At 59.8% G+C, this 56864-nt stretch carries 53 protein-coding genes and 1 tRNA gene (2 of these 54 running past the window's edge); 27 read left to right on the top strand and 27 right to left on the bottom strand.

Going from position 1 to position 56864, the window contains the following annotated elements; genetic code table 11:
- From ftsY to rpoH, 4 genes are all read left to right on the top strand, one after another.
- Window positions 1-410: the final stretch of a signal recognition particle-docking protein FtsY gene (ftsY, locus tag L0Y14_RS02185; protein ID WP_006473565.1), read on the top strand. 574 nt of this gene lie to the left of the window's left edge; 410 of the gene's 984 nt are visible here — the last part of the coding sequence; its start codon lies beyond the left edge, outside the window; its stop codon occupies window positions 408-410.
- A 27-nt stretch (window positions 411-437) separates the two neighbouring features.
- A complete protein-coding gene (gene ftsE, locus L0Y14_RS02180; RefSeq protein WP_039959456.1) occupies window positions 438-1112 on the top strand; it encodes a cell division ATP-binding protein FtsE in 675 nt (224 codons plus the stop codon).
- Window positions 1112-2074 (top strand): permease-like cell division protein FtsX, encoded by a 963-nt coding sequence (ftsX, locus tag L0Y14_RS02175; RefSeq protein WP_005958576.1) that lies wholly within the window; start codon window positions 1112-1114, stop codon window positions 2072-2074. The genes ftsE and ftsX overlap by 1 nt, the downstream gene beginning before the upstream one ends.
- Window positions 2075-2197: 123 nt before the next feature.
- Window positions 2198-3046 carry an RNA polymerase sigma factor RpoH gene (rpoH, locus tag L0Y14_RS02170; protein ID WP_005958575.1) on the top strand — a complete coding sequence of 283 codons (849 nt, stop codon included), beginning with the start codon at window positions 2198-2200 and terminating at the stop codon, window positions 3044-3046.
- Window positions 3047-3111: 65 nt separating this feature from the next.
- Here rpoH and L0Y14_RS02165 read toward each other — a convergent pair whose 3' ends face one another.
- From L0Y14_RS02165 to bioB, 6 genes are all read right to left on the bottom strand, one after another.
- A complete protein-coding gene (locus L0Y14_RS02165) occupies window positions 3112-3642 on the bottom strand; it encodes a lipid-binding SYLF domain-containing protein (protein ID WP_005958574.1) in 531 nt (176 codons plus the stop codon).
- Between the two features lie 324 nt (window positions 3643-3966).
- Entirely contained in the window at window positions 3967-4635 is a 669-nt protein-coding gene (gene bioD / locus L0Y14_RS02160) for a dethiobiotin synthase (protein WP_005958573.1), read from the bottom strand.
- Complete coding sequence (bioC, locus tag L0Y14_RS02155) at window positions 4632-5480, bottom strand: malonyl-ACP O-methyltransferase BioC (protein WP_006473563.1); 849 nt, start codon at window positions 5478-5480, stop codon at window positions 4632-4634. Before bioC ends, bioD begins: the two co-directional genes overlap by 4 nt.
- A 20-nt stretch (window positions 5481-5500) precedes the next feature.
- On the bottom strand, window positions 5501-6271 hold the full coding sequence (bioH, locus tag L0Y14_RS02150; protein WP_006473562.1) for a pimeloyl-ACP methyl ester esterase BioH: 771 nt from the start codon (window positions 6269-6271) through the stop codon (window positions 5501-5503).
- Entirely contained in the window at window positions 6271-7437 is a 1167-nt protein-coding gene (gene bioF, locus L0Y14_RS02145; RefSeq protein ID WP_006473561.1) for an 8-amino-7-oxononanoate synthase, read from the bottom strand. Before bioF ends, bioH begins: the two co-directional genes overlap by 1 nt.
- 58 nt (window positions 7438-7495) lie before the next feature.
- Window positions 7496-8500 carry a biotin synthase BioB gene (gene bioB / locus L0Y14_RS02140; RefSeq protein WP_251859243.1) on the bottom strand — a complete coding sequence of 335 codons (1005 nt, stop codon included), beginning with the start codon at window positions 8498-8500 and terminating at the stop codon, window positions 7496-7498.
- 80 nt (window positions 8501-8580) lie between these two features.
- On the opposite strand from bioB, the gene L0Y14_RS02135 reads away from it, so the two are divergent.
- From L0Y14_RS02135 to L0Y14_RS02125, 3 genes are read left to right on the top strand one after another with little or no spacing between them, the layout of a single operon-like run.
- Window positions 8581-9288 (top strand): ComF family protein, encoded by a 708-nt coding sequence (locus L0Y14_RS02135; protein WP_006473558.1) that lies wholly within the window; start codon window positions 8581-8583, stop codon window positions 9286-9288.
- Between the two features lie 48 nt (window positions 9289-9336).
- Window positions 9337-10203: a regulatory signaling modulator protein AmpE gene (gene ampE / locus L0Y14_RS02130; RefSeq protein WP_006473557.1), complete on the top strand. Its 867-nt coding sequence runs from the start codon at window positions 9337-9339 to the stop codon at window positions 10201-10203.
- A 3-nt stretch (window positions 10204-10206) separates the two neighbouring features.
- Window positions 10207-10806 carry a histidine phosphatase family protein gene (locus L0Y14_RS02125; RefSeq protein ID WP_006473556.1) on the top strand — a complete coding sequence of 200 codons (600 nt, stop codon included), beginning with the start codon at window positions 10207-10209 and terminating at the stop codon, window positions 10804-10806.
- Here L0Y14_RS02125 and L0Y14_RS02120 read toward each other — a convergent pair.
- Window positions 10785-11360: a TrmH family RNA methyltransferase gene (locus L0Y14_RS02120; protein WP_006473555.1), complete on the bottom strand. Its 576-nt coding sequence runs from the start codon at window positions 11358-11360 to the stop codon at window positions 10785-10787. The two genes, L0Y14_RS02125 and L0Y14_RS02120, sit on opposite strands and share 22 nt — an antisense overlap.
- Window positions 11361-11436: 76 nt before the next feature.
- Between L0Y14_RS02120 and L0Y14_RS02115 the strand changes: the two genes are divergently transcribed.
- The 3 genes from L0Y14_RS02115 to L0Y14_RS02105 all read left to right on the top strand — a co-directional run bounded on the left by L0Y14_RS02115 (window position 11437) and on the right by L0Y14_RS02105 (window position 12846).
- On the top strand, window positions 11437-11859 hold the full coding sequence (locus L0Y14_RS02115) for a DUF420 domain-containing protein (RefSeq protein ID WP_006473554.1): 423 nt from the start codon (window positions 11437-11439) through the stop codon (window positions 11857-11859).
- 67 nt (window positions 11860-11926) lie between these two features.
- Window positions 11927-12178, top strand: coding sequence for an FmdB family zinc ribbon protein (locus L0Y14_RS02110; RefSeq protein WP_005958563.1), 252 nt, complete (start codon window positions 11927-11929; stop codon window positions 12176-12178).
- A gap of 14 nt (window positions 12179-12192) precedes the next feature.
- Window positions 12193-12846 carry a cytochrome b/b6 domain-containing protein gene (locus L0Y14_RS02105; protein WP_240991547.1) on the top strand — a complete coding sequence of 218 codons (654 nt, stop codon included), beginning with the start codon at window positions 12193-12195 and terminating at the stop codon, window positions 12844-12846.
- A 9-nt stretch (window positions 12847-12855) separates the two neighbouring features.
- Here L0Y14_RS02105 and L0Y14_RS02100 read toward each other — a convergent pair whose 3' ends face one another.
- From L0Y14_RS02100 to L0Y14_RS02060, 8 genes are all read right to left on the bottom strand, one after another.
- Entirely contained in the window at window positions 12856-13560 is a 705-nt protein-coding gene (locus L0Y14_RS02100) for an SIMPL domain-containing protein (protein WP_006473552.1), read from the bottom strand.
- Window positions 13561-13785: 225 nt separating this feature from the next.
- On the bottom strand, window positions 13786-14256 hold the full coding sequence (gene lspA, locus L0Y14_RS02095) for a signal peptidase II (RefSeq protein WP_006473551.1): 471 nt from the start codon (window positions 14254-14256) through the stop codon (window positions 13786-13788).
- Window positions 14257-14271: 15 nt separating this feature from the next.
- Window positions 14272-17094, bottom strand: a complete 2823-nt coding sequence (ileS, locus tag L0Y14_RS02090) for an isoleucine--tRNA ligase (RefSeq protein ID WP_006473549.1) — start codon at window positions 17092-17094, stop codon at window positions 14272-14274.
- A 112-nt stretch (window positions 17095-17206) separates the two neighbouring features.
- Complete coding sequence (ribF, locus tag L0Y14_RS02085; RefSeq protein ID WP_005958557.1) at window positions 17207-18154, bottom strand: bifunctional riboflavin kinase/FAD synthetase; 948 nt, start codon at window positions 18152-18154, stop codon at window positions 17207-17209.
- 130 nt (window positions 18155-18284) lie between these two features.
- Complete coding sequence (locus L0Y14_RS02080) at window positions 18285-18824, bottom strand: cytochrome P460 family protein (protein WP_005958556.1); 540 nt, start codon at window positions 18822-18824, stop codon at window positions 18285-18287.
- A 2-nt stretch (window positions 18825-18826) separates the two neighbouring features.
- Entirely contained in the window at window positions 18827-19831 is a 1005-nt protein-coding gene (locus L0Y14_RS02075) for an outer membrane protein assembly factor BamB family protein (RefSeq protein ID WP_006473547.1), read from the bottom strand.
- Window positions 19832-20018: 187 nt separating this feature from the next.
- The gene (locus L0Y14_RS02070; protein ID WP_006473545.1) at window positions 20019-20771 is read right to left on the bottom strand and encodes an ATP-binding protein; all 753 of its coding nucleotides are present in this window, start codon (window positions 20769-20771) and stop codon (window positions 20019-20021) included.
- Between the two features lie 570 nt (window positions 20772-21341).
- On the bottom strand, window positions 21342-22061 hold the full coding sequence (locus tag L0Y14_RS02060; protein ID WP_005958552.1) for a response regulator: 720 nt from the start codon (window positions 22059-22061) through the stop codon (window positions 21342-21344).
- Window positions 22062-22316: 255 nt separating this feature from the next.
- On the opposite strand from L0Y14_RS02060, the gene L0Y14_RS02055 reads away from it, so the two are divergent.
- The 4 genes from L0Y14_RS02055 (at window position 22317) to L0Y14_RS02040 (ending at window position 24943) form a co-directional block, all read left to right on the top strand.
- Complete coding sequence (locus L0Y14_RS02055; RefSeq protein ID WP_006473543.1) at window positions 22317-22871, top strand: hypothetical protein; 555 nt, start codon at window positions 22317-22319, stop codon at window positions 22869-22871.
- A 43-nt stretch (window positions 22872-22914) separates the two neighbouring features.
- On the top strand, window positions 22915-24093 hold the full coding sequence (locus L0Y14_RS02050; RefSeq protein ID WP_005958550.1) for an OmpP1/FadL family transporter: 1179 nt from the start codon (window positions 22915-22917) through the stop codon (window positions 24091-24093).
- A 29-nt stretch (window positions 24094-24122) separates the two neighbouring features.
- Window positions 24123-24329, top strand: coding sequence for a YgaP family membrane protein (locus tag L0Y14_RS02045; protein WP_006473542.1), 207 nt, complete (start codon window positions 24123-24125; stop codon window positions 24327-24329).
- Window positions 24330-24478: 149 nt separating this feature from the next.
- Window positions 24479-24943 carry a hypothetical protein gene (locus L0Y14_RS02040; RefSeq protein ID WP_005958548.1) on the top strand — a complete coding sequence of 155 codons (465 nt, stop codon included), beginning with the start codon at window positions 24479-24481 and terminating at the stop codon, window positions 24941-24943.
- 81 nt (window positions 24944-25024) lie between these two features.
- On the opposite strand, the gene murJ is transcribed toward L0Y14_RS02040, so the two are convergent.
- The gene (gene murJ / locus L0Y14_RS02035; protein WP_005958547.1) at window positions 25025-26515 is read right to left on the bottom strand and encodes a murein biosynthesis integral membrane protein MurJ; all 1491 of its coding nucleotides are present in this window, start codon (window positions 26513-26515) and stop codon (window positions 25025-25027) included.
- Between the two features lie 282 nt (window positions 26516-26797).
- Here murJ and rpsT point away from each other — a divergent pair, with 282 nt between their 5' ends.
- The gene (gene rpsT, locus L0Y14_RS02030; RefSeq protein WP_005958546.1) at window positions 26798-27058 is read left to right on the top strand and encodes a 30S ribosomal protein S20; all 261 of its coding nucleotides are present in this window, start codon (window positions 26798-26800) and stop codon (window positions 27056-27058) included.
- Window positions 27059-27130: 72 nt separating this feature from the next.
- On the opposite strand, the gene proB is transcribed toward rpsT, so the two are convergent.
- The 9 genes from proB to nirB form a co-directional block, all read right to left on the bottom strand.
- Window positions 27131-28258 (bottom strand): glutamate 5-kinase, encoded by a 1128-nt coding sequence (gene proB, locus L0Y14_RS02025; protein ID WP_005958545.1) that lies wholly within the window; start codon window positions 28256-28258, stop codon window positions 27131-27133.
- 27 nt (window positions 28259-28285) lie between these two features.
- Entirely contained in the window at window positions 28286-29359 is a 1074-nt protein-coding gene (cgtA, locus tag L0Y14_RS02020; protein WP_006473541.1) for an Obg family GTPase CgtA, read from the bottom strand.
- Window positions 29360-29445: 86 nt separating this feature from the next.
- Entirely contained in the window at window positions 29446-29703 is a 258-nt protein-coding gene (gene rpmA, locus L0Y14_RS02015; RefSeq protein ID WP_005958544.1) for a 50S ribosomal protein L27, read from the bottom strand.
- 13 nt (window positions 29704-29716) lie between these two features.
- On the bottom strand, window positions 29717-30031 hold the full coding sequence (gene rplU / locus L0Y14_RS02010) for a 50S ribosomal protein L21 (protein WP_005958543.1): 315 nt from the start codon (window positions 30029-30031) through the stop codon (window positions 29717-29719).
- A 124-nt stretch (window positions 30032-30155) separates the two neighbouring features.
- Window positions 30156-30231 (bottom strand) — tRNA-Thr (locus tag L0Y14_RS02005).
- Window positions 30232-30303: 72 nt separating this feature from the next.
- The gene (locus L0Y14_RS02000) at window positions 30304-32205 is read right to left on the bottom strand and encodes a DmsC/YnfH family molybdoenzyme membrane anchor subunit (RefSeq protein ID WP_006473540.1); all 1902 of its coding nucleotides are present in this window, start codon (window positions 32203-32205) and stop codon (window positions 30304-30306) included.
- A gap of 99 nt (window positions 32206-32304) precedes the next feature.
- Window positions 32305-34509, bottom strand: coding sequence for a molybdopterin oxidoreductase family protein (locus tag L0Y14_RS01995; RefSeq protein ID WP_006473539.1), 2205 nt, complete (start codon window positions 34507-34509; stop codon window positions 32305-32307).
- Window positions 34510-34594: 85 nt separating this feature from the next.
- Complete coding sequence (nirD, locus tag L0Y14_RS01990; protein ID WP_006473538.1) at window positions 34595-34924, bottom strand: nitrite reductase small subunit NirD; 330 nt, start codon at window positions 34922-34924, stop codon at window positions 34595-34597.
- Window positions 34925-34935: 11 nt separating this feature from the next.
- Window positions 34936-37374, bottom strand: coding sequence for a nitrite reductase large subunit NirB (gene nirB, locus L0Y14_RS01985; RefSeq protein WP_006473537.1), 2439 nt, complete (start codon window positions 37372-37374; stop codon window positions 34936-34938).
- 460 nt (window positions 37375-37834) lie between these two features.
- On the opposite strand from nirB, the gene L0Y14_RS01980 reads away from it, so the two are divergent.
- The 12 genes from L0Y14_RS01980 (at window position 37835) to L0Y14_RS01925 (ending at window position 54929) form a co-directional block, all read left to right on the top strand.
- Entirely contained in the window at window positions 37835-39301 is a 1467-nt protein-coding gene (locus L0Y14_RS01980) for a NarK family nitrate/nitrite MFS transporter (RefSeq protein WP_006473536.1), read from the top strand.
- A gap of 57 nt (window positions 39302-39358) precedes the next feature.
- Window positions 39359-41074: a bifunctional protein-serine/threonine kinase/phosphatase gene (locus L0Y14_RS01975; protein WP_006473535.1), complete on the top strand. Its 1716-nt coding sequence runs from the start codon at window positions 39359-39361 to the stop codon at window positions 41072-41074.
- 225 nt (window positions 41075-41299) lie between these two features.
- Entirely contained in the window at window positions 41300-43684 is a 2385-nt protein-coding gene (locus L0Y14_RS01970; protein WP_005960926.1) for a c-type heme family protein, read from the top strand.
- 48 nt (window positions 43685-43732) lie between these two features.
- Entirely contained in the window at window positions 43733-47008 is a 3276-nt protein-coding gene (locus tag L0Y14_RS01965; protein ID WP_240991544.1) for a hybrid sensor histidine kinase/response regulator, read from the top strand.
- A 2-nt stretch (window positions 47009-47010) separates the two neighbouring features.
- Window positions 47011-47388 (top strand): response regulator, encoded by a 378-nt coding sequence (locus tag L0Y14_RS01960; protein WP_005960928.1) that lies wholly within the window; start codon window positions 47011-47013, stop codon window positions 47386-47388.
- A 22-nt stretch (window positions 47389-47410) separates the two neighbouring features.
- The gene (locus L0Y14_RS01955) at window positions 47411-48607 is read left to right on the top strand and encodes a GGDEF/EAL domain-containing response regulator (RefSeq protein WP_006473533.1); all 1197 of its coding nucleotides are present in this window, start codon (window positions 47411-47413) and stop codon (window positions 48605-48607) included.
- A 71-nt stretch (window positions 48608-48678) separates the two neighbouring features.
- Complete coding sequence (locus tag L0Y14_RS01950) at window positions 48679-48855, top strand: hypothetical protein (RefSeq protein ID WP_006473532.1); 177 nt, start codon at window positions 48679-48681, stop codon at window positions 48853-48855.
- Window positions 48856-49325: 470 nt separating this feature from the next.
- Entirely contained in the window at window positions 49326-50123 is a 798-nt protein-coding gene (gene rsmA, locus L0Y14_RS01945; protein WP_005960931.1) for a 16S rRNA (adenine(1518)-N(6)/adenine(1519)-N(6))-dimethyltransferase RsmA, read from the top strand.
- Between the two features lie 74 nt (window positions 50124-50197).
- A complete protein-coding gene (locus tag L0Y14_RS01940; protein WP_006473531.1) occupies window positions 50198-50638 on the top strand; it encodes a VOC family protein in 441 nt (146 codons plus the stop codon).
- A 65-nt stretch (window positions 50639-50703) separates the two neighbouring features.
- Window positions 50704-53097 (top strand): endopeptidase La, encoded by a 2394-nt coding sequence (gene lon / locus L0Y14_RS01935; RefSeq protein ID WP_006473530.1) that lies wholly within the window; start codon window positions 50704-50706, stop codon window positions 53095-53097.
- A gap of 106 nt (window positions 53098-53203) precedes the next feature.
- Window positions 53204-54403 (top strand): NnrS family protein, encoded by a 1200-nt coding sequence (locus L0Y14_RS01930; protein ID WP_005960934.1) that lies wholly within the window; start codon window positions 53204-53206, stop codon window positions 54401-54403.
- A gap of 199 nt (window positions 54404-54602) precedes the next feature.
- Window positions 54603-54929 (top strand): sulfur globule family protein, encoded by a 327-nt coding sequence (locus L0Y14_RS01925; protein ID WP_005960935.1) that lies wholly within the window; start codon window positions 54603-54605, stop codon window positions 54927-54929.
- A 310-nt stretch (window positions 54930-55239) separates the two neighbouring features.
- Here L0Y14_RS01925 and ssb read toward each other — a convergent pair whose 3' ends face one another.
- A complete protein-coding gene (gene ssb, locus L0Y14_RS01920; protein ID WP_006473528.1) occupies window positions 55240-55686 on the bottom strand; it encodes a single-stranded DNA-binding protein in 447 nt (148 codons plus the stop codon).
- Between the two features lie 105 nt (window positions 55687-55791).
- Window positions 55792-56864, bottom strand: the 3' portion of a protein-coding gene (locus tag L0Y14_RS01915) for an MFS transporter (RefSeq protein WP_005960937.1). 313 nt of this gene lie beyond the right edge of the window; only the last 1073 of its 1386 coding nucleotides appear in the window; its start codon lies off the right edge, out of view; it ends in the stop codon at window positions 55792-55794.

The raw sequence follows: 56864 nt of genomic DNA, 5'->3' as shown, positions 1-56864 counted from the left end.
CTGCCTCGGTGATCTTCGACGCCCTGCAGGCCGCCACCGCTCGCAACATCGATGTACTGATCGCCGACACCGCTGGGCGACTGCACACCAAAACCAACCTGATGGATGAGCTGGCAAAGATCGCCCGGGTGCTGAAAAAGATCGACCCTGAAGCCCCCCACGAGGTACTGCTGGTGGTGGACGCCGGCACCGGCCAGAACGCGGTCAACCAGGCGCTGCAGTTCAACCAGACTGTGAGCCTCAGTGGGGTGGTGATCACCAAGCTCGACGGCACCGCCAAGGGCGGCGTGATCTTCGCCATCGCCGACAAACTCAAGCTGCCGATCCGCTTCATCGGCGTCGGCGAGTCGGTGGAGGATCTGCGCGAGTTCAACCCGCAAGAGTTTGTCGACGCGCTCTTCGAGCGGTAGGCGGATGAGGAGCCTCTTCGCATGGCGATGATCCACTTCGACAACGTCACTAAACGCTACCCTGGCGGTCACGATGGCCTCAACAACGTCACCCTGCGGGTCGAGGATGGCGAGATGGTCTTCCTCACCGGCCACTCCGGCGCCGGCAAGAGCACCCTGCTAAAACTGATCGGCCTGCTGGAGCGCTCTAGCCGCGGCCAGGTGCACGTCAACGGACGCAACCTGAACCGGCTGCGCTCACGCCACATCCCCTACCACCGGCGCGAGGTCGGCATGATCTTCCAGGATCATCGCCTGCTGCCCGACCGTACCGTATTCGACAATGTGGCGCTGCCGCTAATCGTCACCGGTCTCGGCCACAAGGAGATCGGCCGCCGGGTGCGCGCCGCGCTGGACAAGGTCGGGCTGCTGCGCAAGGAGCGAGCGGCCCCGGTCACCCTCTCCGGCGGCGAGCAACAGCGGGTCGGCATCGCCCGCGCGGTGGTCAGCAAACCGCCGCTGCTGCTGGCCGACGAGCCCACCGGCAACCTCGATCCGGAGCTCTCACGGGAGATCATGGATCTGTTCACCCAGTTCAACCAGGTCGGCGTCACGCTGATGATCGCAACCCATGATCTCGACCTGATCGCGCGCATGGGGCGCCGTATCCTGACCCTCAGCAACGGCCATCTGACCCGCGACAACCGCCGGGAGCTGTACTGATGGCCCGCCCCCGCAATCTGCAGTTCAAGCGTCGCAGCCGCCTGCGCCTAGACACTTGGCTGCTGCGCCATCTGCAGGTGGCGATCAGCTCGCTCGGACGCTTGCTGCACGCCCCTCTCGCCACCCTGATGACCTCGGCGGTAATCGGCATCGCACTGGCGTTGCCGATCGGCCTGCATGTGCTGCTGAACAACCTGGAGGCGCTCAGCGGCAACTGGGAGAGCGGCGCCAGCATCTCCCTGTTCCTCAAGCAGGAGATCAGCGACCAACAGGCGCGCACGCTGCAGCAGCGGCTGGCACGCCACTCGCGGATCGCCGAGATCCGCTTTGTTTCCAAGGCCCAAGCACTGGCGGAGTTTCGCCGCCTGAGCGGCTTCGACGAGGCACTCGACACGCTTGGCGGCAACCCTCTGCCTGCGTTGCTGATCATCCAACCAAACATCGACCAAGCCACCGCAGAGCGCGCCCAGCGGCTGCTGCAGGAGTTGAAAAAGCTGCCTGAGGCCGACATCGTTCAGCTCGATATGCAGTGGGTCAGGCGACTACAGGCGATCACCGAAATCGCCCAGCGTGGGGTGCTGGTGCTGGCCGGCCTGCTCGGTATGGCGGTGCTGCTGATCATCGGCAACACCATCCGGCTAGAGATCCAGAACCGTCACGGCGAGATCGAGATCAGCAAACTGATTGGCGCCACCAACGCCTTCATCCGCCGCCCGTTTCTCTATACCGGACTCTGGTACGGGCTGTTTGGCGGCATCATCGCCTGGCTGCTGGTAGCCAGCTCCATCGGCCTGCTGAGCAGCCCGGTGGCAGAGCTGGCACTGCTCTACGAGACCGCCTTCAGCCTCTCCTCGATCAACTCGCTGATGGTGCTGAATATCTTCAGCGGTAGCGCCCTGTTAGGGCTGCTCGGCTCCTGGGTCGCGGTGGGACGCCACCTCAGCGCCATCGAGCCGACTTAGTCCACGCAGTTCAGATCCTTACGCGGGAACCCTTTTGCCTCCTGTTGGTCATATTCAGCAGAAACTGGCACTCTCCTAACATGAGTGCTAACATAATTTAGCAGTAAACTACTGGGGTATTAGATGACTAAGGAACTCACCATTCCCATCGCTCTGCCGACCGGCAGTTTCGACGCCTATGTCGGCGCAGCCTATCAGCTGCCGATGCTGAGCGCAGAGGAAGAGCGCTCGCTGGCGCTGCAGCTGCGCGACCAGCAGGACCTGCAGGCTGCCCGCATGCTGGTGATGTCCCACATCCGCTTTGTCATCCGTATCGCCCGCGGCTACTCCGGCTACGGCCTGGCATTGCCCGATCTAGTACAGGAGGGCACGGTCGGTCTGATGAAGGCGGTAAAACGCTTCGACCCGGATGTGGGCGTGCGTTTGGTCTCCTTCGCCGTGCACTGGATCAAAGCGGAGATCCACGAGTTCATCCTGCGCAACTGGCGCATCGTCAAGGTCGCCACCACCAAGGCACAGCGCAAGCTCTTCTTCAATCTGCGCAGCAGCAAGAAGCGGCTCGGCTGGTTCTCCCGAGAAGAGGTCGAGGGTGTGGCCGAAGATCTGGGAGTAAAACCAGAGACTGTGCTACAGATGGAAGCGCGTCTCGCAGCCCGGGACCTTGCCTTCGATGGCCCGAACAGCGATGACGAAGATGCACCCGCCACACCGGCGGGATTCCTGCCGGATCACAGCATGGAGCCCTCGGCTCAGCTGGAGTCGGCAGACAGCGCCGCTCATCTACAAGAGCAGTTGGGCACAGCCCTCGAATCACTGGACGAACGCAGCCGGGAGATTCTGCAGGCGCGCTGGCTGAGCGAAAAGAAGGCGACCCTGCATGAGTTGGCCAAACGCTTTGGCGTCTCTGCTGAGCGCATACGCCAGATCGAAAAGGCTGCAATGAAGAAGCTCAAGGGGCAGATCGCTGCCTGACCCAAGCTCTTCCCCCGAAAAGTAAAAGGCGGCCACCGGCCGCCTTTTTCGCATCACAAGAATTGTTACTTGGGCGTGTAGCTGAACTTCTGCCCACCGACACTCGCCTCATACATCAAACCACCTTTAGCGATGGTAAACACCGCCACCCCATTCTTGTAGTCGGCATCAGCGGAGACGCCTGCCTTTACCGCCACGGCCGAGGCCTGGGCTCCCAGCTCATAGTTGCCCTGCTTGAAGTCATCCAGCGTTTTTTTATCTTTGAAGAAGATGACCTCCCGATAGGCCTGGCCACCGAGCTGAAAACCAATGGTCAGCTGGGTCACAGAGGTATTGCCAATCGGCTTGCCCTGCTCGTAGACCACACCCTTACCATAGGCACCCCCCAGGCCGAAACCACCCTTACCCACGGTAGGAAAGACCGCGTAGCCTCGCGCCTGATCAAAAAACGCCTGCAGATCCGGATCGGCCTTTTTGAATTCGGCGATCGCCTCATTCGCTTTTTTGACATCATTCGCATCCCAGGCCTGCAGCAGCTGTGAAAAGATCACCAAAAATAGCGTCAAAACCAGGCTGAATGGCTGCTTGAGTTTCATAGAAAGACCTCCGCATCATTGATTATTGCTATCAGTAGACAGCATAGGTGAGATAACGCTTAAAGATGGACCCCGGTAGTCGGGCAGAGATGAGGAAAGTTTAAGGGGCCTCTGATTGCAGCAGCCAATACCCCGTTCCTCCGCGACACTGGCGACCGTCTCTCTGAAATAGCTGGCACGGGAGTCATAATAACTTGCCAGGGCCTCTCTCTTCCCTAAAATGAGCGGGGACTCTGGCGCTTGCCCCCTTCAGGATAGAGCCCTTTACGGAGGCGGCAGGCGATTAAATCAGTGTTTTCTGGGCAAGGTAATGCTTGGGCCTTGTCAGAGCGTCAGGCACTCCGAAACTGCGGCTGTATCTGGTTGTGCCAGAAACGGCACCTCACCGACACAAGGGGCAGGCATCAGCGCCTTGAGACTCTGCAGATTTTCTTGCTGGATGAGCATGTCCGGGTCTACATGGTTGGCCACCCAGCCCACCAACTCCACCCCGGTGGCGAGAATCGCCTCGGCACTCAGCAACGCATGGTTGATGCAGCCCAGGCGCAGCCCGACCACCAGGATCACCGGCAGCTGCAGCGCTTGGGGCAAATCAGAAACCGACAGACCAGCCGCCAGTGGCACACGCCAGCCCCCCACCCCCTCGACCACCGTGCAATCACCCTGCGCTGCCAGCCATTGATAGGCCTGGAGGATCGTCTCGAGCCTGATCGACACGCCCGCCTGCTGCGCCGCCAGATGGGGTGCGATCGGTGGCTCAAAGGCATAGGGATTGACCCGCTCATAGGGGACCGCGGTACTGGATTCGGCACGAATCCGGCTGGCATCCTCGTTGCGTAAGCCTGCGGCGGTTGGCACAGCACCCGATGCCACCGGCTTCATCCCCAGCGTGCGGTAGCCGCTATCTTTCATCTGCCGCATCAAGCCGAGGGTGATTTCAGTCTTGCCGCACCCGGTATCGGTGCCGGTGACAAAGAAGCCCCGCCGCATCATCGCAGGCCTTGTCGAAACATATCCAAAGAAATACTGGTGACCCCATCTTCTGTGCGTTGTTTCGGAGCCCAGGCTGAACCGTAGACCACCTCATAGGTGGCGGGCAGTCGCCCATCCCGGCGAAACGCCTCATAGGCCTGGTACATCGCCTGCAGGCGCCCCTTACCGGTCAGCCCCTTGTGACGCCCCCGGGTCACATTGTGCGCGCCGAGGGTCTTGAGATCCCGCATCAGCCCCGGCACCGCCTCATAGGTGAGGGTAACTCGCTCCACATCCACCACCGGGTCAGCAAAACCGGCGGACACTAGCGCATCGCCCACCTGGTGCATCTCGGGGAAGGGGCTGACGTGGGGCATGCCATCCACCTGGGCCCAGCTATGGCGCAGCTCATGCAGGGTGTCGGGGCCAAAGGTGGAGAACATCAGCAGGCCATCGGGACACAGTACCCGCAGCAACTCGCGGAAGGTGGCATTGAGATCGTTGCACCACTGCAGCGCGGCGTTGGAATAGATCAGATCGACACTGGCATCCGCCAGCGGCAGCTGTTCCGCATCACCGCAGAGACAATGCGGCTTTCGAAACAGTGGTCCGCGCCGGCGTGCCTGCTGCAACATCGGCAGGGCAAAATCGAGCGCGATCACCTGCGCCTTACGGTAGCGGGCCGCCAGCTTCGCCGTCGCCTCGCCAGTACCGGCACCAACATCGAGGATTACCGCCGGCTGATGGCGGATGTAGTCGAGCCGTTCGAGCATGCGCTGCGCAGTCTCCCGCTGCAGAACCGCCACCTCATCGTAGCGCGCCGCGGCACGGGCAAACGAGCGTCTCGCCTGATTCTTGTCTATCATCGGGGTCTCCGCAAACACCTTCACCGGGCCGCCTTCAACAGCGCTTGCAACAGGCCCAGGGTCGCATCGGGATGGGAGAGAAATGGCGCATGGGCCGCGCCTGGAATCACCCCGACAGCGGCACCAGGCTGCAACTCAGCCAGCCCCTGCGCCGCAGCCTCGGGCACCAGGGTGTCGCGCTCGCCAAACAGCCAACCGTTCGGCACCTCCAGCGCGGCCAGCTCTGCACGCAGATCGACCGACTTGAGCAGCGCCAGACCCGCCTGCAGCGCCTCAGGATGAGGATCGGGCAACTCAGCCAGCCGGCTGCGCAGCAGACGCAGCTGCTCCCGTGACGCTTCACTGCCGCGCACCTGCAGGGCGAGAAAACGCTCCAGGGTCTTGCGGTGGTCACGCTGCAGGTTGGCGATGAACTGATCGAGGGTGCGAGGCTCCATCGCACAGGGCCACGCCTCAGCGGCGGCAAAGCGCGGCGTGGCAGCGATCCCAAGCAACGAAACAACCCGCTCCGGCGCATCCAACGCCGCCCTCAGCGCCAGCTGACCACCCAACGACCAACCACACCAGATGGCCCGCAGCGGGGCCACCGCCAACACCGCATCAACCCAATCGGCCAGCGCACTGCGGCCACCCCAAGGGCTCTGCCCATGACCCGGCAAATCAACCAAGCTGACCCGGTAGCTGACGGCCAGGCGCTCGGCGAATCCAGACCAGACCGCGCGGTTCATCCCCCAGCCGTGCAACAGCAGCAGATCGGGACCACTGCCCAGCTGTTCGACGTGCAGCCGCATCACAAACCCTCCGGACGCAACTGCGCCAGTGCATCCAGCAGCCGGTCGAGCTGCTCATCGGTGTGCGCAGCGGAGAGGGTCACGCGCAGCCGCGCGCTGCCCTCGGGCACGGTGGGCGGGCGGATCGCGCTGAGCAGAATCCCTGCTGTTTCTAGCTGCCGGCTCCAGGCTAGGGCAGTGGCTGCCGCGCCGGCGACGATCGGCTGGATCGGTGTCTGCGACGCCATCAACGGCAGACCCAACTGCTGCGCCCCTTGGCGAAAGCGGGCGATCAGTTCAGCCAACCGCTGGCGTCGCCAAGGCTCACTCTGCACGATCCGCAGCGCGGCGCGGGTCGCCTCGGCCAGCGCCGGCGGGGAGGCGGTAGTGTAGACGTAAGGACGGGCCTGCTGGATCAGGGGCTCGATCAGGCTCTCACTACCGGCGACAAAGGCGCCAAAGCTGCCCAGGCCCTTGCCCAGGGTGCCCATCAGGATCGGCACCTCTGCCGCGTCCAGGCCGAATTGTTCCAGGCTGCCGCCGCCATGTTCACCCAGCACACCGAGACCGTGGGCATCATCCACCATCAGCCAGGCATCGTGCGCCTTTGCCAGTCGGGCCAGCGCCCCCAGAGGCGCCAGATCACCGTCCATGCTGAACACCCCATCGGTGGCGATCAGTCTGCGTCCGCTCTGAGTATCCGCCAGCAGCCGTTCCAGCACGGCCAGATCGGCATGGGGATAGCGCCTGAGCCTAGCCCGGCTCAGTAGGCCGCCATCGATCAGCGAGGCGTGGTTGAGGCGATCCTGGAAGATCGTGTCGCCACGATCGGTGAGGGCGGCGAGCACCCCCAGGTTGGCCATGTAACCGGTGGAGAAGAGCAGTGCCCGCTCACGTCCGGTGAACTCGGCCAGCTCCTCCTCCAGGGCATGGTGGGCAGCGCTGTGGCCACTGATCAGGTGCGCCGCGCCACTGCCGGCACCCCAGCGGTCGATACCGGCGTGCATCGCCGCCTTCAGCTCCGGATGATTGGCCAGTCCCAGATAGTCGTTGGAACAGAACGCCAGCATCGACCGGCCATCCAGCTGCAGTTCAGGCTGCTGTGGGCTCTGCAGCAGACGGCGGCTGCGATAGAGGCCATCGCGACGACGCTGCTGGAGCCGCTTGTCGAGGCTCTTCTCGGTCATCCGTTCATAACCCGGCACCGATTCGCGCTGCGAGTAGCGCTCCTACCACTGCCATCACCTATGCCGACTTGCGGCACGACCCCTTGGCCGCCTTCACCATGCTCTCTACGCTCGCCTCCATCGTGAGGCCGAGGCGGTTGAACAGCTGCCGGTCGGCATCCGTCTCAGGATTATCGGTGGTCAGCAGGCGCTCACCATAGAAGATCGAATTGGCGCCAGCCAGGAAACAGAGCGCCTGGGCCTCATCGCTCATCTCAGCACGTCCGGCGGAGAGGCGCACGTAGGATTCGGGCATTAGCAGGCGCGCCACCGCGATGGTGCGGATGAACTCCAGATGATCGATGCCCTCGGCGTCGTAGAGCGGAGTGCCCTCCACCGGCACCAGCATGTTGATCGGCACCGATTCGGGATGGCGTGGCAGGTTCGCCAGCTCCTGCAGCATGCGCGCCCGGTCACGACGCGACTCACCCATGCCGAGGATGCCGCCGGAGCAGACGTTGATGCCGGCATTGCGCACATGGGCTAGGGTATCGAGGCGGTCCTCAAAGGTGCGAGTGGTGATCACCTCGCCGTAGAACTCGGGGGAGGTATCAAGATTGTGGTTGTAGTAGTCGAGTCCCGCCTCGCTCAGCCGCTGGGCCTGGGCCTCGGTCAACATGCCGAGGGTGATGCAGGTCTCCATGCCCATCCCGTGCACCGCCTCGACCATCTCGATCACCCGCTCCAGATTCTTGTCGGTGGGATTGCGCCAGGCCGCCCCCATGCAGAAGCGGCTGGCGCCTTTCGCCTTGGCCGCCGAGGCGGCCTCAATCACCTCCCCCACCGGCAACAGCCGCTCGGGCTCCACATCGGTATTGTATTTGGCGCTCTGGGAGCAGTAGCCACAATCCTCGGAGCAGGCGCCGGTCTTGATGCTGAGCAGGCTGCTGACCTGCACCTGATTCGGGTCGAAGTGGGCCCGGTGCAGGGTCTGAGCGCGGAACAGCAGGTCGTTGAAGGGGAGATCCAGCAGCGCTTCGATCTCCTCGATGCGCCAGTCATGACGTAGAATGGTGTCGTTCATATCAGCCTGCCCAGGGAAAATGGATTCAAACCCCGGCATGTTAAAGATCACAGCCCACCTGTCAACCAAGAATGGACGCCATGGTTTACAATTGGATAGATCTCATACAAGAGACCTTCTTCCCCTCCCGCTGCCTGCTCTGTGGCGGGAAGGCCCGGCATGGACGGGATCTATGCGACGCCTGTGATTCTGCACTTTTCCGCAACCTCAGCCCCTGCCGCCGCTGCGCCCTGCCTCTCCCCCCTGGCACCCCGGCAGGATCGATCTGTGGCCACTGCATCAGCAAGCCGCCACCCTTCGAGCACTGCTACGCACCGCTGATCTACGACAATGCCCTCTCCCATCTGATAACCGGCCTGAAGTTCCACAATAAACTGCAGCATGCACAACTGTTTGCCTGGCTACTGTGCCGTTATCTGTGCGAACAGCAGGCAGCGATGCCAGATTTGCTGCTACCGGTGCCGCTGCATCCCGATCGCCAGCGCCAACGCGGTTATAACCAGGCGCTGGAGATCGCCCGCCCCATCGCTCGGCGGTTTGGGCTGAAGCTGGCCAGCCATCAGGTAGAGCGACTGCGTGACACCCACGCCCAAGCCGACCTGGACAAAAAGAAGCGCCAACAGAACATGCGCGGCGCATTTCGCGTCAGCGGCGGGATCGAAATGCAGCACATCGCCCTGCTCGATGATGTGGTTACCACCGGCAGCACCGTGTCGGAACTTGCCCGCACTCTGCAACGCGCCGGTGCCGAGCGGGTTGATGTCTGGGCCATCGCCCGCACACCCTAGGCCCTCTAGTGCTTGAAAGTTGGCACACCTTTGGGGACACTGCCGACCATGAGCCTGCTAATAATTATCAGTTGCCTGATCGCCGAGCGTTTTCTGCTACAGCAGCAAGAGTTGCGCGACCCACATTGGTTTGCCCGCTACAGCAGCTGGTATCAGGAGCAGGAGTTATCATCCAAGCTCACCCAGGGCTTTGGCGGTGTCATCGGCCTGCTGCTACCACCTCTACTGCTGGTGGCGCTACTGCAGGCACTGCTCGATGGCATGTTGTTTGACCTGCCCAGCCTGCTGTTTGCCGGCGCACTGCTGCTGTTCTGCTTTGGTCCACAGGATTTGGACCAGCAGGCCAGCCGCTTTGTCGAAGCCCGCGAGCGGGGCAACGAGGACCAGGCGCGGGTAATCGCCCGCCAGCTCATCGGCGACGAACCGCCGACCCAGGAGCCGGCCTACTCCCAGGCAGTAACCGAAGGCATCCTCAGCCAAGCCAACAGCCGACTGTTCGCTGTGATCTTCTGGTTCCTGCTGCTTGGCCCGCTGGGCGCCATACTCTACCGTGTTGCCAGCTTGCTGCCCTCCAGCCGCCTGGCCGATGAGAGCCTCGACTTCTACCACGCCAGCCGCGACCTGCTGGGCCTGCTCGACTGGCTACCGGTACGCATCACCGCATTCTCCTACGCAATTGCCGGGAGCTTTGAAGATGCGCTATTCGCCTGGCGCAACTATTCCGAGAACAGCAGCGGTGGCCTGCTGGTGGCCACCGGCAGCGGCGCACTGCGCATGAACAACGTGTTAGAGCAGGCCGAGGTCTCAAGCAATGACGGCCTCTATCTGGTAGAAGCGGCAATGAGCCTGGTATGGCGCGCACTGATCAGCTGGATCCTGCTGCTGGCACTACTCACCCTCGCCGGCTGGATCTAAGTCATGCCGGAGAAGACCACCCTAGACCTGCTGCGCCACGGCGAGCCCCGCGGTGGGCACCGCTACCGCGGCCAGATCGACGATCCGCTGAGCGAACGGGGCTGGCAACAGATGTGGCATGCTGCCTCCGGCGATACCCCCTGGCAACGCATCATCGCCTCACCGCTACGCCGCTGCAGCGAGTTTGCCCAGCAACTAAGCGAACGGCTGGCGATCCCCCTGGAATATGACGAGCGCCTGGTGGAGGTCGGCTTTGGCAGTTGGGAGGGCCACACCAGCAGCGAACTGCGCGCCCAATTAGCGGAGAAGATGAGGCACTTCTACCACGACCCGGTCTACCACCGGCCGGACGGCGCCGAACCCCTGGAGGGCTTCAGTAGGCGGGTCAATGCGGCCGTGACAGAGACCCTAGAACAGCACCCAGGCAAGCATCTGCTGATCGTCGCTCACGCCGGCGTAATCCGCGCCGTCATCGCCCGCACCCTACGCGCACCGCTGTTCGCAATGTACCGGATGTCGATCCCCACCGCCTCGATCAGCCGCATCCAGATTACGGCGGAGCGGCCGCCTACGGTTATGTTTCAAGGGCGACGCAAGCTCTGATCTTCAGCGGCATGCTGACGCACATACTCAAACATCACCACCGAGGCGGCCACCGCCACGTTGAGGCTCTCCACCTGACCGAACTGGGGGATCGAGAGGCAGCCGATATCCGGGTACTCCTCAGGCTCGAAGCTGTGGCCAAACTCCTCGTGGCCGAGTATAAAGGCGCACTTTTGCGGCAGCGGGGTGTCGATCAGTGAATCACCACAGCCTGCGTCGAGGGTAATCAACTGATAGCCTCGTCGCTTCAGCTCGGCATGGCTCTCCTCAAACCGCTCAAAAAAGCGTGCCGGCACCTTTTTGAAAGAGCCCTTGGCCGGCGAGGGATCGAAGGGGCCGATATTCACCAGATGGATCTCATGGGCGCCAAACGCCTCGGCGCTGCGGAAGATCTTCGCCACATTGAAACCCGCCTTCATATGATCGAGCACGATGATGAAGTCGTGCGGACCTGGCTGGGCCAGCAGGTTGCGGTTCTTCTGCTTGATGTAGCGGGCGAGCGCCTGATCGCGTGATTCGCGCCGTTCCCGTTTGCTTTTTCGCTGACGTAACATGGCTCGCCATGATACGTTCTGCCCGGATGTTAGCAAACAACAAAGCCGCCCCGGCCTGTTCCGAGTGACCACAAACATGCCCAGCTACCAGACACTCTTCACCTATTTCAGCCTGAGCTGGGCACTAATCGCCATCGCCCTGCTGCTGATCACCTGGCGGGCCGTCAGAGCGGGCAGAATCAGACTGCACCGCAACCTGATGATGACGGTCACTGCCGGTGCCTGGCTGTTTGTCGCACTCTATCTGCTGCGCTACCGCTATCCCGAGCTAAAGGTCGAGGTGCCGCCGGAGTATGTCGGCTGGATCGCCTTCCATGGCAGCGTTGCGCTGCTGCCGCTGATCGGCGCTGCTCTGCTGATCGCCGCACGCCTGCTGGCAGGGCCAGATAGCCACTTCAATCGACACCACCGGCGCTATGGCCGGCTGCTGATCCCGCTCTGGCTGTTCACCCACCTGGGCGGCCTAGTTAACATCTACCTCTTCTATCCCACGTCTTAACGATTATCATTGCCAGCTCGATTTCACAGAGAATAACCTTTCAAAATTTCCGAGAGAGGAGCCAAAGATGCCCACATACGACTACTTCTGCGAGACCAACAGCCGCACCGTCGAGGTGAGCCACAAGATGAGTGAACTGCTCAGCACCTGGGGCGAACTCTGCGATAAGGCCAGCATCGAACCCGGCGACACCCCGCTGGATGCGCCGGTGAAGAAGCTGCTGAGCGGCCCAGCAGTGATCAGTGGGGCCAGCCGCAACGAGGCACCGCCCTGCGCCAGCGGTGGCTGCTGCCCCGGCGGCAGCTGCGGGTTGGAGTGATAGGGATGGAGTCGATGCCGGTCAGCCGAATCCGGGTCTGGAGCCGCTGGCTGCGTCTCAGCCACTGGACCATGGCGTTGGCGGTGTTCGGCCTACTCGCCTCTGGCTGGCTGATCGGTCATGCCCCGACGTTGCGCAGCGAGGCGGGTGAGTTCCATTCGATCTTCGCTGCACTATTGATCCCGGCACTGCTGGTACGGATCTATCTGCTCGTCCTTGGCCAAGGCAGCGATCACATCTCCGACTGCGAACCTAACCGGCACCGCCTGCAGCAGGCCGGGCAGCTGCTGCTCTTCTATTTCAGCCTGGGGCGCTTGCCGCTGCCCAAGTGGTACGCGCACAACCCACTGTGGGGGCCGATCTATCTGGCACTCTTCTTCTTTTTGGCGCTGGCGGCACTCAGCGGCCTAGCACTGCAGCGGGAGATCGCCTTCTGGGGCGGGATCAGTCTCCAGCACCTACACCAGCTCAGCTATCTGCTGATCGGCTGGTTTGCCCTGCTGCATATCCCTGCGGTATTCAGCCATGACGCCGCCGGCGAGGGTTCCGACATCTCCGGCATGGTCAGCGGCTTCCGCACCTTTCATGTCGAGCGCCCCGAGCAGAAGGCAGCTGGCAGCACCCAGAGCGTCTCGCTGGAGACACTGCGCCGCTCCCTCCGAAAATAGCCATCAACCTCAGGGGGTCAGTTCCACCACGCCGCTGACACTCACCTGCACCTGCTGGGTGCCGGCCTGCAGTGGCGGCGCGCTAACCGCATCAGCCGCCATATCCATCGCCATCATGCGCATCTGCCTCGGCTGGGGGATATTGCCACCACTGTTGATATTGAGTTCCACCAGCCGGTAACCCGGACGCTGCCACGCCTTGGCAACCAGCGCAGCACGTGCACGGAAATCGGTCAGCGCCTGTTCGATCAGCTCATCCTGGGCCACCTTGCGGGCCGCAGATGAGACCTGATAGCTGATCGACTCCACCGCCAACTGCTTCTGCAGAGTGCCGATCAGAGCGCTCAGCTTGGTGCTATCGTTGCTCTCCAGTCGCAGCGACTGGCGCACCCGCCAGCCGGTGAGCACCTGCTTCCGGTAGATCGGATTGGTACGGTAGTCGAGAGTCTGACTCTTTACCCCATCGGCCAGCTTCGCCTGGCCGATCGCCCAGCCCATCTTGCGATTCACCTCGTTGGCCAGGGCAGCAGTGTTGGTGCCTTCGGTCTGCACATAGAGCACCGCCACCAGGGTATCGTTGGAGACCTGCTGCTCAGCACTAACCTCCAGCCGGACCCGGTCGTAGAGGGTGGCATCCTCATCGGCCTGAAGTGCCGGAACCGCAGCCAGCAATAGCAGGCCAGCCAGCCCATTGAGCAGAATCTTGTTGCGCATCGTCACCTTCCTATCAGTTGTGTAAAAAACAACTATGCACCAAATCCTATTCCACGGCTGGAAAAATCTGTAGGAGCGTCCGCTTGCGGCGCGAATCAATCAGTGCAAAGGGTGTTCGCGGCGCAAGCGGACGCTCCTACAGGCTCTGGTGTCCTGAAACAGGAGCATAGAGAGAGGCGCGAGGTTCGTCCAACCGGAGTCGCTCGGGCGTTAGAAGGCAGCGGCTCAGTTTGAGCGTTTCGACGCCAGAAACAGCGAGTCGAAGATCAGCACCACCACCCCGACAGTGATCGCGGAGTCGGCAATATTGAAGGCGGGCCAGTACCACTGCTGGTAGTGGAGATGGATAAAGTCGATCACCTGACCGTAGAAGATTCGGTCGACCACATTACCGATCGCACCGCCGATCACCAGCGACAGGGCCACCGCAACCCAGCGTTCACCTCTGCCCAGGCGCCGCACCCAGAATACCAGATAGCTGGTCACCGCCAGCGCCAGGCCGATAAAAAACCAACGCTGCCAGCCCCCCTGATCGCTGAGAAAACTGAACGCCGCGCCCTTGTTGTACATCAGGGTGAGATCGAAAAACGGCAGCAGATAGACCGGCTGATGCAAGTTGAGAAAGGCCTCAGCCAGTTGTTTGCTCAACTGATCGAAAACGATTACAACCAATGCGAGCCAGAGCCAGCGCTGCATCCTCTCCCTCCCCATTCAGGCAAAGCGGCGAGCTTCGCCTTCGCCCACGACATTCTCCACGCAGCGGCCACAGAGCTCCGGGTGTTCGCTGTTGGCGCCAACATCCTCGCGGTGGTGCCAGCAGCGGGGGCACTTGCCGTAAGCCGAGGCAGTGACACGAACCGCCAGCCCCTCCAACTCGCTGGAGGCAGCATCATCGGGCAGATCGGCCATCGCATGCACCCTGGCGTCGGAGGTGATCAGCACGAAGCGCAGCTCGTCGCCCAGCTTGTCGAGCGCGGCCTTTAGCTGATCGTCACAGTAGAGGTCGATCTCCGCATCTAGGGAGGCGTTACCATCGGCGCGGAACGGTTCCAGCGCCTTGCCCACCGCGTTGCGCGCCGCGATCACCTGGCCCCAGAAGGCGCGGTCAAAACTGTCACCGGCATCCAGCGCAAACAGCCCCTCGTACCAGCCCTCCAGGAACACACTCTCGCCGCGCTCGCCGGGCATGTGCGCCCAGACCTCGTCGGCGGTGAAGCTGAGGATCGGCGCCAGCCAGCGCACCATCGCCTCAACGATGTGATACATGGCGGTCTGGCAGGAGCGGCGCGGCAGGCTATCTGCCTGAGTGGTGTACTGGCGATCCTTGATCACGTCGAGATAGAAACCGCCCAGCTCGGTGACACAAAAGTTGAGTATCTTCTGGTAGATCAGGTGAAACTGGTAGCCTTTGTAGGCATCAGCGATCTCCTGCTGCAGCTGCAGGGTGCGGTCCACCGCCCAGCGGTCGAGCTCGATCATCTCGCCCGCAGCGACCATATGCTGTGCCGGGTCGAAGCCGTTGAGGTTGGAGAGCAGAAATCGCGTAGTGTTGCGGATGCGCCGGTAGGCGTCGGCGGTGCGCTTGAGGATCTCGTCGGAGACGCTCATCTCGTTGCGATAGTCGGTGGCCGCCACCCACAGGCGGATGATGTCGGCACCAAGGTTTTTGGTCACCTTCTGCGGTGCCATCACGTTGCCCTTCGACTTGGACATCTTCTCGCCCTTCTCGTCGACGGTAAAACCGTGGGTCAGCACCTGTTTAAAGGGGGCGCAACCGTTCATCGCCACCGAGGTCAGCAGGGAGGACTGGAACCAGCCGCGGTGCTGATCTGAGCCCTCCAGATAAAGGTCGGCGGGGTAGCTCAAATAGTCGCGGGCCTGCAGCACGCACTGGTGGGTCACGCCGGAGTCGAACCAGACATCCAGCGAGTCGGTGACCTTGGTGTAGTCACCGGCCTGATCGCCCAGCAGCTCTTTGGCGTCGAGCTCGAACCAGGCCTCGAAGCCACGCTCTTCGACCCGCTTGGCGACCTCTTTCACCAATTCGGCAGAGTCGGGGTGGAGCTCGTTTGTCTCCTTGTGGATGAACAGGGTGATCGGCACGCCCCAGGTGCGCTGGCGCGAGATGCACCAGTCGGGACGGTTCTCCACCATGCCCTGAATGCGTGCCTTGCCCCAGTCGGGCAGCCACTCGACCTGCTCGATCTCGCGCATCGCCGATGCGCGCAGCCCGGCCTGGTCCATGCTGATGAACCACTGCGGAGTGGCCCTGAAGATGATCGGTGTCTTGTGACGCCAGCAGTGCGGATAGCTGTGGTTGAGCCGCTCCTCGCGCACCAGTGCGCCGCGCGCCTTGAGGACCTCGATTACCTTCTCGTTGGCGGAGAAGACGTGCTGCCCGGCGAACAGTTCGGTGCCTTCGACAAAACAACCGTTGTTGCCCACCGGATTGTCCACCGGCAGCCCGTAGCGCTGACCCACCACATAGTCGTCGAGGCCGTGGCCGGGGGCGGTATGCACCGCGCCGGTACCCGCCTCGAGGGTAACGTGCTCGCCGAGGATCACCGGCACCTGGCGATCATAGAAGGGGTGCTGCAGTTTCAGCCCTTCGAAGGCCTCGCCCTTGGCATAGCCGAGCACATGATATTTTTCGATGCCGTAGCGGTCCATCACATCCTTCAGCATGGCATCGGCGATCACCATGCGCTCGTTGCCGAGCGGTCCATCGCACTGCACCACCGCGTACTCCAGGCTCGGGTTAAGAGCCACCGCCTGGTTGGCGGGCAGAGTCCAGGGGGTGGTGGTCCAAATCACCATGTTGATCGGCCCCTCGCCCAAACCGTCTGGCACATGGTGGCAGCGATCGAACAGGGCCGGCTCTTCAAGCACGCGGAAGCGCACGTCGATGGCGAAGGAATCCTTGTTCTGATACTCCACCTCTGCCTCGGCCAGCGCCGAGCCGCAATCGGTGCACCAGTGCACCGGCTTGGAGCCCTTGTGTACGTGCCCCTGCTCGACGATGCGGCCCAGTGAGCGCACGATATCCGCCTCGAATCGGTGATCCATGGTGAGGTAGGGGTTGTCCCACTCGCCGAGCACGCCAAGCCGTTTGAAGTCCTCGCGCTGGCCATCCACCTGTTTGGCGGCGTATTCGCGGCACGCCTTGCGGAACTGGCTGCTGGTCACCTTGCCGCCGGGCTTGCCGATCTTCTTCTCCACCTGCAGCTCGATGGGCAAGCCGTGGCAGTCCCAACCGGGCACGTAGGGAGCATCGAAGCCGTCCAGGGTGCGGCTCTTGACGATGATGTCCTTAAGGATCTTGTTGACCGCATGGCCGATGTGGATATTGCCGTTGGCGTAGGGGGGGCCATCGTGGAGGATGAATTTGGGCCGGCCAGCTGCGGTCTCACGGATCTTTGCGTAGAGCTTCTTCTCTTCCCACTGCTTGAGCATCTGCGGCTCACGCTGGGCCAGATTGCCGCGCATGGGAAAGGCGGTTTTGGGGAGATTGAGAGTCTGCTTGTAGTCGATCACGGAGGGATGCCTGCCCGATAATAAACAAAAGAGCCGTATTGAACCGCAAACGCGGCCGGGGCGTAAAGCCCTGATCTATAGCAGGTGGACTAGCAGCCGCCCGCGAACCGGCTCAGGCCGGCTGCGACTGGGGGACATTGAGCCACTCTCTGCCTAGCCGCGCATCCTCCAGAATCTGCGCCCGCAGCTCCTCAAAGGAGCCGAACTTCTTCTCGTCGCGCAGCTTGTGCACAAACTCCACCTGCAGATGCTCACCGTAGACGACACGGTTGAAATCGAACAGATGGACTTCCAACAGATAGCGGGGGTCGCCACACACCGTCGGACGAGTACCGATATTGGCGACACCGGGCAGCACACCCTCAGCCAGGCCATGCACCCGCACTGCGAACACCCCACGCAACGGGCTAACGTGGCGGTGCAGGTCGACATTCATGGTGGGAAAACCGATGGTGCGGCCGCGCTTGTCACCGTGCGCCACCCGGCCGCAGATGCGGTAGGGTCGACCCAGGCAGGCAGCGGCGCGATCCAGATCACCGCGGCTGAGCAGCTCGCGGATACGGGTACTGCTGACCCGGTCGGCATCCAGCTTAAAGGTGTTCATATTCTCTACCTCGAAACCGTGCTCGCTGCCCATCGCCTGCAGCAGGTGGAAATCCCCCGCGCGACCAAGGCCGAAGCGGAAGTCATCGCCCACTGAGAGAAAACGCACACCAAGCCCCTGGATCAGCAGCTCGATGACAAACTCCCGCGCCGGCATGACGGAGAATTTGCGGTTGAACTCGAGAATCACCACCCGCTCGATGCCGGCCTCATACATCGCCTGCAGTTTTTCACGCAGTCGGGTGAGGCGCGCCGGGGCGGCACCCGGGGTGAAAAACTCCCGCGGCTGGGGCTCGAAGGTGATCACTGTAGCCGGCAGACCAAACTCTGCCCCCTTCTCCCGCAGGTGGCGCAACACCGACTGATGCCCGAGATGGACCCCATCAAAGTTGCCAATGGTTGCCACACAGCCGTGATGGTGTGCCCGGATGTTGTGTAAGCCACGAATTACCTGCATGAAAACCGCTCCCCATTGCGAGCAGTAATTATAGGCATTGCGTGGAATTTGGGAATCCTTGGGAACGCCGTTCGCGGCACAAACGGCGTCCCTATCGAAAAATCAGCTCCACTCCCGAAACGAAGCCAGCCTATTTTGCATAGCGATCGTGATTGAACACCATGTCACCGCCCGGGGCGCCGGTGTGGCAAGCGATACAGCCCTTCGGCATACCCTTGGCGACACGCCCTGCCAGCGACATCCCCTTAGGGTTCTTCAGCACGCTGCCGTTAGGAGCATACTTGACCCAGAACCAGTCTTTGTTGTCCGGATCGTAGCCGGTGCGCTTGAACATCACGGTGACCGCCTTGAGGAACTTGTTCGGTTCGTTGGCCACCGCCTGCTTGCTGACCCCCGTGCCGCCGTAGTTACGTTTGATGATCACCACCCCCTCATCAGAACCGACCCGGGCGGTAGCATCGATAGTGTCGAGGATCGCGCCATGGGGGTGCATGCCGGTGTAGGGGGTCGACATGATCGCACCCTCCCCCACCAGACCAGAGGCACTCAAGTTGTGCCAGAGCTTACCGGCGTAGTCGACATCATCCTTACCGCCAAACGGTGCGGCTGAGAGCGCCGAGGCAAACAGCAGCGAAGAGAGGGCCAGTGCAACGGTTTTCTTATTCATCATGATCAGATCTCCTGGTCGTTGTTGTCGCCAGATTGGCGTGGAATTAATACTGCCCTCGGCAAGGCCCGAGAACGCATAAAGAACAGTGTGTGTTGGGGATAGACGAGGGGGGCGGCCACCGGTTCACCTATCAGGCGAGTACGACTAATCAGCCGGCCGTCACCAGTGTCGATTTCAAACAAATGTCCCGCATCACCGACAACCAGCAGACGTTCACCATGCAGCGCTGCCGGCAGGGTAAGGCGTTCGCCGAGGGATCGCTGCCACAATGACTCACCAGTTGCCGCATCAAGTGCATCGATCCGACCATCCAACCCGCTCAGCAGGATCCGCTCCCCGCTCACCAGCAGGCCAGACTTCAGACTGGCGAAGCGCCGCGTCCAACGCAGCTCTCCCTGGGCGGAGTAGACCTTCACCTCGCCGGCGAAGGTAGTGACAACAACAGAGCCGGAGTCGAGCGCTCGCGGACTATAGATCAGCTCCTGTCCGAGCGGGCGCTGCCAGCGCAGCTCACCACTGCGGCGATCCACCGCCCAGAGCAGACCTTCGCTGCCGCCGGTAATCAGCAATTCACCGAACACAGCAGGCGGGTAGACCCATCCATCGAAGCGGCGCTGCCACAAGCGCTCACCATCCACCAGCCGCAGCGCCACCAGTGTGCCATCTTCCCCGGACAGGTAGGCGACCCCCTCATCCAGGCTGGGTGAAAACAGGGTTGTCTCGCTCCGCCAACGCCAGCGGGTCTTGCCGCTGGCAAGATCGAGTGCCTGCAGGCCCTGCCCCCCGCTCAACAGCACCAGGCCATCGGCAACCACTGGCTCCAGGGTCTGCTCACCCTGCAGCACCGACCAGCGCAGTCGCAGGGTTACCGGATCGTAAACCGCCAGGCCCTGATCGGAGACCAGCAGATGCTCGTTCAAAAGCAGGGGGTTTTCCGCATATTCCACAGCGGCAGCGGGGTGTGTGGTCAGTAGAAGCACCACACCGATCAGATAAGTCTTGTACATATCCCTGCACCCCGCCTGGCATGAGTTGAGGGCACCATCGCACCCCATTCAAAACTCAATACGCAGCAGAGCAGGCGACGGATTCAAGAAAGGGAAAAGATTTAGTCACTATTCAGCAGTTCCATGAAAAGGGGGGGCTGAATAGTTATAAAAAAACGGAAGTAGAGTCGGTGCTCTTTCGCGTCGGTTATTCCATCCGGGGGATGGTGATGAGGGCAACAGTGCCGGTTCGGAAGGCAGGCTGTAGGTTAACCTCCCAACCGTTAGCGTCGGCCAGCTGGCGCACGATGGCCAGTCCCAAGCCGCTGCCTCCTGTGGTGGTACTACGGGATTTTTCCAGACGATAAAACGGGCGAAAAACGGACTCCCGCTGATCTGCCGGGATACCCGGCCCCTGATCCTGAATCCTGATTGTGAGCAGGCTATCGTCACATTCCAATTCGACCTTGACCGGTTTTGCATCACCGTAACGGATAGCATTCTCCAGCAGATTGGTGACGACGCGACGCAGCGCCAGTGGATTCAGTTTTCTCATGCAGGATCGGTTGCCCACCCATTCGATCTCTTTACCACCTGAACGTGCAGCCTGGATGATGTCGTCCAATACGTTGGTGATATCCGTCTGCACCTGCTCCTGCTTTTCAAGTTCCAGGCTGATCTGCATAGTTTCACTGATCAACCGGTTTATCGTGGCGAGATCCCGTTTGATTCCCGCCATCAGTTCCGCGTCACCACCTTCATCAGGCAGCATCTCCAAGGCCAGTTGCACCTGAGTGAGCGGAGTGCGGAGATCGTGGGAGATTCCGGCCAGCAGCAGTGTCCTGTTGGCCAGCAACTCTTTCACCTGCTGGCTCATTCGATTGAATGTCTGCGTCAGAACCTGCAACTCCTCCGGCCCTTCTTCCCTTACCGGTTCCGGCCAGCTGCCTTTTCCGATCATCCGTGCCGAGCGGGAGACGCGTTCGAGGGGGGATGGTGAGCCGTCGCGCCAGGAGCGCTGCGGTAAAAAAGGTCAGCACCGTGCCGGCGCAGAACAGAAGCAACAATGCCAATGGCGGTTGAATCCCGATACGTGAGCGGAGAAATCCCAGACGCAGCTTTTGGCTATAGTCCGGTATCTCGGCCCAGATCCACTCATTGCCTTTGGCATCACGGCTTGTCTTGAGGCGCACTTCATCGCCAACGCGCCGGGCAAGCGCCTGCCTGAGAAAATAGAAATAGGGTAAGAAATCGGTGTTGTCGGGAAGGGGGGTATCTGTAACCACCAGGGTCAGGTCATGATTTTGTTTCAGAATCTTGCGGAACGCCGGGCGTTCCTGCTCCGGCAGCCTTTCCCAGCGCTGCATGGCGTGCACCATCACCGCCGCCAAGTCGTCGGTGGCACGTTTTCCCAAGGGGACCAACACGTAGAAGGCCAATACACTCAGAGTCAGCAGCTGAAATCCGACAGAGACCAACGCAATGGTGGCCAAGGTTCTACCAAACAGGCTGTGAAATCGAAACAGCCCCATCACTCGCCGTTGCGTGAGAACAGGTAGCCGGCACCCCAAACCGTGCGCAAATAGATAGGTTCAGAGGGATTGGGTTCGATCTTCCGCCGTAGCCGGTTAACGCAGACGTCGATGCTTCTGTCGAGGTGGGAGCGCTCGTAACCCTTGGTGATCTCCATCAGCATATCCCGACTGAGCACCCGACCTGAATGTTCTAGGAAGACCCGTAACAGGGTAAATTCACCATGGGTCAGGGGAATCTCATTCCCCTCCCGGGTGAGGCGGTATTTTTCCACGTCGAGGGCAAAGGGGCCAAATTCAAGAACGGCCTTTTCTGCCGCCTCCATGGGCTGATCTGCGTGTTTCATGCGGCGCAGGACAGCGCGAATCCGAGCCAGCAACTCTCGCGGATTGAAGGGTTTGGCAAGATAGTCGTCCGCACCGACCTCGAGGCCGATGATTCTGTCCATCTCCTCGCCCCGAGCCGAGATGATAATGATGGGTTGATTGCCCTGGCTGCGCAGATTACGGGCCAGCGACAAGCCATCCTCTCCCGGCAGCATCAGATCAAGGATGATCAAATCGACGTGGTGCGTTTTGAGGTGGCGGGTCATCGCGGCCCCGTCTTCCACCGCAGCCACCTGATACCCCTCATTGGTCAGATATCGCTGCAACAGTGATCGGAGTTCAGCTTCGTCATCCACGACGAGAAGGCGATGACTGGCTTCTTTATTGGCCATGCCGCGAGTATCTAGCCGATGAAATGTTTCTGAAACAACTCGTTACAACCTGTTACCGAACGGTTAACGCCGCGGAAAATAACCCCAGCATACTGCGTTTGTTGCTCCGATGTGGCACTGCCAGCAACACCGAGCATAACTGAAATTCAGACACCATTGGGGGAAGAAAACATGCGACCTGCTCGTAACGAGAATAATACATTTCAAATCCACTCACTGCGTCGGAGATTGGGGCTTCTTGGGGTCGCCATCTCGATGTTGTTGTGCGCCGGAGTGGCGGTTGCCGACAAGCAACAGACGAAGGCAGCCGACATGAAACAGCTCCAGCAGATGATGAAAAAACAGATTGGACTGATGAAGCCAGAGTTGCAGAAGCGGGTCAAGGCGCTCTCACCAAAAACCAAAAAGATGCTCCTTTCTATCTATGCCCAGCACTCCCGGCATAGCGACAAAGTCACGCTGCGCCAGGTGATGCACGAAGTACTTTCCGACTACCAGAGCATGGCGGCCGGCATCATGACCGACAACGCAGAGCAAGCGACCGATAGCGCCAGGCGTCTTGCCAATCACCGTATTCCCAGGGGTGGCCTACTTCCTTACATGAGTCTGGAGATGATCAACGATGACAGCCTGGCGGCCCTCGATGGTTTCAATGCCAGCGTGGAAGGCACCGCAAAGCGCCTTGCTGATGCGGCCGAGCAGGGGGACATGGGGAAGGCCGCCTCTTACATGGATGACATTACTGGGGGCTGCGTGGGTTGTCACGCCATGTTTCGCGGCATCCCGGGCCAGTCAGACCTGTTGCGCTGATATCAATCATAAGTAGAAAACAGAATATCCGGAGGAGTCCACAATGTTGATAAAGAGAAGAAAAAACACCCTGGCAATTGTGCTACTTGGCAGCCTGCCGATGGCTGCGAACGCGACCAATGGGGATCAGGTACTGGGCGTAACCGCGACTCAGTGGGGCATGGGTGGCGCCGTGGTTGCAGCGCCGCAGGATACCGGCACCGTACTCACCAATCCGGCGGGAATTGCCGAACTCGGCATCGAAGAGGTCAGGTTCGATCTGAGCCCAGGGTTTCTCAATCCTCCCAGAGAGGTCAATGGCAACGAGAGTGATTCCAACCTCTTCTTCATGCCGTCTGGAACCGCTGCGTTCAAAGTCAACGATCGGCTTTATTTTGGCCTGGGCATGGCGGCCATCTCGGGGTTTGGCGTTGACTTCCCGGATGCCTTTCCATTGCCCAACGATCAGCAGTTCGTGACCACCAAGGGCTTTTTTAAGTTGGCGCCGACGGTTGCGTACAAGGTCAGCGACAAGCTCTCTCTCGGTGCCTCCATCAATATTGGCTACCAGAGTCTAGCCCTGAGCAATCCCTCATTTACCTTCTCGCAAAATCAGAAATTTGGTTTTGGAGTGTCATTGGGGGCGGTCTACCACATCAATGACAAGATGCAGCTTGGCGCGTCCTGGATAAGCAAAACGAACGTAAGTGAACACGAATTCAATACCGCCGCCGGCAAGTTTGAACTCGACATGGATATGCCCCAGTCCTTTGCGCTGGGCTTTGCCCTCCGCCCCCTCGATGGCATGCTGATCGAACTGGATGCCAAATGGATCAACTTCAGCGACACCATGGGATCGGTGAATATCAGTCACCCTGCCGGTTACACCCCGGGAGATTTTGGATTGACAGTGCCAACGGCACTGAACTTCGGGTGGGATGACCAACTGGTTCTAGCCCTGGGTGTGCAGAAAGAGATAAACCCGAAGACAACAGTGCGGTTTGGCGTCAACTATGCGGAGGCACCCTTTGATGAAGAGGATGTGGACAACAATCTCGGCTCCGTGGCGATTCCGGAACTGCACATCTCTCTGGGTATGACACGCAAACTCAGCGACCGCATCTCCGGTTCGCTCTCCTATACCTACGCCTTTGAAAATGAGTTGACGTCCAATACCGGCTCCGGCAATACCATATCCATCCAGCAGAACATCGTCTACCTGCAGTTGAGCTACGCGCTTTGATCCGATTCCATACTAATGAGGAGTACATGATGACTATTGATAGAATTGTCCGCCTGATGGCGGGAATGATGATCCTGCTGAGTCTGGCCCTGACTCACTATATCCATCCCTACTGGGCATTTTTGACACTTTTTGTCGGGGCCAACCTGATGCAGAGCGGTTTCACCAATATCTGTCCGCTCTCCAGCATCCTGAAAAAGCTGGGGGTGCCAGAAGAAACACCCTGTTCAAGCTGATAACCTGAAACCGAAATTCGGAGCGCCCTACGGGGCGCCCCGAATCGATGAGAGACAACCATTCTTTAACAGAGCGGCAAGCAGAAGCGGCAGGCGGCTCTTGATCGTAAAGTAAATCTGGGGCTACCCCCAAAAGGAGAGATTCACCCATGTGTAAGACTTGCTGGACCATTACTGCTCTGCTGTTAGTTGCGATACTGGGCATGGCCTACAAATTCATCATCCAGGGTAGTGTCGAACAGGCCAGCGACGGGCGATTGAGCCTGCAGCTAGAAACTGCCGAAAGGGATCTGGTACTGGGGGAGATGCGCGCTTTCCTGGTGGCCGTGCAACAGATCAATGAAGGCATCGTCCAGGATGACATGAAAAAGGTTGCCGATGCTGCACGCAAAGTGGGGCGCGCAGCGCAGGAGGCAGTACCAGGTTCTTTGATGGGAAAACTGCCCCTCGAGTTCAAGAAACTCGGATTCGATACGCATACCAAATTCGATTCTCTGGCCTTGGATGCTGAGCAGTTCGGTGACAAAGAACAGACCCTGGGCGCACTGGTCGAACTGATGCAAAACTGCATCGCCTGTCATGCGGGTTACCGCATCGATGTGGTTTCCGACTAGCGTCTGTCCAGAAACGGCGATATAAAATCGCAAATCGTTTTTAAGATTCTAGGCACCCCCAGGCCTGTGGTGTGGGGGCTCCTAGAGCGAGCGGAAGTGGTGCAGTCGAATACCGGAGATGTAGAGCACGACGAAGTAGAGCCCCCCCCCGCTAGCGATAAAGAAGGTGAGATGAACGATCCGGGTCCAAGTGCCTTGGCCGAGCCAAAGGTCGAGACTGCCGACCCCCCACAGCAGCAGCGCACCCATGGCGAAGGCTGCTATCGAGGCGCGCAGCCAGATCCCGGGCCAGCCGGGACGGGGCGTATAGATGCTCTGCCCCCGCAGTCCACGGTAGAGCAGCCAGGCATTCAGCGAAGAGGATATCGTGGTCGCCAGCGCCAGCCCGGCGTGATCCAGCGGAAACACCAGCAGCAGATTGAAGAGCATATTCGCCGCCATCGCTAAGATCCCGATCCGCACCGGGGTGCGGGTATCCTGGCGGGCATAGAAACCCGGCGCAAGAATCTTGATCAGCATGATCGCCATCAACCCAGGTGCGTAGGCCATCAGGCTGTAGCTCGACATCAGCACATCCTGCTTGGTGAAAGCTGCCGAGTGAAATAGGGTGGCAAGGGTCGGCCCGGCCAGCACAAACAACCCGACAGCCGCCGGCATCCCCAACAGCACCGTCACCCGCAGCGCCCAATCGAGGGTGTCGGAAAACTCCTGCTGAGACTTCTCCGCGTGCTTGCGTGACAGATTCGGCAGAATCACAGTGCCCAGCGCGACGCCGAGGATACCCACCGGAAACTCCATCAGACGGTCGGAGTAGTAGAGCCAGGAGATGCTGCCACTGACCAGAAACGAGGCAATCAAGGTATCCAGCAGCAGGTTGAGCTGGCTCACCGAGACCCCAAACAGCGCCGGTACCATCAGCTTCATCACCCGGATCACGCCGCGATCGTGGAATGCCACTCTTGGCCGCGGGATCATCCGGATCTGGTAGAGAAAGGGCAGCTGGAACATGAACTGCACACCGCCAGCCAGCAGCACCGCCCAAGCCAGCGCGACAATCGGCTGATCCATCATCGGCGATAGCCAGAGCGCACATCCAATCAGCGAGAGATTCAGCAACACCGGAGTGAAGGCAGGCGCACCAAAACGGTGATGGGCATTCAGCACTCCACCGGCGAAGGCGGTCAAGGAGATAAAAAAGAGATAGGGGAAGGTGAGATGCAGCATCTCCACCGCCAGTTCGTACTTGCCATCACCGTCACTGAGAAAACCGGGGGCAAAGATCATCACCAGCAGCGGTGCGGCCACCACACCAAGCAGGGTAGTTAGCAGCAGCACCACGCCAAGGGTGCCGGCCATCATATCGACAAACGCCTTCAGCTCCTGCTCCGAGCGCTGGCTTCGATACTCCGTCAGGACCGGTACAAAGGCGAGCGAAAACGCACCTTCGGCAAACAGACGGCGCAGAAAGTTAGGTATCTTGAACGCGACAAAGAAAGCATCGGTGGTCGCATCCGCACCAAACATGCGAGCCAGCACCAGATCCCGGACAAACCCCAGTATCCGGGAGATCATAGTGTTACTGCCTACCGTGGCAAAAGGTTTGAGAAACGAAGCCAGAACCCCATCCTTTGTTTGGTGGTAACTATCTCAGTGCGCCCCCATTCAGGGCACACACACCGAATAGCCACGCTTATTTTTAATATTCAAAGTGGACTAAGGATTATATGTGCAAATTTGGACAAGTTAAGTTAGAAATCCAGGAACCGGGCAGTAGCTCCAGCTAGAGTTGACAGAGAGCGCATTGTTTAGGATAATGCGCGCCCTTTCAGACACAGGATTTCCAGGAGACCCAAGTTGGCAAACTCAGCTCAAGCCCGTAAGCGCGCTCGTCAGGCAGACAAACGTCATCTGCGCAACCAGTCCCGCCGCAGCACCATGCGCACCGCAGTTAAGAAGGTTGTGAAACTGATCGCCAGCGGTGACAAAGAGGGCGCCAGCGAAGCCTACAAGACAGCAGTACCGCTAATCGACAGCACTGCCGGCCAGGGCCTGATCTCGAAAAACAAGGCAGCCCGCCATAAGAGCCGCCTCAACGCACAGATCAAGGCGCTGTAAGCCGAAAAGCGAATGCTCCTGTGAAAAAAACCGGCCCAGTGCCGGTTTTTTTATGCCCAGCAGAGAAGAAAACTAAATCAGCACCAGATTGTCACGATGGATCAGCTCAGGCTCATCCACATAGCCAAGTATTTCTTCGATACGCTGGCTCGGCTGCCCCATGATGCGGCGCGTCTCATGGGCGTTATAGTTTGCCAGCCCGCGCGCTACCTCTCCGCCATGACGATCTACGCAGACCACCGCCTCGCCACGCTGGAACTCACCATCCACCAGAGTAACCCCCACCGCCAGCAGGCTGCAGCCCTGTTCACGTAACACCCTTACCGCTCCGTCATCGAGCGTCAGCCGGCCACGCACCTGCAACTGCCCTGCGAGCCAGCGCTTGCGCGCCGCCTGTGGCTCCTGAGCAGGGATCAGCAAAGTACCGCTCATCTCCCCGGAGGCAAGACCATCAAGCACACCGGGGTGAGCGCCTGAGGCGATGATGGTGGCGGTGCCGGAGCGCGCCGCCAGACGCGCAGCCCTCACCTTGGTCACCATGCCGCCGCGCCCCAGCCCGCCAGCACTGCCGCCGGCCACCTGATCCAGTAGCGGATCATCGACCCGCGCTTCACGAATCAGCTGCGCCTGTGGATTGCCACGTGGATCGGCATCGAACAACCCTTCCTGATCGGTCAGCAACACCAGCAGGTCGGCCTCGACCAGGTTCGCCGCCAACGCCGCCAGGGTATCATTATCGCCAAATCGCAGCTCTTCGGTGGCGACGGTGTCGTTTTCGTTGATCACCGGCACCACCCCCAGATCAATCAGGGTACGCAGGGTGCTGAGGGCGTTCAGGTAGCGCATGCGGTCGGCGAGGTCATCCCGGGTCAGCAGGATCTGTGCTGTGTGCAGGCCGTGTTTCTGGAAACAGGCCTCGTAGGCACGGATCAGCCCCATCTGACCGATGGCGGCGGCGGCCTGCAGCTCATTCAGGCCGTGCGGGCGGCGACTCCAGCCCATCCGGCTCATGCCCTCGGCCACCGCACCGGAGGAGACCAGCACGATCTCATGGCCCGCCTGCCTGAGCCGCGCCATCTGCTCCACCCAAGGGGAGAGTACCGCGCGGGAGAGCCCCTTGCCGCCGGATGTCAGCAGAGCGCTACCGATCTTGACCACCCAGCGGCGTGTCTGGGGCAGGCTGTCGCGTGAGATTACCATCGATGATCCTGTGTCTGCCGCGCTCCGTCAGCCCTGTAACGGGTCCCAAGCCGCCTCAGGCTCCTCTTCGTCAGCGCAGCGCTCTTCTTGCCAGACCGCCTCCAGCCGGGCCATCAGATCAGCCACCAGCTGCTGCGCGCCCTCCCCGTTCACCGCGGAGATACCATACACCGGCCCCTGCCAGCCAAGCGCATCAACAATCGCCGTGAGCCGCTCACTGTATGCCTCGGGAGACAGCAGATCACGCTTGTTGAGCACCAGCCAGCGCTCGCGGCCGGCCAGCTCATCCGAGTAGCACGCCAGCTCCTGCTCGATGCGCCGCACCGCCTGTACCGGGTCATCCGACTCATCCAGCGGTGCCATATCGACCAGATGCAGCAGCAGACGGGTGCGTGAGAGGTGCTTGAGAAACTGGATGCCGAGCCCGGCCCCTTCCGCCGCGCCCTCGATCACACCGGGGATATCAGCCACCACGAAGCTGCGCTCGCGCGCCAGGCTGACCACCCCAAGGTTGGGATAGAGAGTGGTGAAGGGGTACCCCGCCACCTTCGGGCGGGCACTGGAGATCTTGCGGATCAGGCTCGACTTGCCGGCGTTGGGCATCCCCAGCAAGCCTACATCGGCAAGCAGGATCAGCTCCAATTGCAATTCGCGCCGCTCCCCCGGGGTACCGTGAGTAAACTGGCGTGGGGTGCGATTGGTGCTGCTCTTGAAGTGGATATTACCAATGCCGCGGGTACCCCCCTGGGCCACCAGCAGGGTCTGATGATGCTCCAGCAGTTCGCCGATCAACTCGCCGGTCTCCTCATCCCGCACCCGAGTCCCTACCGGCACCTTGACATAGCGATCCTCACCGCTGCGGCCGGTGCGCTCGCGCCCCATGCCGTTCTGCCCGCGTTGCGCCCGGTGGTGACGCTGGGTACGGAAGTCGACCAGAGTATTGAGACCGCTGTCGGCAATCAGGTAGACGCTGCCGCCGTTACCGCCATCGCCACCATCCGGGCCACCCTTGGGAATATATTTCTCACGCCGAAAGCTGGCGGACCCGTTGCCACCATCCCCGGCTTCGACCTTGATCTTGGCCTCATCGACAAATTTCATGCTCTCCCCCCGATTGCCCCAGGCTCCCCAGAACGCAAAAGGCCCCGTCAAAGACGAGGCCCCTGGATAGCCGGATACGGACGATCTCAGTCGGCAACCACACTCACAAACTTGCGATTATGCGGCCCCTTGACCTCGAACACCACCTTGCCGTCAGCCTTGGCAAACAGGGTGTGATCCCTGCCAACACCAACGTTCACGCCACCGTGAAAGCGGGTGCCGCGCTGACGCACCAGGATGCAGCCAGCTTTGGTGTCCTGGCCACCAAAGACCTTCACGCCCAGGCGTTTAGATTCTGAATCGCGGCCGTTACGTGTACTACCGCCTGCTTTTTTATGTGCCATTGCTCTAGCCTCCTCAGCCTGCGCTGATACCGGTAACCTGCAGTTCGGTGTACCACTGCCGGTGACCCTGCCGTTTCATATGATGCTTGCGGCGCCGGAACTTGATGATCTTGACCTTCTTGCCACGACCGTGGGACTTAACGGTGACGGTTACCTTGCCGCCATCAACGTAGGGCGCACCTACCTTGATATCTTCACCGTCCGCAACCATTAGAACCTTGTCCAATTCGACGGAAGCGCCCTCGTCAGCACTCAGCTTCTCAACCTTGATAGTGTCGCCTTCCGCCACACGATACTGCTTGCCGCCGGTCTGAATTACCGCATACATAGCTCATCATCCCCAAAAAAACCGTTGACTCTGCGCAGAACACCGCGCGGAAAGAGGCGGGATTCTATATGCTTGCAAGAAAAGAGTCAACACAGCGTTATGCACACTGCCTGACGAAGAGAAATGGAGCCGGCGAGAGGACTTGAACCCCCGACCAGCTGATTACAAATCAGCTGCTCTACCAACTGAGCTACGCCGGCAAGGAGGCGATTGTAGGACTTTATCTATAGGCTGGCAATCGCGTCGCGAAAGCACACTCACCCGGCCTGCGCTCAACCTGTGACGAGACGACACAACTGGTCGAACTTCTCGCGCAGAGTCGTCGAGCGCAGCGTCTCCAGCAATTCTCCCAGTTTGAAGGGATGGTGCTGCTCATAGGCCACCCCCAGTTGCGGCATCTCAGCAAGCCCCGACTCACGGGCGTGTTCGACGAAGCCTTTGTTCTTCCAGAAAAAGGCACCGGGCATGGTAGTGGGGATCACCAACACATAAAAGAGCACCCGGCCGATGACAGAGACGATCAGGGCCAACAGCGCCAGGAGAATGAATGCCCAGGCACTATCGCCGTCGAGCAGACCGACACCCAGGACCAGCATCAGTGCCACGACCAACAGGCCGTTGCGCAGCCAGTAAGGATAGCCGTAGGTGGTGGTCTGTTCATAGAAGGAGGCGGCGCCCTCGCTCTCCTGGGCTTGCAGATCCCGCGCATGGTAGAGCAACCCAATGCCCTCCAGCGCCAGCCCCGTTCCCGCCACCATGGCAAGCAGTCGCCCCAGTTCTGGGGGCAACTGATTGGACGCCAGAGCCACCAGCGCCAGCAGCAGAGAACCCAGCGTCAGGGCAGTGCCGGCAAAAGTCGCCGCGGTATACCAGTGATCCCAAAATGGGCGGGCGGGAATCCGGTAGAGCTTATACATAAAGTATCCACCGATCCCGGCTCCCAACAGGCCGATTACCGCAAACAGGTCCTGCACGACCCCGGGAAAGGGGCTGTCGAAGAGCAGATCGGAGACGGCAAAGAAGGTAAAACCCGCCAACCCGGTAAAAAAGAGCGAAACACCGGCGATCTCACGGCTCACCGAAGAGAAGCGCAGATTGTAGAAGCCGCGATAGAAACGGTGGGGTTTACCCAGGTGCATAGTGAGCTTGAACAGGCCGACGCCCATCAACGCCAGCATCACCAGGGCAGCGGGCAGGAGAGCGCTGCCCGCTGTGAAGGCGACCATCGGTTGCAAACCCGCCCAAGCCCCCAGGGTCAGCAGCAGGAAGGCGCCCATCACCGTCTGTGCGCTGAGGGTGAAGGCGATATGGGCGTTCTCGTGGGAGCCGAGCAGCGTGCTCAGGTTCCATTCCCGTTTAAAACCGTGCTTCGAGTCGACCACCGGATGGAAGCTGCCATTGGCATCATCACGGTGGTATTTCACCGCCGTGCTGTCCACCCGCGCCATCTCCCGCTGGGTGGTACGGGTCTGCTGGAAGCGGATGTTGGGGTGGGTGATATCGGTGCGTGGGAAGCCAGGGATCTCACTCTTCGCCTGATCGCGTCCCTCAGGGATATTCTCGATCACGCCGAAGTCGAGGGCCTTGCCCAAGCAGGCGGCGACACAGGCAGGCTTGAGGCCCACTTCGAGCCGGTCCACGCACATATTGCACTTGCTCACCCGGCCCTTGACCGGGTCGAGCTGGGGCGCGTTGTAGGGGCAGACCCAGGTGCAGTAGCCGCAACCAAAGCAGATGTCCGGATCCTGCAGCACCGCGCCGTATTCGGCGAACTTGGTGTAGGCGCGGGTGGGGCAACCCTTCAGGCAGACCGGGTCATCGCAATGGTTGCAGGCCATGGAGATGTTGAGGCGCTGATAGGCCGGGTAGGTGCCGCCCTCCACGAAACCCACCGAGCGGAAGGCGATGTGCGCCGGGTTGTCGTTCTTCTCGCTGCAGGCCGCCTCGCAGGCGTGACAGGCGATGCAGTTGTCGGCGTTGAAGTAGAAGCCGTGCTGCTTGTAACGGTTGGGGTTGTCACCGATCCCATCATCACCGTTGATATTGAGGCTCTGGCCATGGAGCGAATCACCCGCCCTGGCCTTCTCGATCGGTGCGCCGTAGCGGTTGGTTTCCTGGCTCGTCGGGTCGTTGAGCCGGGCGTAGTCGGGTTCGTTTTCGCGTGCTTCAAACATAGTCATTTCTCATGGATAACCCGGGGTTGGAGCCAAACCGCCCATCTTTGATGCATGATGCCGACAGGCTTACGCGGTTTGACTCCGCCCCCCTGAGCCTTAAAACTTGCGCATCTCTTTACTCAACCGGGCCGCGCCCAACTGGTCGGCAATACGTTCGATGCGCACGGCGGACTGCTTGTAGGCGGGCTGGCGAGAGTGCGGATCCAACAAACCCAGGGTCAGGCGGTTGGCGCAGTCGTGGAAATGGAAGGGCAGGAAGACCATGTTCTTCGGCACCCGCTGGGTGGGCTGGGCCATCACCACCGCATCGGAACGGCGTGACACCAGGCGGACATACTCTCCCCGCTGGATGCCCAACTCCGCCGCCAGATCCGGGTTGATCTCGATGAACGGGATCGGGCTGTACTTATTATTGTTGCCGATCTTGCCGGTCTTGGTACGGCCGTGCCAATGTTCGATCAGGCGCCCGGTGTTAAGCCAGACGGGGAACTTCTCGTCCGGCACCTCGTTATTGTCGATGAAGGGCAGCGGGATCAGCTTCGCCTTGCCGTCCGGGTGACGGAAAGTGGCATCCTCGGTATAGAGGCGTTTGCCCCCCTTGGGCGGCGCCTCGCCCCTCTCCACCTGCTCATGGGTGTAGGGCCACTGGATGCCGCGATTTTTTTCGATCAGCTCGTAGTTCATGCCGGAGATGTCGGCAAGCCGCCCCTTGGAGAGCTCACCCATCTCCAGGAAGATGTCGGGTGCCCGCTCAGGAAAGTTAACCTTGCCGTCGCGATTGAAACGCTCAGCCATGCGGTTGAAGATCCACAGGTCAGGTTTGGCCTGTCCCGGCGTTGGGCTGATTGGCTTGACCAGGTTGATGCGTCGCTCGGTGTTGGTCATCACACCTTCCTTTTCCGCCCAGGTGCCAGCAGGCAGGTAGACATGGGCGTACTGAGCGCTCTCGGTGTCCTCGTAGCAGTCCTGCACAGCACAGAACTCCAGCTTCTCCATCGCCTTGCGGATGCGCGAGGTGTTGGGCAGGGAGGACAAGGGGTTGGTGGCGATCAGCCACAGCCCCTTGATCTGGCCCGACTCGATGGCGTGATAGATATCGGTCTGAAACAGGCCGCGCTTCTTGGGGAAGAACTCGGGGTCCACGTTCCAGAACTTGGCGATCTCCTCGCGGTGTTCGGGGATCTCCAGGTAACGGTAGTTGGGCAGGCCGGAGCAGGAAGACCACTCGCGGGTGCCCATGGCATTACACTGGCCGGTGATAGAGAGGCTGGTGCCGCCGGGCTTGCCGATATTGCCGGTGAGCAGCGCTAGGTTGTTGATCCCCACGACCCCATCAGAACCGTGGGTGGACTGGTTGATGCCCATGGTCCAGATCTGCATCGCCGCACCGGCGTTGGCAAACAGCCGGGCGACGTGGCGGATGGTGTCCTCGTCGATGCCGCAGATCTTGGATGCCATTACCGGGTCATAATTGGCCACTTCTGCCCGAAGTTCTTCGATGCCGTTGGTATTAGCCTCGATATAACGTTTGTCTTCCAGGCCTTCGTCCAGGATCACATGCATCATCGCATTCTGCAGCACCACATCTGTGCCGGGGGTGATCGGCAGATGCATGTGGGCGTTCTGCGCCAGCATGGTGACCCGCGGGTCCACCACGATCAGAGGAAAGCCGCGCCGCTCCTGTGCCTCTTTCATGCGCCAGTAGATGATCGGGTGCTGCTCCGGCAGGTTGGAACCCCAGGCGATCAGGCAGTCGGTGTGCTCAAAGTCATCGTAGCAACCCGGTGGGCCGTCGGAGCCAAAGGAGCGCTTGTAGCCGGAGACCGCCGAGGCCATGCAGAGGGTGGTATTGCCGTCGTAGTTGTTGGTACCGATCAGGCCACGGGTGAGCTTACCCAGGGTGTAGAACTCCTCGGTGAGCATCTGTCCGGTAGAGATGATGGCGAAGGCATCACGGCCATACTGCGCCTGGATGCGGCGGATCTCGTCGTGGGTTTTATCCAGGGCCGTATCCCAGTCGGTGGGCTGCCAGGGCTGGTGCCACTGCTCGCGTATCTTGGGTTCCAGGCCGCGGCCGGCGGAGTCGAATAGTTCGTGCTCGAAGATGCCCTTCAAGCACAACTTACCGCGGTTGACGTCGGCCTCCGCCACGCCTCGGGAGGCAACCGGTTTGCCCTCGGCATTCAGCCCCACCTCAATGGAGCAGCCGGTGGAGCAGTAGCCGCAGGCGGCGTACTTCCACTCGACCACACCCTTGTCGGCAATCGTGATCGGATTCTTCTTTGTCCTGCCAAACAGCATGATGTCTCCTCACTTCATAGGGCGAGCTGTGCCCGCCATAAGAGACTCATGACGACCGCTTGTCGGGCACAGCCCGACCTGGCATTCATGCAGCGGCCTCTGACGGTTGTAGTTGCAGATAGACCAGGCCATCCTCAACCCGCACCGGGAAGACATTGGCACAGCCCTCATCCGGCCCCAACGCCTCACCACTGGTCAGATCGATCCGCCAGTTGTGTAGCGGACAGGTGACGGAGGTGCCGTGCATGATGCCTTGCGACAGAGGGCCGCTCTTGTGCGGACAGGCATCCCGGATCGCATAGACCTGATCGTCACTCCCCCGGAACACAGCGATATCCATGTCACGGGTCTTGATCATGCGGGAGCCGAGCACCGGGATCTGCGCCAGCGCTACTACTTCAGTCCATTTGCTCATCGTCTTGCTCCTTACACTGCCAGTTGGATAGGGGTGAATTCGTTGGCCTGAGCGCCATCGGCCCGCGCCTTCCAGGGATCGACCTGGGCATAGCGCTGGCTCAGTTTGAAGCGTTGGTAGAGGGTCTTGCGTCCCACCTCGTCTTCCAGGATGCGCTGCTTGATATAGCCCAGTCCCACGCGCTCGACCCAAGGGGCGGTACGCTCCAGATAGTGGGCCTGTTCGCGATAGAGCTGGGTGAAGGCGCCGCAGTACTCCAGCACCTCCTCTGCAGTCTCCACCCGGCACAGCAGGTCGGTGACACGCACCTTGATACCGCCGTTGCCACCGATGTGCAGCTCGTAGCCGGAATCGACACAAACCACGCCGAAGTCCTTGATGGTGGCCTCGGCGCAGTTGCGCGGACAGCCGGAGACCGCCAGCTTGAACTTGTGTGGCATCCAGGAGCCCCAGGTGAGTTCTTCCAGCTTGACACCCAGACCAGTGGAGTCCTGGGTGCCGAAGCGACACCAAGTCTTGCCGGCGCAGGTCTTCACTGTGCGCATCGCCTTGCCGTAGGCATGACCGGAGACAAAGCCCGCCTCCGAGAGATCCCGCCAGACCGCCGGCAGATCCTCTTTTTTTATGCCGAACAGGTCGATGCGCTGGCCACCGGTGACCTTCATCTCCGGCACCTCGAACTTGTCGCAGACATCGGCGATGGCGCGTAGATCCTTGGGGGTACAGAGGCCACCAAACATCCGTGGCACCACCGAGTAGGTGCCGTCCTTCTGGATGTTGCCGTGGGCGCGCTCGTTGATGAAGCGTGACTGAAGGTCATCCTGGTATTCGTCGGGCCAGTTAGCCAGCAGATAGTAGTTGAGGGCGGGACGGCAGCTGGCGCAGCCGTCCGGGGTTTTCCAGTTGAGGTAGTCGAACAGCTGGCGCATCGACTTGAGTTGTTCTTTCTGGATCGCCTCCATCACCTCATCGTGACTCAGCTCCGTACAGCTGCACATCGCCTGCTTGTTCGGTGAGGCGTCGTAGCCTTCGCCGACGGTGCTTGCCAGTATCGCCTCCACTAGGCCGGTACAGGAGCCGCAGGAGGCGGAGGCCTTGGTATGGGCACGCACCTCTTCGAGGGTGAACAGACCCTTGGTGCTGATAGCATTGACGATGTCGCCTTTACAGACACCATTACAGCCGCAGATCTCCGCGTCGTCGGAGAGCATCGCCACGCGAGTCTCATCGCCGTGACCCGCATCGCCTAGGTCGTGTTGGCCAAACAGGATGGTGCTGCGGAGGCTGGAGATGTCGGTGCCCTCACGCAGCAACTGGAAGTACCAGGTACCATCCATGGTATCGCCGTACATCACCGCACCCTTGATCCGGTTGTCGCGAATCACCAGCTTCTTGTAGACGCCCTGGGCCGCATCCTGCAGCACCAGGGTCTCATCACCCTCCTCCTCGTTGAACTCACCCGCGGAGAAGAGGTCGATGCCGGTCACCTTCAGCTTGGTGGAGGTGACGGAACCTTCGTAACGGCCATAGCCAAGTTGGGCCAGATGGTTGGCGCAGACCTTAGCCTGCTCAAACAGAGGCGCCACCAGACCGTAGCAATCACCCCGATGTTGTACGCACTCTCCCACTGAGTAGATTTTCGGATCGAAGGTCTGCATGGTGTCGTTGACCACGATGCCGCGCTCGCAGTGGATGCCCGCCTGCTGCGCCAGCTCGATGTTGGGGCGGATACCCACCGCCATCACCACCAGGTCGGCCTCGACAGCAGAGCCATCGGCAAACTTCACGCCGGTGACATGCTCGTCACCAAGGATCGCCTCGGTCTGCGCCTCCATCAGGAACTTCAGGCCCTTCTGCTCCAGGGATGCCTTCAGCAGGTTGGCCGCCGGCTTATCGAGCTGGCGCTCCATCAGGGTATCCATCAGATGCACCACGGTGACATCCATACCGTTCTTCATCAGACCATTGGCAGCTTCCAGACCCAGCAAGCCGCCGCCGATCACGACTGCCTTTTTATGGCTAGCGGCGATTTCCAACATGATCTCTACATCTTTGATGTCGCGGAAACCGATCACCCCACGCAGGTCGGCACCGGGCACAGGGATGATGAAGGGAGTAGAGCCGGTGGCAATCAGCAAACGATCATAGGCGACCGACTTGCCCGATGTGCTCTTCACCTGACGCGCGACTCGGTCGATCTCCACCACCGGATCACCGGCGTGCAGGATGATGCCGTTCTCGGCGTACCACTCACGGTTGTTGAGGACGATCTCGTCGAACGTCTTCTCACCGGCCAATACCGGCGAGAGCATAATGCGGTTGTAGTTGGGGTGAGGTTCGTCACCGAATACGCTGATCTCGTATCTGCCCGCCTCTTCGAGTTTGAGCAACTCCTCCAGGGTGCGGATACCGGCCATACCGTTACCGATTAAAACCAACTTCTCTTTCATCTTTACCCTCTACATCTGATCCTGAAGCGGAACATCACCGCTCTGCTTTCAGATCCTCTGAGCAAAGGCCATGCCAGAATCAAATATCGAGGTTTATCTCCTTATTTATCGGGCAACATCGATGCAATAGGAAAGCCAGCACAGAGTTGCCTCACCCATCCACGCACCATCCTGGTGCATTTACTACCATGTCTGCCCTGCAAAAAACCCTGGTGTTTTTGATGGAGGGGCGGAGTCAAATTTGACTCCGCCCTCTATAGAACAGTCGGTGCCATTCGGGGCTGAGCGCGCTGTTCAAAAATAGAACATCACTGCTCCAGCACGCACCGATTTCGAACTTCACAATAGGACCTGGGCCGACAGAGCCCCTCTAATTCACCATATAATTCAACAAGATATGGTGATGGCATGGATTTCGCATGTGAATAACGCATTATCCAAGTAGCGTAGGAATTCCCTCATGTCGGAAAGCAAGCTCAACCTTTTTTCTTTCACAGGAAAGGTAAAGACACTCCATCTCACCTGGTTCGCCTTCTTCCTGACCTTCATGGTCTGGTTCAACCACGCGCCGCTGATGGCCGCGATCCAAGAGGCCTTCGATCTGACCACGCAGGAAGTGAAGGCGCTATTGATCATCAACGTAGCGCTGACCATCCCGGCGCGGATCGTGATCGGTATGCTGGTGGACCGGTTCGGCCCACGGATCATCTTCTCCTCACTGCTCCTCTCCTCCAGCTTCATCTGTTTCTGGTTCGCCATCGCGGACTCTTATACCGCCCTGCTGGCCAGCCGCTTTGCCCTGGGCTTTGTCGGTGCGGGCTTTGTCATCGGTATCCGCATGATCGGTGAGTGGTTCCCCGCCAAGCAGGTCGGTGTTGCTGAAGGTATCTATGGCGGCTGGGGTAACTTCGGTTCCGCCGCTGCAGCCATGATCCTGCCCACTCTGGCCCTGATGTTTGGTGGTGACGATGGCTGGCGTTACGCCGTCGCCGCCACCGGCGCAATCACCCTGGTCTACTCTTTCATCTACTACCGGTTGGCGCGCAACACGCCGAAGGGCTCCACCTACTTCAAGCCGAAGAAGACCGGCGCCATGGAGGTGACCAGCAAGGGTGACTTTTTCTTCTATCTGCTGATGAATATCCCCATGTATGCGGCCCTGGCGGTGCTGACCTGGAAGCTGGGCCCGGACAACCTGAAGATCCTCGGCGCCAGCGCCGCCAACGCCATCTATATCGGCCTAGCTGCCCTCTACGCCTATCAGACCTCCCAGGTATGGCGCATTAACAAGCATGTCTTTAAGGAGGAGGTACCGGAGATCCACCGCTACAAATTCAAGCAGGTGGCGATCCTCGATCTGGCCTACTTCGTGACCTTCGGTTCTGAGTTGGCGGTAGTCTCCATGCTGCCTCTCTTCTTTAAGGAGACTTTTGACCTGAGCATAGTGCAGGCAGGTCTGCTGGCATCTGGCTTTGCTTTTATGAATCTGGTGGCGCGTCCTAGTGGCGGCCTCTTCAGTGACAAGTTCGGTCGTCGCAAGATGCTCAGCCTGCTCATCACCGGACTGGCCACCGGCTACTTCATTCTGGGCCAGATCACCTCGGGTTGGCCGCTTGCACTGGCTGTGATCGCCACCATGGCCTGCTCCTTCTTCGTCCAGGCAGGTGAAGGCGCGGTGTTCGCCATGGTACCCCTGGTCAAGCGCCGCATGACGGGACAGGTAGCCGGTATGGCCGGCGCCTACGGCAACGTGGGTGCGGTCACTTTCCTTACCATCTTCTCCTTTGTCTCACCCCAGATTTTCTTCCTGGTGATTGCTGGCGCAGCTGTCGTCTGCCTGCTGGCGGTTCAGCTCCTGGATGAACCCCAAGGCCACACTGCCGAGGTGATGGAGGACGGTAGCGTGCAGATGATCGAGGTGAGTTAAGCTAAACCGACTCAACCATTGTAGGAGCGCCGCTAGCGGCGCTCCTACGGGACGAATATGAGCACCAAACTCGAAATCGACTACGCTTTCCGCAGTGAGGCTGGTGTCAAACAGAATAATGATGACACCTGCAACGTCTGCATCCCCGAGGACAATCTGCTGCTGAGCAAGGGGATTGCCGCCGCCATCGCCGACGGGGTGAGCTCCAGCGAAGGTGGCGGGCGGGCCAGTCAGATCTGTGTCTCCGGGTTTCTCTCCGACTACTTCAGCACCCCCGAGTCGTGGAGCGTCAAGACCTCTGCCGGCAAGGTGCTGGGGGCGCTCAATCGCTGGCTCTACAGCCAAGGGCAGTCCGACTATGATTCGGCACGGGGCATGCTGACCACTTTCAGCGGCCTGGTACTCAAGTCGACCACCGCCCACATCGTGCATATCGGTGACTCCCGTATCTATCGCTATCACAATGGCGACCTGGAGCAGATCACCCGCGACCATCGAGCCTGGGTCTCCAAGGAGAAAGAGTTCCTCTCCCGCGCCATGGGCGCCGACCCACACATCGACATCGACTACCATGCAGTCGCCGTGGATGAAGGCGACAGCTTTATCTTCACCAGCGACGGCATCCACGACTTCCTCACCCGCCGAGAGCTGCTGAAGATTCTCAACAGCAATAATTACAATCTGCAGGCCTGCGCCAATGCGCTGGTAGAGACAGCGCTGGAGAACGGCAGCACCGACAACGCCAGCTGCCAGATCATTCACCTGTTGAAACTCCCGCAGGAGACTGAGGCCGACATCTTCCAGCGGGTCTCAGATCTGCCATTTCCACCCGACCTTCAACCCGGCATGAAGATCGATGGCTACGAGATTCTGCGTGAGATGCACGCCAGCAAACGCAGCGAGGTGTTTCTCGCGCTGGATCTCACATCAGGCGATAAGGTCGTACTGAAGACCCCGTCGGTCAACTATCGGGATGATGCAGACTACCTGGAGGGTTTTCTGCTTGAGGAGTGGGTGGGCCGACGTATCCGCAATGCCCATATCCTGCGCATTCTCGAACCCCGCAACCGCCACTTCCTCTACAACATCAGCGAATACGTGGAGGGGCGCAGCCTAGGCCAATGGATCCAGGACAATGGCCCGGCGGATCTGCACCAGACCCGCGCCCTGGCGGAGCAAATCATCGACGGCCTGAGGGCGCTGCACCGCATGGAGATGTTTCATCAGGATCTGAAGCCGGACAACATCCTGATCGATAGCCACGGCACCGTGAAGCTGATCGACTTCGGCTCCACCCGGGTCGCAGGCATGGAGGAGATCGAGAGTGAGATCGACCACAGCACCCCCCAGGGCACCCTCGATTATGCAGCGCCAGAATGTCTGCGCGGTGAGTCCTGCACCCATGCATCGGACCTCTACTCCCTCGGCGTCATCCTGTATGAGATGCTGACCGGGAAACTGCCCTATGGTGAGAGCGACAGCCCCCACCTAAAACAGAGACTAAACTACCGTCCCGCGCGCCGTTACAATCCTGAGATTCCCGCCTGGGTGGACGCTGCACTTGAACGGGCGGTGCACCCGCTTGCTTCAAAGCGCCACAAGACATTGTCAGAGTTGCAACACGATCTGGCGCATCCCAACCCCATTTATCGTGAACAGGCAGAACTGCCGCTGCTGGAACGCAATCCTCTGCTCTTCTGGCAGACCCTGGCCGGATTGCTGCTGCTCATCATCATCAATCTACTGCTGCTCTATCTACAGATCAAACCTTGAGAGAGCTCTCGCAGCGGCAACCCAACAATATTTACCCGGCAAAATGGAGATAGGGCCTGTGGCCGCCGCGTGGCATCGATTGAAATCAAGGACAAGGATTATGTCGGGCACAGCCCAACTTATACATGTGCCTGTTTAATTGCAGGGCCAACAGGGATCATTGTCCTGTTCCAACGGAGGATCTATTCTTTCGAGAGGCCCAAAAGAATAACAGGCTCTTAAACAATGCGGCTCCAGTCAAAACTACTACTCTCTTTCGGTTCGGTGCTGATCGCTGCTTTTATCCTAGTAGAGATCATCGGCTACCAACAGACCCACGAGAAGATGCTTGCGGGGCTGCGCCAGGATGCACGGGAGATCCGGGCCATCCTGATGGCCACCCGCCGGGTCTATCAGCATCAATTCGTCGACAGCGGCCTGCCGCTAAACGAGAAGACCCTCGGCTTTCTGCCCGCCCACGCCTTAAGACGGATCTCAGATGACTTTCGCAACTGGAGCAGCAGCGGGCTGAGCTTCAACAATGTCTCTGACCGCCCCCGCAACCCGAAGAACCAGGCGGATGCGATCGAGCTGGAGGCAATGGACTGGTTCCGCGACCACCCCAAACAGAAAGAGCGCCTGACCCCCTTCACGGACCAACAGGGTCAATCCTACTACCACTTCTCAAGCCCTATCTGGATCGAGGAGTACTGCCTGAAGTGCCATGGCGACAAAGACGCGGCGCCGGAGACCATCCGCGAGACCTACGCCACATCGTACAACTACCAGCTGGGTGATCTGCGCGGCCTGATGAGCATCAAGCTGCCTGCCCACTTCATCGAGGATGAGGTGCTGGCCCAACGCCTCAACGAGATGTGGGGCCACCTGCTCGCCTTTGCCCTGGCCTTTGGCTTCGGCGCCTGGCTGCTACGCAGGCTGGTCATCCAGCGACTGACATTGCTCCAGTCGGCGGTGGGCGATCTCGCCAAAGGTAATTATGCCACCCGGGTGCCGGTTCAGGGACGGGACGAGTTATGTGAACTCGCCTCAGCCTTCAACACGATGGCAGAACAGCGCCAACAGGCCGAGTCATTGCGCCAGGAGAGCGAGCAACAGGTCCGGGATCTGCTCGATTCCACCGCCGAAGCAATCTACGGTGTGGACAATGAAGGGCGTTGCACCTTGACCAATCCGGCCTGTCTCCAAATGCTGGGGTATCCGGATGCCGGCGAGCTAATCGGCAAGGCGTTACATCCCCTGATCCATCACACCAAGGCGGACGGCACCCCACATCCACTGGATGAGTGCCTTATCGACAAGGCCTGGCGTGACGGCCAGGCGACCCACACCGCCGAAGATATCTTCTGGCGCTCGGACGGCAGCAGTTTTCCGGTGGAGTTCTCCGCCTATCCGATCCGGCGTGACGGTGAGGTGGTGGGGGCGGTGGTGACCTTTCTCGATATCACCGAGCGGCTGCAGAACGAAGAGAGCCTGCGCCGCGCCCAGAAGATGGAGGCGGTTGGACAACTCACCGGCGGCATCGCCCACGACTTCAACAACCTGCTGGGCATCATGCTCGGCAATCTCGATTTCCTGCAACGCCTGGTGGCGGATGACGAGAAGGCCAGCAAACGGGTGCAGACCACCACCAAAGCAGCCCTGCGTGCGACGGACCTAACTAAACAACTACTCGGATTCTCAAGGCGCGAGTCGAAAAACATCACCGCCACCGATCTGAACCAGGTCATCCGGGGGATGAAGAATCTGATCGCCCGTTCGGTCACCCCGGAGGTAGAGGTGGAGGTCCAGCTGGCGGAGGGACTCTGGCTGACCGAAATCGACCGGGGCGACCTGCAGGACGCCCTACTGAACCTAGTCCTCAATGCGCGGGACGCGATGCCCAACGGTGGCAAACTGACAATCGAGACCGCCAACCGGGTGCTCGATGCCATCTATGAAGAGCAGAATCCCATCGCCGATCAGGGCGACTATGTACAACTGGCCGTGAGCGACAATGGCAGCGGCATCCCCGCCGAGGCACTGGAGCATATCTTCGAGCCCTTCTTCACCACCAAACCTGAAGGTAAAGGCACCGGCCTGGGCATGAGCATGGTGTATGGTTTCACACAACGCTCCAAAGGCTATATCAAAGCCTACTCCGAACCCGGCATCGGCACGACCATCCGGCTCTATCTGCCCCGCTCAGGCGATCAGGTTCAGGAATCCACCCGTCCTACCGATAAAAAGACAGGATTGCCGGGGGGAGATGAGGTCATTCTGATCGTGGATGATGAAGCGGATCTTCTGGAGCTTGCCAAAGACCGCCTTAAAACACTCGGTTACCACACAATTGTTGCGGAGAATGGCAAACAGGCGCTGCAAAAGCTGGCTGAAGCCGAACACATCGACCTGCTATTCAGCGATGTGGTGATGCCAGGCGGCATCAACGGCTATGAATTGGCGGAGCAGGCAACAACCCAAAGGCCGGAGCTGAAGGTGCTGCTCACATCGGGTTTTACCAAGAAGGCGATAGCCAAAAATGGGCAGGCACAATTTTCCGCCACCCTGTTGAACAAACCCTACAGCAAGGCGGAACTGGCTTGGCGGGTGCGGGAAACACTGGATGGTTAATCGGTTCGAATGCAGCACAAACAGAGACACGACAGAAGTCATACGCAAGTGACAAAGACAAGCCACTCACCACTGCGCACAATCGTGATCGTGACCCTAATCGTGGTGGCTGCCATGGCCATCCTCGCCGCCTCATCAGCCGTTGCGCTCAGAATCGCAAACAAGAGCGCGCCCCTAATCGACGCCAGCATGGAGGTCAAATATGAACTGAGTCTTTTTCATCTCTGGTTCGAGGAGCTGGTCCAACAGGATCCGACGGTGGACAAGGAACAAGTCTGGCAACACCTCAACCAGGCACGCTGGTATGCCAATACCATGCTGCAGGGAGGAGAAAGCTCACATGTAAAGTTTCAGGCCCTCGATGACCCAGCCCTCCGCTCCATGATCCGCAACACACTGGATCAGATAGACCGGTTAGAAGCGGTCGGGCTGGCGCGCCTTAAACGGGCTCAAAGCAGTCTGGCCGGGTCAAATCAGGACCAGCTCTTCGATAAGGTTTTCGCCGAGGTTCTCAAGATTGCCGATGATGTCGAGACGGCGGTTTATCGGAATATGGCCACCCAGATCAGACAGTTTGAACGTCTGGTCTATATCCTGGGGGCGGTGGTTATGCTGGTTGGACTGGCGGGCGGAATCCTGTTTTTCCTCATCGAGCGGCGGCGCAGATCCGACTACACCCTGCTGCAGGAGAGCGAAACGCGTTTCCGCCGGCTGTTCGAAAACACAGCCGCCATCTCGGTTCAGGGGTATGACAGGAACCGTCGAGTCATCTATTGGAATCCCGCCAGCGAAGCGCTCTATGGCTTTACGGCAGACGAGGCCATCGGCCAGCAACTGGAAGACCTCATCATTCCCGGCGAGATGCGCGAAGGGATGATAGCTGCTATCGACGCCTGGATAGACGACGGGACTGAAATCCCCTCGTCGGAGATAACCCTGCGCAGAGCCGATGGATCACCGATACAGGTCTTCTCAAACCATGTCATGCTCCGGACCCATAACAATGAACCGGAGATGTACTGTATCGATATCGACCTGACCGAGCGCAAGCGGGCCGAGGCTCAGGCCCGTCAACACGAACTGGTATTGAATTCCGTGTTCCAGGCTCTGCCTGACCTGTTCTTCCTGATGGACCAGGACGGCACCATACGAGACTACCGCGCCCCGCAGGCTGCTGATCTGTATGTACCGCCGGAAACCTTCCTTGGCAAGCGCATGCAGGATGTACTGCCACCAACGCTAGCCGCCCAATTCAACGAGAACAGGGCCGTGGTGAGCGAACGCGGAGGCCTGACTACGTACGAATATACCTTGGAACTGCCGCATGGTCTCAGGCTGTTCGAGGCCCGGCTCAGCCAGTTGCCCGACAGCCCACAACTCATCGCCGTGATACGTGATATCACCGAGCGAAGAAGGGCGGAGGAGGCACTAGCCAAATCGGCCCAGGAGTGGACCCATGCCATGGACTTCTTCGAGGATGCCATCTACCTCATTGATCTCGATGACAAGCTGGTGCGAGCCAACCAGGCCTTTTACAAACTGACAGGACTTACCCCCGAGCTGGCAATCGGGATGGAGATCACCTCGATCATCCACCCCCAGAAAGAAGCGGAGCCCTGCCCCGTCTGTGCGGCAAGAATCGCACGGAGCGACAAGTACATCACCATGGAGGCGAACCATCCCCATAACCCCACCGGCCGCCCCATCGAGGTGATGGTGCGCACTATCCGGGACGACACGGGCTCCCCCCTGGGTGTGCTCATGGGCATGCACGATCTGACTCGCGCCCGGCAGGCTCAGCAGGCCCTGCGCGAGAGCGAGGAGCGCTATCGCACGATCTTTGAAGGCGCGCCCGAGGGTGTCTGGTTGATCGGGCCTGACCATCGAACCCTTGAGGTGAATCAGCGCTTGTGCGAAATGCTGGGTTACCGAGCGGACGAGATGATTGGAAGAACACCCCTGGATTTCGCTGATGAAGAGAACCAGAAAATTTTCAGGGGGCAGGCAGCAAAGATAGAGACAACCGACAGACGCAACTATGAGGTTGAGCTGCGTCACAGAGATGGCCACAACATCCCGGCCCATTTCAACGCCATCACCTTACACACAGACAAAGGCGGTGTTTTGGCATCAGTGGCATTTGTGACTGATCTGACGGAGCAGAAAATAACGGAGCAGGCCCTGCGCCGTGCCCAGAAGATGGACGCCATCGGTCAGCTCACTGGCGGCATCGCTCACGACTTCAATAATCTGCTCGGCATCATTATCGGCAATCTCGACTTTCTCAAACGCCTGCTGCCGGAAGACGACAAATCCCTCAAGCGGGTGGAGTCTGCATCGAAGGCCGCCCTGCGCGCCGCCGATCTGACCCGGCAACTGCTAGGCTTTTCACGCAAGCAGGCTCAGGAGGCTCGTCCCACCAACATCAACCAGGTGATACGGGACATGGACAGCCTGATCGCTCGCTCAGTGACCCCAGAGGTGGAGGTAGAACTCCAGCTGGCTGATCATCCTTGGCTGACCCGCATCGATCCCGGTGATCTCGAAGATGCCCTGCTGAACCTGATCCTCAACGCCCGGGACGCCATGCCACAGGGTGGCAAACTCACCATCGAAACCGCCAACAAGAGACTGGACAAAACCTATGCCGGGTTAAACCCAGCAATCACTCCCGGCGACTATCTACAACTGGCGGTGAGCGACACCGGTAGCGGCATTCCAAAGGAGATCCTCGAACAGATCTTCGAACCCTTCTTCACCACCAAACCATCAGATAAAGGCACCGGCCTGGGCCTGAGCATGGTGTACGGATTTGCCCGACGATCCAACGGTTACGTCAAGGCCTATTCGGAACCTGGGATCGGCACCACCATCCGGATCTATCTGCCCCGAAGCATTGAAAAGAGCGAGATGATCCCTCAGACGTCAATATCGGAAACCCGCCTCACTCCAGGGCACGGAACTATCCTTGTGGTCGATGATGAAGACAACCTGCTCGATCTGGCCAGGGACTACCTGGAAGAGACAGGGTACAAAGTCCATACCGCAACCAGAGCTACAGAAGCCCTTGCGCTCCTCGAATCCGAGGACGACATCAACCTGCTGTTCAGTGATGTGGTGATGCCCGGCGGTATGAACGGTTACGAACTGGCGGAACAGGCCTATAAACTTTACCCCAACCTCAAGATCTTGCTCACATCGGGCTTTACCAAGAAGGTGGCAGCCAGACATAGTCAGGCACATTTTGCCGCCAATCTGCTTTCAAAGCCCTACAGCAGGGATGATCTGATAAAGCGGATTCAAGATGTACTGGATGGAGAATAATAATGGACAAACCACGTCTGATTGCCGTTGACGATGAATTGGAGATGGCTGCCATGATTGCAGAAATCGCCGAGATGGCAGGATTTGAGTCGGAGGTGTCTAGCAGCGCAAAGGCGCTTCTGGATGCGGAAGCCGAATGCCGCCATGATGTGATCGTGATCGATCTGTTCATGCCAGATACCGACGGCTTTGAACTGATCAATGCGCTGGCCAATCGGGGGTGCACCGCCACCATCATCATGGTCAGTGGATACGATAAGACCCTGCTCAGGGGCGCAGGCAAGATCGCCAAGGCAAACGGACTGAATCTGCTGGGCACACTCACCAAACCCTTTCGTCTGGATGATGTCGAGGCGCTGTTGCGCAAGGCAATTGACTGAAAGGGGCACTGGGACTTTGGCCATGGCTGACAAGAGAAAATTGCTGGTAATCGATGATGAACCAGATATCGGTGCCTTTGTGCGTGATGTCGCCCTAGATGTTGGCTACGATGCGGTTGCCGCTCACCTGCCCGGCAGCTTCGAGCAGGTCTACTCGGACGACCTCGATGTCATCGTGCTGGATCTGATCATGCCCGGACGTGACGGGGTAGAACTCCTGCGCATCATGGCCGAGCAGAGGGCAAACGCCTCGATCATACTGATCAGCGGCTACGACACAGGTGTGCTTCACTCAGCGCAGAAACTAGCATCCGAGCAAGGTCTGCATGTCGTCGGTACCTTGACCAAGCCGATTCGCTACACGGAACTGGAGGAGATGCTTAACACCATAGCATTCCCGTCTCGAAACAAACCGTTCGATGCAATCGAATTCCTGGAGTTACCCACCGAACAGGAACTGCATCTGGCCCTCAACAATGGCGAGTTGGAGCCCTTTTTTCAGCCACAACTGAGGTTTTCCAACAACTCACTGATTGGAGTCGAGGCCCTGATTCGCTGGCGCCATCCAGACCGCGGACTGCTCGGGCCGAATATCATCATCCCTCTGGCGGAACAGTCCGGCTTGATGGATAGACTCGCTGCCGAGGTGCTTCAGCAATCGTTCAAACAGGCCGCTGAGTGGCTGCGCGCCGGCCTGAAGACACGCGTTGCCATCAACATGGCACCCTGTAACTTCAAAGATCTCGACCTACCGGAATGGATGGATAAAAAGATCAGGCAGTATGGCCTAGGACCAGACCAGATCACCCTGGAGGTCACCGAAACCACCCTGATGCAGGAGTTGATAAAATCCCTCGACATCCTGACCCGACTAAGAATGAAGCAGGTCAAACTCTCGATCGATGACTTCGGCACCGGTTATTCATCACTGGTGCAGCTACACCGCATCCCGTTTTCTGAGATTAAAATCGACAAATCCTTTGTCATGCGTGCCACTGCCGACAAGGAAGCACTGGCCATCGTCAAGATGACCATCCTGCTGGGCCACGAACTGGGCATGAAGGTGGTTGGTGAAGGTATCGAGGACCAGGCGACCTGGGACCTTCTGACAAGCCTTGGCTGCGATGTCGCGCAAGGCTACTTCATTGCCAAACCGATGCCTGGCTGGCAATTGCTTGAATGGGCCATGAAACAGAATAATTCAAACCTGAATCATTGAGTTTTTTCGAAACGATTCACTGAAAGATTCAACGTGACATTGTTTGTCATATTTTACCGATGTAACAATCGATGAGCTTTCTGTGCGCACCCAACACCACACTGCTCAGCACCGCCAACCTGCTGGTGGATGCCCTCACTGCATACGGCATAGGCCCATCCAACTTTCTGCATCAACCTGGGGGCCAACCGGGGCAGTATACCGACCCCAACGGTCATGTCCCGGTCGCCCTGATGCAGCACGGCTGAAGGCTGGCAGTCGAACTGAGCGGCGATCCCTGCTTCGGCCTCAGTCTGGCGGGAGTGGTACAGCCTGCATCGCCACACGACATCGGCCTGTCGATGATCAGGAGGCTCAGGACTACCTAAAACAGTTCGATGCGCAGAGCCTCCACGTCCGGGACGGTGAACGGATCATCGAACTGCTACCCGCCAGCGAACTCAATGAAACCCGGCTGGCTGGCAGCCTGGGCATGAGGCTGCGCAATCTGCAGCGGCAGTTGAAACATGTCGGCTGCCCGGCCACACATCGTATCGGTCAACCACACCACAGTTAGCCTCCCCCTTCCTCTACGCCTACCGTCACACATGAAGGGCTGCCTGAGCTGACTATGGCACCATTGTCTCGGCCGACTATGATTGTGACGCTGAGCTTCAAGTCGGTAGATTTGCTGGTATCGTTTATCTAGCAAAAACAACAACGGCAAAAAGGTACCCCAGTGACCCACAAAGCTAGAAAAAGATTCGGCCAGAACTTCCTGCACGATCCAGGCATCATCCAGCGCATCATTGATGCGATTGCCCCACGCCCAAACGACAACCTGGTGGAGATCGGCCCAGGCCAGGGCGCAATCACCCGCGAATTGCTGCGGCGCTGCGGAACGCTGCAGGTGGTGGAGCTGGACCGAGATCTGATCGGCCCGCTGGCCGACAGCTGTGCGACACTGGGCGAGCTGACGATCCACAGCGCCGATGCGTTGAAGTTCGACTTCACTGCCCTGGCCAGCCCCGAGCGGCCATTGCGGGTAGTGGGCAACCTGCCTTACAACATCTCCACCCCGCTGTTGTTTCATCTGCTGAGCCAGGCGGCGCAGATCAGCGATATGCACTTCATGCTGCAGAAGGAGGTGGTGGAACGCATGGCTGCCGGGCCAGGCTCCAAGACCTATGGCCGCCTTTCTGTGATGCTGCAGGCAAAGTGTCGTGTCACCCCCCTGTTTCTGATCGGTCCCGGCGCCTTCAATCCGCCACCTAAGGTCGACTCCGCATTTGTCCGTCTCGAACCATTCAGTGAACCGCCGTTGGCGATCGAAGACCAGGCCCTGTTTGCCCAGCTAGTCGCCCAGGCCTTCTCCCAGCGGCGCAAAACCCTGCGCAACAGCCTGCGCAACTGGCTCACGGCGGAGCAAATCGAAGCTGCCGGCGTCGACCCAACCATCCGACCAGAGCAACTTTCACTGGAAGCCTTCGTGGCTCTTGCCAATCTCGCTTGTAAAGTAGAGCGCCCGCCCCAATAGATTTGCAGATGCCGCTTCGAAATGTGGCGACGTTGACATAACCTGTTAGCCACATAATCGTGGGGAGATGCGAGATGCCCAACAATCCGCCAGAGCAAATGCCGAGAGTGACGCCCTACCTCTTCTACAATGACCCCGGCGACGCCCTGGAGTGGCTCGCCCGGGTGTTTGGCTTTGAGAAACGTCTTGAGATGCCCGCCCCCGACGGCAGTATTGCCCATGCCGAGATGCAGTACCAGGACGGCGTCATTATGCTGGGCCCCGCCAACCAGGAACGTGGAGGCTACAGCCCGGCCGGGCTCGCCGGCGTCACCCAGAGCCTCTATATCTATGTGGATGACGTGGAGGCCCACTATGTCCAGGCCAAGGCCGCCGGCGCAGAAAAGATCACGGAACCGATGGATATGTTCTGGGGCGACCGGATGTACACTGCCGAGAATCTGGAGGGTCATCAATGGAGCTTTGCCGAGCACCTCGAGGATATCGCACCTGAAGATATGCAACCAACCTTCTGATCAATCAAAACCGGCAGATGACGCTCAGCTCCGACGTCATCTGCCACAGCAGCACAGCAATCACTATGCCTAAATCCCCCAGCAACGCCGATGACAATATCGAGTTGGCAAACGAGCAGCCCCTGGCCCGCCCCAACGAGCTGCTCCCCGCCACCATCCACCTGTTGCCGGTCACCACCCGCCCCTTCTTTCCCGGCCAGGTGGTACCGCTATTGATGGAGACCGCCCACTGGACCTCGACCATGCAGGCGGTGGGCAAGACCGAACAGAAGATCCTCGGCGTGGTGCTGGCCCGCTCAGCCAACGCCGAGGTCACCACGCCAGATCAGTTCTCCGCCGTCGGCACCGCCTGCCGTATCCACCGGGTGCAGGAGTCGGAGGGGCGGCTGCAGATCCTGGTGGAGTGTCTGCAGCGCTTCCGCATCGAGAATTTTCTCAGCAGCGAGGCACCGTTTCGCGTCCAGGTGCACTACCTGCCGGAGCCAGGCAAACAGCCCAACGATGAGATTAAGGCCTACGGCATCGCCATCATCAACACTATCAAAGAACTGCTGCCACTCAACCCACTCTACGCCGAGGAGCTGCGGGTGTTTCTCGAACGCTTCGGCCCGGACGACCCCTCCCACCTGACCGACTTCGCCGCCAGCCTCACCACCTCCGACAAGCTGCAGCTACAGAAGGTGCTCGAGAGCGTCGAGCTATTGCCGCGCATGGAGAAGGTACTGGAGCTGCTACACCAGGAACTGGAACTTGCCAAGGCCCAGGTGGAGATCCGCAAGAGCGTCGAAGAGCGCATGCAGACCCAGCAGCGCGAGTTCTTCCTGCACGAACAGCTGAAGGTGATCCAGCAGGAGCTGGGCATAGAGAAGGATGACCGCACCGCCGAGCTGGAGAAATTCCAGCAGCGACTGGAGAAGCTGAAGCTGACCGAGCAGGCCGCCGCCCGGGTCGAAGAGGAGATGGACAAACTGGCGGTGCTTGAGACCGGCTCGCCGGAGTATTCGGTGACCCGCAACTACCTCGACTGGATCAGCCTGCTGCCCTGGGGCGTCGACTCTCAGGACAAACTCGATCTGGGCTTCGCCCGCAAGACCCTCGACAAGGACCACTACGGTCTCAGCGATGTGAAGGAACGCATCCTCGAGTTCCTCGCGCTGGGCATCATGAAGGGGCAGATCGCCGGCTCGATCATCCTGCTGGTAGGTCCACCCGGGGTCGGCAAGACCTCCATCGGCCACTCCGTCGCCGAGGCGCTGGGACGCAAGTTTTTCCGCTTCTCGGTGGGCGGCATCCGCGACGAGGCGGAGATCAAAGGCCATCGCCGCACCTACATCGGCGCGATGCCGGGCAAGTTCATTCAGGCAATGAAGGAGGTGGGCACCGAGAACCCGGTGATCATGCTCGACGAGATCGACAAGGTCGGTGCCAGCTACCAGGGCGATCCCGCCTCGGCGCTGCTCGAAGTGCTCGATCCGGAGCAAAACTCCGACTTTCTCGACCACTATCTGGATCTGCGCTTCGACCTCTCCAAGGTGCTCTTCATCTGCACTGCCAACCAGCTCGACACCATCCCGCGGCCGCTGCTCGATCGCATGGAGCTGATCTCGCTCTCCGGCTATATCACCAGCGAGAAACTGCAGATTGCCCGCAAATATCTGCTGCCGCGCCAACTCGAGCGGGCCGGCTTGAAACGCCGTGACATCAAGCTCGGTAGCCCGGCGATCCGCGCCATCATCGAGGGTTACGCCCGCGACGCCGGAGTGCGCCGGCTAGAGAAAGAGCTCGGCAAGATCGTGCGCAAGTCGGTGGTGAAAATCCTCGAGGGCACGCCACGCCCGATCGAGATCGGGCCGGACGAACTGGCGGAGTACCTCGGCGGCCCGCTGTTCCGCGACGAGCGCAACCTGAGCGGCGCCGGCGTGGTCACCGGTCTGGCCTGGACCGCGATGGGCGGCACCACCCTCAGTGTGGAGGCGGTCAGAACCCACGAGTTCAACCGCGGTTTCAAGCTCACCGGCCAGCTCGGCGACGTGATGCGCGAGTCGGCGGAGATCGCCTATGGCTATCTGGTCAGCCATGCAAAAGCCTTCGGCGTCGCCCCCGACTTCTTCAAGACCGCATTCATCCACCTGCATGTGCCGGCCGGGGCGACCCCCAAGGACGGCCCCTCCGCCGGCATCACCATGGCCTCCGCGCTGCTCTCGCTAGCGCGTGATCGGCCAGTGCGCCACATCGCCATGACCGGCGAGCTGACCCTCACCGGGCAGGTCTTTCCGGTGGGCGGAATCCGCGAGAAGGTGATCGCGGCACGCCGTGCCGGGATCCGCGAGCTGATCCTGCCGGCCGACAACCGCAGCGACTTCGACGAGGTGCCGGAGCATATCCGCAAGGGGCTGAAGGTCCACTTTGCCAGCACCTACGAAGAGGTGATTCCCCACCTATTCCGCGGCAAACCCTGAAATCCACCGGGTCTTGGCCTCTGTCTGTTTGATGGGAGTCAATGCCTCAGCGCATACCGGCTCCTATGCTTGCGCTCCCAATCCGATTGGCGATGAGAATAGTTAAATGGCAGTGATCCCCCTGGGCGAACGCCCCCCCCGCAACGAACCACAGCATGGCATAGTCCCGTTCGCATTGGGCTTCCGGCCCTTTTTTCTGATGGCGGCGCTTGCTGCGATCACTCTGCTGCCATTGTGGCTCGCCACTTGGCTGGGGACCCTCCCCCCTTCCGCCTACTACGGCCCGATTACCTGGCACAGCCATGAGATGTTATTCGGCTACAGTGGAGCAGTGATCGCCGGCTTCCTGCTCACTGCAGTGCGCAACTGGACCGGCATCGATACGCTCACCGGGAGACCACTGGCGGCACTCACACTGGTGTGGCTAGCCGCACGCATCGCACCCTTCATCCCGGGGCTACCCGGAGCCGTGATCGCTGGGCTCGACCTGCTGTTCCTGCCGCTCTTCATGTGGGCCCTCTACCAACCGCTGATGCGGGCGCAGAATCGCCGCAATCGACTGTTTCTGCCACTACTCGGGCTAATGCTGCTGGCCGACCTGCTGATCCACATGGAGCTACTGGGGCTACCCGGCAGCATCACCCGTGGCACAGATCTGATGCTCAACAGCGTGCTGCTGTTACTAATCTGGGTGAGTGGGCGAGTACTACCCTTTTTCACCGAGAAGGCGGTCGCTGAGGCACGGCCTCGCGACAATCAGCGCCGCGAGCAATTCGTATTCGCTTCAGCCGGCCTGTGGATCCTGCTCAACCTGCTCTGGCCCCAGCCACTGCTGTTGGCGGCGAGTGCGCTGTTGGTGGCGGGCACTCAGGCCTGGCGCTGGCGCGACTGGCACCATCTACAAGTCTGGCGGATACCGATCCTGGCGGTACTGTTTAGCGGCCTCGGCTGGATCATCCTCGGTTTCCTGCTGGAGACGTTTGCCGCACTTGGTCTGTTCCCTGGCAATCTGGCGCGGCACGCCCTCACCGTAGGCGGGGTTGGCGTCCTGACCCTCGGCATGATGGCACGGGTCTCGCTGGGCCATACCGGCCGCGAACTGCTTGCCCCGAGCACCGCCATCTGGGCATTTGCGCTACTCAACCTCGGCGCAATCATCCGGGTTTTTATGCCGGCTATTGTGCCCTCCAGTTACACGCTGTGGATCACCCTGTCAGGCACGCTCTGGACCACCAGCTTCCTGCTGTTCGCTATTACCTACCTGCCGATTCTGTTGCGACCACGTGTCGACGGGCGTCCCGGCTAGAGAAGAGGTGTTACGCTCTGCTCTTGCGGTCTGAAGCACCGCCTCCCCCATAGAGAATGAATTAGAAAGGAAATTCTTATCGCGGGAAAAATATTTGACAATTTCATTATTTACTAATATTCTTTTGCACCTATGAAGGCACGTAGTATCCGCTTTCACTAGTTTTGAGATTCATCACCAACCTACTGAGGATACACAGATGAAAAAGATCGTTAAGATTGCTTCCGTTGCTGCTCTGCTCGTTGCTTCCGCTTCCGCTTCCGCTTGGTGGGGTGGCCCTTGGAACAACAGTGGTTGGAACGACAACAACTGGATGGGTGATGGCGCCGGCGACGGTTCTTTCAATTTCAACATGAGCGGCAGCGCCCGTGGCAACGGTTACGGTAACGGCTACAACCGTTACAACGGCTACAACGGTTACGGCTACCCCTACTACGGTGCTCCCTATGGTGCCCCTTACGGTGCTCCGGTTGCCCCTTACGGCGCTCCCGTTGCTCCTCAGGCTCCGGCAGCCCCGGCCAAGTAATCACCTTGGTGAATGCTTGAGTTAACGGCACCACTTCGGGCGCCGGCGACAGGGGCGGACCTTTGGGTCCGCCCCTGTGCGTTTGGGGACAAAAAATTTCCAGTTTACGCAACGGAGGCGGCAGTAGCAGCCTGCCGCGGCGCTACATCTGGCCCTGATCAATATCTATCGAGCGCCCGACCAGCGCCAACTTCGTTGCGAGCGCGCACGCCATCCGACGTGCGCGCTTTTTAGTTCTGTCCGCCCCAACGCAAAAAAACGGAACCCCGCAGGATTCCGTTTCACATCGCCTCACTTCAGTCTAGCGGCATCAGAAGGGGATGTCGTCGTCGAAGTCGTTGTCGGGCATGGATGGCGAAGGCTGAGGCGCCGCTGCCGGCTTTGAGGCGGGTGCGCCGGAGTCGAATGCCGCGCTGCCACCACGGCTGTCGAGCATCTGCATATCGTTGCCGACGATCTCAGTGGTGTAGCGATCCTGCCCATCCTGGCCCTGCCACTTACGGGTCTGCAGCCGCCCTTCGACATAGACCTTGGAGCCTTTCTTCAGGTACTCAGCAGCGATCTCCGCCAGGCGATTGAAGAACACCACCCGGTGCCACTCCGTGCGCTCCTGCTGCTCACCCGTGTTTTTGTCCTTCCATGAATCAGATGTTGCAACCGTCACATTGGTCACCGCGCCGCCGGAAGGCATATAGCGGGTCTCAGGATCACGCCCCAGATTACCGATGAGAATTACCTTGTTTATACCTCGTGCCATCTTTCCCCCTATCCTCTCCCGCAAATGCAGCGTCCCTGCCTTCGCGTGAGCTATAAATTGAGTTTTGTTGCCATCGCCGGGATCCCGGCAGCCAAGCGTGGGAGTTTACGCCTGCTCTGCGCAATATGCATCCAAGGCCGACTCATCGAACAGAGCAAGATCAACCTTGAGATAGGCGATGCGGTCTTCCGGGATCACCACCGCCTGCGCAACCCCAGCCACCCCGCTCAGCTCTTTCTCCAGCAGCGCGGCATCATCATCCTCCAGTTCCCCCACCGGCAACAGGAAATTACTCAGATAGTTCGGATCCGACATGCCCCAGGCGATCAGCAACCAGAGCGTCGAGATGCCACCACAAAAGAAAAACACTCCCTCGACACCATACTGGCTGTGGACCCAGCCGCCCAGCAGGCCACCGATGAAAGCGCCGGTAAACTGGGAGCTGGAGTAGACTCCCATGGCTGTGCCCTTGCGTTCTCCCGGCGCTACCTTGGCTACCAGCGACGGCAGTGTCGCCTCCAGCAGGTTGAACGCGATAAAGAACAGCAGTAGTGCCAGCACCAAGCCGGCAAACAGATCACGCATCAATGCCATTGCCAGGCCGGCCAGGGCCAGCGCAGCCACCGCACCGATAAAGACCGGCCGCATCTTGCGCTTACTCTCGGCGATGATGACAAACGGCACCATTGCTGCCATCGCCACCAGCATCACTGGCAAATAGACTTGCCAATGGGAGTCGCTGGCCATGCCCAAATCCCGCAGCGCCAGGGGAAAGGCCAGAAACAGCGCCGTTAGTGTCATGTGCAGGATGAGGATCCCCAAGTCCAGTCGCACCAGCTCGGGATCCCGCAGCACCTTGCCGAACTGCCCCGGCACCGCCTCCGCATCGCGGTGGAATTCGCTCTTCTGCGGTGTCGGCACGACAAACAGCACCACGCCTACGCCCAGCAACGCCAGTATCGAGGTAAGCCCGAAGATCCCCGGCACGCCGATCCAGCTGTTCAGCACCGGCCCCAGCACCAGCGAAACGGCAAAGGCGGCACCGATGCTCATGCCGATGATCGCCATCATGCGCAGGCGGCGCTGCTCACGGCTCAGATCCGCAGCCAGCGCCATAATCACTGCAGCGATGGCACCACTACCCTGCAACGCGCGACCGGCAATGATCCCCCAGATAG

This window comes from Candidatus Endoriftia persephonae (assembly GCF_023733635.1).
GTDB classification, from domain to species: Bacteria; Pseudomonadota; Gammaproteobacteria; order Chromatiales; family Chromatiaceae; genus Endoriftia; species Endoriftia persephonae.
The sequence above is the reverse complement of the archived record's forward strand: the minus strand, read 5'-3'. Positions and strand labels throughout refer to the sequence as shown.

What these genes read in the sequence shown, in the direction of transcription:
- ftsE (WP_039959456.1), top strand. Translation starts at nt 438, where the DNA reads ATGATCCACTTCGACAACGTCACTAAACGCTACCCTGGCGGTCACGAT.
- ftsX (WP_005958576.1), top strand. Translation starts at nt 1,112, where the DNA reads ATGGCCCGCCCCCGCAATCTGCAGTTCAAGCGTCGCAGCCGCCTGCGC.
- rpoH (WP_005958575.1), top strand. Translation starts at nt 2,198, where the DNA reads ATGACTAAGGAACTCACCATTCCCATCGCTCTGCCGACCGGCAGTTTC.
- L0Y14_RS02165 (WP_005958574.1), bottom strand. Translation starts at nt 3,642, where the DNA reads ATGAAACTCAAGCAGCCATTCAGCCTGGTTTTGACGCTATTTTTGGTG.
- bioD (WP_005958573.1), bottom strand. Translation starts at nt 4,635, where the DNA reads ATGATGCGGCGGGGCTTCTTTGTCACCGGCACCGATACCGGGTGCGGC.
- bioC (WP_006473563.1), bottom strand. Translation starts at nt 5,480, where the DNA reads ATGATAGACAAGAATCAGGCGAGACGCTCGTTTGCCCGTGCCGCGGCG.
- bioH (WP_006473562.1), bottom strand. Translation starts at nt 6,271, where the DNA reads ATGCGGCTGCACGTCGAACAGCTGGGCAGTGGTCCCGATCTGCTGCTG.
- bioF (WP_006473561.1), bottom strand. Translation starts at nt 7,437, where the DNA reads ATGACCGAGAAGAGCCTCGACAAGCGGCTCCAGCAGCGTCGTCGCGAT.
- bioB (WP_251859243.1), bottom strand. Translation starts at nt 8,500, where the DNA reads ATGAACGACACCATTCTACGTCATGACTGGCGCATCGAGGAGATCGAA.
- L0Y14_RS02135 (WP_006473558.1), top strand. Translation starts at nt 8,581, where the DNA reads ATGGTTTACAATTGGATAGATCTCATACAAGAGACCTTCTTCCCCTCC.
- ampE (WP_006473557.1), top strand. Translation starts at nt 9,337, where the DNA reads ATGAGCCTGCTAATAATTATCAGTTGCCTGATCGCCGAGCGTTTTCTG.
- L0Y14_RS02125 (WP_006473556.1), top strand. Translation starts at nt 10,207, where the DNA reads ATGCCGGAGAAGACCACCCTAGACCTGCTGCGCCACGGCGAGCCCCGC.
- L0Y14_RS02120 (WP_006473555.1), bottom strand. Translation starts at nt 11,360, where the DNA reads ATGTTACGTCAGCGAAAAAGCAAACGGGAACGGCGCGAATCACGCGAT.
- L0Y14_RS02115 (WP_006473554.1), top strand. Translation starts at nt 11,437, where the DNA reads ATGCCCAGCTACCAGACACTCTTCACCTATTTCAGCCTGAGCTGGGCA.
- L0Y14_RS02110 (WP_005958563.1), top strand. Translation starts at nt 11,927, where the DNA reads ATGCCCACATACGACTACTTCTGCGAGACCAACAGCCGCACCGTCGAG.
- L0Y14_RS02105 (WP_240991547.1), top strand. Translation starts at nt 12,193, where the DNA reads ATGCCGGTCAGCCGAATCCGGGTCTGGAGCCGCTGGCTGCGTCTCAGC.
- L0Y14_RS02100 (WP_006473552.1), bottom strand. Translation starts at nt 13,560, where the DNA reads ATGCGCAACAAGATTCTGCTCAATGGGCTGGCTGGCCTGCTATTGCTG.
- lspA (WP_006473551.1), bottom strand. Translation starts at nt 14,256, where the DNA reads ATGCAGCGCTGGCTCTGGCTCGCATTGGTTGTAATCGTTTTCGATCAG.
- ribF (WP_005958557.1), bottom strand. Translation starts at nt 18,154, where the DNA reads ATGCAGGTAATTCGTGGCTTACACAACATCCGGGCACACCATCACGGC.
- L0Y14_RS02080 (WP_005958556.1), bottom strand. Translation starts at nt 18,824, where the DNA reads ATGATGAATAAGAAAACCGTTGCACTGGCCCTCTCTTCGCTGCTGTTT.
- L0Y14_RS02075 (WP_006473547.1), bottom strand. Translation starts at nt 19,831, where the DNA reads ATGTACAAGACTTATCTGATCGGTGTGGTGCTTCTACTGACCACACAC.
- L0Y14_RS02070 (WP_006473545.1), bottom strand. Translation starts at nt 20,771, where the DNA reads ATGATCGGAAAAGGCAGCTGGCCGGAACCGGTAAGGGAAGAAGGGCCG.
- L0Y14_RS02060 (WP_005958552.1), bottom strand. Translation starts at nt 22,061, where the DNA reads ATGGCCAATAAAGAAGCCAGTCATCGCCTTCTCGTCGTGGATGACGAA.
- L0Y14_RS02055 (WP_006473543.1), top strand. Translation starts at nt 22,317, where the DNA reads ATGTTGTTGTGCGCCGGAGTGGCGGTTGCCGACAAGCAACAGACGAAG.
- L0Y14_RS02050 (WP_005958550.1), top strand. Translation starts at nt 22,915, where the DNA reads ATGTTGATAAAGAGAAGAAAAAACACCCTGGCAATTGTGCTACTTGGC.
- L0Y14_RS02045 (WP_006473542.1), top strand. Translation starts at nt 24,123, where the DNA reads ATGACTATTGATAGAATTGTCCGCCTGATGGCGGGAATGATGATCCTG.
- L0Y14_RS02040 (WP_005958548.1), top strand. Translation starts at nt 24,479, where the DNA reads ATGTGTAAGACTTGCTGGACCATTACTGCTCTGCTGTTAGTTGCGATA.
- murJ (WP_005958547.1), bottom strand. Translation starts at nt 26,515, where the DNA reads ATGATCTCCCGGATACTGGGGTTTGTCCGGGATCTGGTGCTGGCTCGC.
- proB (WP_005958545.1), bottom strand. Translation starts at nt 28,258, where the DNA reads ATGGTAATCTCACGCGACAGCCTGCCCCAGACACGCCGCTGGGTGGTC.
- cgtA (WP_006473541.1), bottom strand. Translation starts at nt 29,359, where the DNA reads ATGAAATTTGTCGATGAGGCCAAGATCAAGGTCGAAGCCGGGGATGGT.
- rpmA (WP_005958544.1), bottom strand. Translation starts at nt 29,703, where the DNA reads ATGGCACATAAAAAAGCAGGCGGTAGTACACGTAACGGCCGCGATTCA.
- rplU (WP_005958543.1), bottom strand. Translation starts at nt 30,031, where the DNA reads ATGTATGCGGTAATTCAGACCGGCGGCAAGCAGTATCGTGTGGCGGAA.
- L0Y14_RS02000 (WP_006473540.1), bottom strand. Translation starts at nt 32,205, where the DNA reads ATGTTTGAAGCACGCGAAAACGAACCCGACTACGCCCGGCTCAACGAC.
- L0Y14_RS01995 (WP_006473539.1), bottom strand. Translation starts at nt 34,509, where the DNA reads ATGCTGTTTGGCAGGACAAAGAAGAATCCGATCACGATTGCCGACAAG.
- nirD (WP_006473538.1), bottom strand. Translation starts at nt 34,924, where the DNA reads ATGAGCAAATGGACTGAAGTAGTAGCGCTGGCGCAGATCCCGGTGCTC.
- nirB (WP_006473537.1), bottom strand. Translation starts at nt 37,374, where the DNA reads ATGAAAGAGAAGTTGGTTTTAATCGGTAACGGTATGGCCGGTATCCGC.
- L0Y14_RS01980 (WP_006473536.1), top strand. Translation starts at nt 37,835, where the DNA reads ATGTCGGAAAGCAAGCTCAACCTTTTTTCTTTCACAGGAAAGGTAAAG.
- L0Y14_RS01975 (WP_006473535.1), top strand. Translation starts at nt 39,359, where the DNA reads ATGAGCACCAAACTCGAAATCGACTACGCTTTCCGCAGTGAGGCTGGT.
- L0Y14_RS01970 (WP_005960926.1), top strand. Translation starts at nt 41,300, where the DNA reads ATGCGGCTCCAGTCAAAACTACTACTCTCTTTCGGTTCGGTGCTGATC.
- L0Y14_RS01960 (WP_005960928.1), top strand. Translation starts at nt 47,011, where the DNA reads ATGGACAAACCACGTCTGATTGCCGTTGACGATGAATTGGAGATGGCT.
- L0Y14_RS01955 (WP_006473533.1), top strand. Translation starts at nt 47,411, where the DNA reads ATGGCTGACAAGAGAAAATTGCTGGTAATCGATGATGAACCAGATATC.
- L0Y14_RS01950 (WP_006473532.1), top strand. Translation starts at nt 48,679, where the DNA reads ATGAGCTTTCTGTGCGCACCCAACACCACACTGCTCAGCACCGCCAAC.
- L0Y14_RS01940 (WP_006473531.1), top strand. Translation starts at nt 50,198, where the DNA reads ATGCCCAACAATCCGCCAGAGCAAATGCCGAGAGTGACGCCCTACCTC.
- lon (WP_006473530.1), top strand. Translation starts at nt 50,704, where the DNA reads ATGCCTAAATCCCCCAGCAACGCCGATGACAATATCGAGTTGGCAAAC.
- L0Y14_RS01930 (WP_005960934.1), top strand. Translation starts at nt 53,204, where the DNA reads ATGGCAGTGATCCCCCTGGGCGAACGCCCCCCCCGCAACGAACCACAG.
- L0Y14_RS01925 (WP_005960935.1), top strand. Translation starts at nt 54,603, where the DNA reads ATGAAAAAGATCGTTAAGATTGCTTCCGTTGCTGCTCTGCTCGTTGCT.
- ssb (WP_006473528.1), bottom strand. Translation starts at nt 55,686, where the DNA reads ATGGCACGAGGTATAAACAAGGTAATTCTCATCGGTAATCTGGGGCGT.